The 57,671-nt window shown below is 40.6% G+C and carries 51 protein-coding genes (2 of these 51 cut by a window edge); all 51 read right to left on the bottom strand.

The annotated features are described in order from the left end of the window. Window positions 1-2,760, bottom strand: the 5' portion of a protein-coding gene (locus ACOT8F_RS02260) for an efflux RND transporter permease subunit (protein ID WP_421649918.1). 339 nt of this gene lie to the left of the window's left edge; the window shows 2,760 of its 3,099 coding nt (coding positions 1-2,760); its start codon is at window positions 2,758-2,760; the stop codon falls past the left edge of the window. Next, the gene (locus ACOT8F_RS02255; protein ID WP_421649917.1) at window positions 2,757-3,218 is read right to left on the bottom strand and encodes a MarR family winged helix-turn-helix transcriptional regulator; all 462 of its coding nucleotides are present in this window, start codon (window positions 3,216-3,218) and stop codon (window positions 2,757-2,759) included. The genes ACOT8F_RS02260 and ACOT8F_RS02255 overlap by 4 nt, the downstream gene beginning before the upstream one ends. Before the next feature lie 259 nt (window positions 3,219-3,477). Beyond that, window positions 3,478-4,695, bottom strand: coding sequence for a bacillibactin exporter BcbE (bcbE, locus tag ACOT8F_RS02250; protein ID WP_421649916.1), 1,218 nt, complete (start codon window positions 4,693-4,695; stop codon window positions 3,478-3,480). 146 nt (window positions 4,696-4,841) lie between these two features. Continuing rightward, on the bottom strand, window positions 4,842-5,753 hold the full coding sequence (locus tag ACOT8F_RS02245; RefSeq protein ID WP_421650035.1) for an ABC transporter permease: 912 nt from the start codon (window positions 5,751-5,753) through the stop codon (window positions 4,842-4,844). A 44-nt stretch (window positions 5,754-5,797) separates the two neighbouring features. Next, the gene (locus ACOT8F_RS02240; protein ID WP_421649915.1) at window positions 5,798-6,847 is read right to left on the bottom strand and encodes an ABC transporter permease; all 1,050 of its coding nucleotides are present in this window, start codon (window positions 6,845-6,847) and stop codon (window positions 5,798-5,800) included. Next, window positions 6,844-8,373, bottom strand: coding sequence for an ABC transporter ATP-binding protein (locus ACOT8F_RS02235; protein WP_421649914.1), 1,530 nt, complete (start codon window positions 8,371-8,373; stop codon window positions 6,844-6,846). The genes ACOT8F_RS02240 and ACOT8F_RS02235 overlap by 4 nt, the downstream gene beginning before the upstream one ends. A 165-nt stretch (window positions 8,374-8,538) precedes the next feature. Next, the gene (locus ACOT8F_RS02230; protein ID WP_421649913.1) at window positions 8,539-9,594 is read right to left on the bottom strand and encodes a BMP family lipoprotein; all 1,056 of its coding nucleotides are present in this window, start codon (window positions 9,592-9,594) and stop codon (window positions 8,539-8,541) included. A gap of 86 nt (window positions 9,595-9,680) precedes the next feature. Continuing rightward, window positions 9,681-10,406: a GntR family transcriptional regulator gene (locus ACOT8F_RS02225; protein WP_421649912.1), complete on the bottom strand. Its 726-nt coding sequence runs from the start codon at window positions 10,404-10,406 to the stop codon at window positions 9,681-9,683. A 290-nt stretch (window positions 10,407-10,696) separates the two neighbouring features. Beyond that, on the bottom strand, window positions 10,697-13,048 hold the full coding sequence (locus tag ACOT8F_RS02220; protein ID WP_421649911.1) for an FtsK/SpoIIIE family DNA translocase: 2,352 nt from the start codon (window positions 13,046-13,048) through the stop codon (window positions 10,697-10,699). A gap of 314 nt (window positions 13,049-13,362) precedes the next feature. Then, on the bottom strand, window positions 13,363-13,587 hold the full coding sequence (locus ACOT8F_RS02215; protein ID WP_421649910.1) for a YlzJ-like family protein: 225 nt from the start codon (window positions 13,585-13,587) through the stop codon (window positions 13,363-13,365). Further along, window positions 13,584-14,336: a ClpP family protease gene (locus tag ACOT8F_RS02210; protein WP_421649909.1), complete on the bottom strand. Its 753-nt coding sequence runs from the start codon at window positions 14,334-14,336 to the stop codon at window positions 13,584-13,586. The genes ACOT8F_RS02215 and ACOT8F_RS02210 overlap by 4 nt, the downstream gene beginning before the upstream one ends. A 110-nt stretch (window positions 14,337-14,446) precedes the next feature. Beyond that, on the bottom strand, window positions 14,447-16,114 hold the full coding sequence (locus tag ACOT8F_RS02205) for a ribonuclease J (protein WP_421649908.1): 1,668 nt from the start codon (window positions 16,112-16,114) through the stop codon (window positions 14,447-14,449). A 202-nt stretch (window positions 16,115-16,316) separates the two neighbouring features. Beyond that, a complete protein-coding gene (gene dapA, locus ACOT8F_RS02200) occupies window positions 16,317-17,183 on the bottom strand; it encodes a 4-hydroxy-tetrahydrodipicolinate synthase (RefSeq protein WP_421649907.1) in 867 nt (288 codons plus the stop codon). A gap of 148 nt (window positions 17,184-17,331) precedes the next feature. Then, the gene (dapG, locus tag ACOT8F_RS02195) at window positions 17,332-18,546 is read right to left on the bottom strand and encodes an aspartate kinase (protein ID WP_421649906.1); all 1,215 of its coding nucleotides are present in this window, start codon (window positions 18,544-18,546) and stop codon (window positions 17,332-17,334) included. A gap of 76 nt (window positions 18,547-18,622) precedes the next feature. Then, on the bottom strand, window positions 18,623-19,666 hold the full coding sequence (asd, locus tag ACOT8F_RS02190; protein ID WP_421649905.1) for an aspartate-semialdehyde dehydrogenase: 1,044 nt from the start codon (window positions 19,664-19,666) through the stop codon (window positions 18,623-18,625). 138 nt (window positions 19,667-19,804) lie between these two features. Continuing rightward, window positions 19,805-20,404 (bottom strand): dipicolinate synthase subunit B, encoded by a 600-nt coding sequence (locus ACOT8F_RS02185; RefSeq protein WP_421649904.1) that lies wholly within the window; start codon window positions 20,402-20,404, stop codon window positions 19,805-19,807. After that, on the bottom strand, window positions 20,388-21,299 hold the full coding sequence (dpaA, locus tag ACOT8F_RS02180) for a dipicolinic acid synthetase subunit A (protein ID WP_421649903.1): 912 nt from the start codon (window positions 21,297-21,299) through the stop codon (window positions 20,388-20,390). Before dpaA ends, ACOT8F_RS02185 begins: the two co-directional genes overlap by 17 nt. Window positions 21,300-21,719: 420 nt before the next feature. Next, entirely contained in the window at window positions 21,720-21,974 is a 255-nt protein-coding gene (locus tag ACOT8F_RS02175) for a YlmC/YmxH family sporulation protein (RefSeq protein ID WP_421649902.1), read from the bottom strand. A 139-nt stretch (window positions 21,975-22,113) separates the two neighbouring features. Next, entirely contained in the window at window positions 22,114-23,352 is a 1,239-nt protein-coding gene (locus ACOT8F_RS02170; protein WP_421649901.1) for a M16 family metallopeptidase, read from the bottom strand. Between the two features lie 17 nt (window positions 23,353-23,369). Next, entirely contained in the window at window positions 23,370-24,350 is a 981-nt protein-coding gene (locus tag ACOT8F_RS02165; RefSeq protein ID WP_421649900.1) for a polysaccharide deacetylase family protein, read from the bottom strand. 236 nt (window positions 24,351-24,586) lie between these two features. Continuing rightward, window positions 24,587-26,707, bottom strand: coding sequence for a polyribonucleotide nucleotidyltransferase (pnp, locus tag ACOT8F_RS02160; protein WP_421649899.1), 2,121 nt, complete (start codon window positions 26,705-26,707; stop codon window positions 24,587-24,589). A gap of 365 nt (window positions 26,708-27,072) precedes the next feature. Next, entirely contained in the window at window positions 27,073-27,342 is a 270-nt protein-coding gene (gene rpsO / locus ACOT8F_RS02155; protein ID WP_421649898.1) for a 30S ribosomal protein S15, read from the bottom strand. Between the two features lie 130 nt (window positions 27,343-27,472). Beyond that, entirely contained in the window at window positions 27,473-28,417 is a 945-nt protein-coding gene (ribF, locus tag ACOT8F_RS02150; RefSeq protein ID WP_421649897.1) for a bifunctional riboflavin kinase/FAD synthetase, read from the bottom strand. Window positions 28,418-28,446: 29 nt separating this feature from the next. After that, window positions 28,447-29,367: a tRNA pseudouridine(55) synthase TruB gene (gene truB / locus ACOT8F_RS02145; RefSeq protein ID WP_421649896.1), complete on the bottom strand. Its 921-nt coding sequence runs from the start codon at window positions 29,365-29,367 to the stop codon at window positions 28,447-28,449. 150 nt (window positions 29,368-29,517) lie between these two features. After that, on the bottom strand, window positions 29,518-29,877 hold the full coding sequence (gene rbfA, locus ACOT8F_RS02140) for a 30S ribosome-binding factor RbfA (RefSeq protein ID WP_421649895.1): 360 nt from the start codon (window positions 29,875-29,877) through the stop codon (window positions 29,518-29,520). Window positions 29,878-29,892: 15 nt separating this feature from the next. Then, the gene (locus ACOT8F_RS02135; RefSeq protein ID WP_421649894.1) at window positions 29,893-30,171 is read right to left on the bottom strand and encodes a DUF503 domain-containing protein; all 279 of its coding nucleotides are present in this window, start codon (window positions 30,169-30,171) and stop codon (window positions 29,893-29,895) included. Next, a complete protein-coding gene (gene infB, locus ACOT8F_RS02130; protein WP_421649893.1) occupies window positions 30,168-32,381 on the bottom strand; it encodes a translation initiation factor IF-2 in 2,214 nt (737 codons plus the stop codon). The genes ACOT8F_RS02135 and infB overlap by 4 nt, the downstream gene beginning before the upstream one ends. A gap of 19 nt (window positions 32,382-32,400) precedes the next feature. Further along, window positions 32,401-32,685 (bottom strand): YlxQ family RNA-binding protein, encoded by a 285-nt coding sequence (locus ACOT8F_RS02125; RefSeq protein WP_421650034.1) that lies wholly within the window; start codon window positions 32,683-32,685, stop codon window positions 32,401-32,403. 11 nt (window positions 32,686-32,696) lie between these two features. Further along, a complete protein-coding gene (gene rnpM / locus ACOT8F_RS02120; RefSeq protein WP_421649892.1) occupies window positions 32,697-32,975 on the bottom strand; it encodes an RNase P modulator RnpM in 279 nt (92 codons plus the stop codon). A gap of 13 nt (window positions 32,976-32,988) precedes the next feature. Then, window positions 32,989-34,104: a transcription termination factor NusA gene (gene nusA, locus ACOT8F_RS02115; RefSeq protein ID WP_421649891.1), complete on the bottom strand. Its 1,116-nt coding sequence runs from the start codon at window positions 34,102-34,104 to the stop codon at window positions 32,989-32,991. Between the two features lie 83 nt (window positions 34,105-34,187). After that, window positions 34,188-34,661, bottom strand: coding sequence for a ribosome maturation factor RimP (rimP, locus tag ACOT8F_RS02110; protein WP_421649890.1), 474 nt, complete (start codon window positions 34,659-34,661; stop codon window positions 34,188-34,190). Window positions 34,662-34,979: 318 nt separating this feature from the next. Then, window positions 34,980-39,284, bottom strand: coding sequence for a PolC-type DNA polymerase III (locus tag ACOT8F_RS02105; RefSeq protein ID WP_421650033.1), 4,305 nt, complete (start codon window positions 39,282-39,284; stop codon window positions 34,980-34,982). A gap of 398 nt (window positions 39,285-39,682) precedes the next feature. Then, window positions 39,683-41,386 (bottom strand): proline--tRNA ligase, encoded by a 1,704-nt coding sequence (locus ACOT8F_RS02100; protein WP_421649889.1) that lies wholly within the window; start codon window positions 41,384-41,386, stop codon window positions 39,683-39,685. A 205-nt stretch (window positions 41,387-41,591) separates the two neighbouring features. After that, window positions 41,592-42,857, bottom strand: a complete 1,266-nt coding sequence (gene rseP, locus ACOT8F_RS02095; RefSeq protein ID WP_421649888.1) for an RIP metalloprotease RseP — start codon at window positions 42,855-42,857, stop codon at window positions 41,592-41,594. Window positions 42,858-42,872: 15 nt separating this feature from the next. Beyond that, window positions 42,873-44,024, bottom strand: a complete 1,152-nt coding sequence (gene dxr, locus ACOT8F_RS02090; protein WP_421649887.1) for a 1-deoxy-D-xylulose-5-phosphate reductoisomerase — start codon at window positions 44,022-44,024, stop codon at window positions 42,873-42,875. A gap of 50 nt (window positions 44,025-44,074) precedes the next feature. Further along, window positions 44,075-44,866, bottom strand: coding sequence for a phosphatidate cytidylyltransferase (locus ACOT8F_RS02085; RefSeq protein ID WP_421649886.1), 792 nt, complete (start codon window positions 44,864-44,866; stop codon window positions 44,075-44,077). Window positions 44,867-44,882: 16 nt separating this feature from the next. Then, window positions 44,883-45,662: an undecaprenyl pyrophosphate synthase gene (gene uppS, locus ACOT8F_RS02080; protein ID WP_421650032.1), complete on the bottom strand. Its 780-nt coding sequence runs from the start codon at window positions 45,660-45,662 to the stop codon at window positions 44,883-44,885. A 132-nt stretch (window positions 45,663-45,794) separates the two neighbouring features. Further along, on the bottom strand, window positions 45,795-46,352 hold the full coding sequence (gene frr / locus ACOT8F_RS02075; protein WP_421649885.1) for a ribosome recycling factor: 558 nt from the start codon (window positions 46,350-46,352) through the stop codon (window positions 45,795-45,797). Between the two features lies 1 nt (window position 46,353). Beyond that, entirely contained in the window at window positions 46,354-47,076 is a 723-nt protein-coding gene (gene pyrH, locus ACOT8F_RS02070; protein WP_421649884.1) for a UMP kinase, read from the bottom strand. A gap of 127 nt (window positions 47,077-47,203) precedes the next feature. Continuing rightward, window positions 47,204-48,085, bottom strand: coding sequence for a translation elongation factor Ts (gene tsf / locus ACOT8F_RS02065; RefSeq protein ID WP_421649883.1), 882 nt, complete (start codon window positions 48,083-48,085; stop codon window positions 47,204-47,206). 258 nt (window positions 48,086-48,343) lie between these two features. After that, window positions 48,344-49,054: a 30S ribosomal protein S2 gene (gene rpsB, locus ACOT8F_RS02060; RefSeq protein ID WP_421649882.1), complete on the bottom strand. Its 711-nt coding sequence runs from the start codon at window positions 49,052-49,054 to the stop codon at window positions 48,344-48,346. Window positions 49,055-49,208: 154 nt separating this feature from the next. Next, window positions 49,209-49,691 carry a DUF6115 domain-containing protein gene (locus tag ACOT8F_RS02055; RefSeq protein WP_421649881.1) on the bottom strand — a complete coding sequence of 161 codons (483 nt, stop codon included), beginning with the start codon at window positions 49,689-49,691 and terminating at the stop codon, window positions 49,209-49,211. Window positions 49,692-49,733: 42 nt separating this feature from the next. Next, window positions 49,734-50,501, bottom strand: coding sequence for a FliA/WhiG family RNA polymerase sigma factor (locus ACOT8F_RS02050; protein WP_421649880.1), 768 nt, complete (start codon window positions 50,499-50,501; stop codon window positions 49,734-49,736). Window positions 50,502-50,544: 43 nt separating this feature from the next. Next, on the bottom strand, window positions 50,545-51,045 hold the full coding sequence (locus ACOT8F_RS02045) for a chemotaxis protein CheD (protein WP_421650031.1): 501 nt from the start codon (window positions 51,043-51,045) through the stop codon (window positions 50,545-50,547). After that, entirely contained in the window at window positions 51,026-51,676 is a 651-nt protein-coding gene (locus ACOT8F_RS02040; RefSeq protein ID WP_421649879.1) for a chemotaxis protein CheC, read from the bottom strand. The genes ACOT8F_RS02045 and ACOT8F_RS02040 overlap by 20 nt, the downstream gene beginning before the upstream one ends. 2 nt (window positions 51,677-51,678) lie before the next feature. Next, entirely contained in the window at window positions 51,679-52,146 is a 468-nt protein-coding gene (locus ACOT8F_RS02035; protein WP_421649878.1) for a chemotaxis protein CheW, read from the bottom strand. A 176-nt stretch (window positions 52,147-52,322) separates the two neighbouring features. Then, complete coding sequence (locus ACOT8F_RS02030; protein WP_421649877.1) at window positions 52,323-54,344, bottom strand: chemotaxis protein CheW; 2,022 nt, start codon at window positions 54,342-54,344, stop codon at window positions 52,323-52,325. A gap of 14 nt (window positions 54,345-54,358) precedes the next feature. Continuing rightward, window positions 54,359-55,450: a protein-glutamate methylesterase/protein-glutamine glutaminase gene (locus tag ACOT8F_RS02025; RefSeq protein WP_421649876.1), complete on the bottom strand. Its 1,092-nt coding sequence runs from the start codon at window positions 55,448-55,450 to the stop codon at window positions 54,359-54,361. Continuing rightward, entirely contained in the window at window positions 55,443-56,327 is an 885-nt protein-coding gene (locus tag ACOT8F_RS02020) for a MinD/ParA family protein (RefSeq protein WP_421649875.1), read from the bottom strand. Before ACOT8F_RS02020 ends, ACOT8F_RS02025 begins: the two co-directional genes overlap by 8 nt. Next, window positions 56,324-57,454, bottom strand: coding sequence for a flagellar biosynthesis GTPase FlhF (gene flhF, locus ACOT8F_RS02015; RefSeq protein ID WP_421649874.1), 1,131 nt, complete (start codon window positions 57,452-57,454; stop codon window positions 56,324-56,326). The genes ACOT8F_RS02020 and flhF overlap by 4 nt, the downstream gene beginning before the upstream one ends. Then, on the bottom strand, window positions 57,451-57,671 hold the end of the coding sequence (flhA, locus tag ACOT8F_RS02010) for a flagellar biosynthesis protein FlhA (protein ID WP_421649873.1). It continues 1,816 nt past the right edge of the window; only the last 221 of its 2,037 coding nucleotides appear in the window; its start codon lies off the right edge, out of view; its stop codon occupies window positions 57,451-57,453. The genes flhF and flhA overlap by 4 nt, the downstream gene beginning before the upstream one ends.

Genomic DNA, 57,671 nt, shown 5'->3' with positions numbered 1-57,671 from the left:
CCAGTTAACTCCAGCATAATGAAGCAGATCCACGAAAATAAATTCAAGTATGGCTGCTGCCGAGTAGTAAGTAATAAACAGTGATCCTACAATATAAATTGGCATTATAAAAGACCTGAGCAATATAGCCAATATAATAAAAATGGCTGCGAGCATAAATAAGACGGTGCGGTTATAATCTGAATCAGATATAGACTTTAGATCTGCGTAAGTGCTAGAAACGCCAGATACACCAAATGCTGCATTTTCCAAATCAGTGCCTTTAACAGCCCTATGAACGGATTCTTCCGCCGTTTTCATTTTATCTAAAGCAGCATTTGAATAAGGATTAACCTTTAAAACAATATCCATTGTTGTTACTTTATAATCCGGGGACATGTAATGGTTAAACACCTGTTTAAAATCAGTATTTTTCAATGCAGCATCTGGAAGGTGCCATCCGCTTGTATCAGCATTTTTGTCATTTGAAAGTTCTTTTAAATAAGATTGCGCGCTGTTTATACCGCCTGAAATTTTGGTCAGTCCGTTAACACTTGAATCAAGACCTTTTGTTAAAGCCGTCAGCTGGTCGGCAAATGGTGAAATACCTTCTTTAAGCTGCTCCTGTCCAAATGCAATTTTACCAGCACCCTTTTCAAGATCGGGCATTTTTTCAATCACTTGCTTTTGCCCGCTTGCTGCCAGATTTAGCCCATTTGAGAGCTGGTCAAGACCGTTTTCAAGCTGACCAAGTCCTGCCTGAAATTTCACCTGCCCGTTCACAACCATATCAAGCCCATTATTAGCTTTGTTCAGTTCAGGCAGAGCGCCATTAAGTGCGGTATTTAAACCTTTCATGTATAAAGTGGTGTCTTGATAACCTTTTAATAGTTCTTTCATGGAATCTGAAATTGACTTCCATTCAGGATTAGCTTTCGAATTGGCTTCAACGGCCGTTTGCAGTTTTGAGAAATTTTCATTTAATGTGCCGTAAGAGTCATTGATTTGGCCGTAGCCTTTTGAAAGCTTCGCCAATCCTGTTTGTGCGGCTTTATAGCCGTTCAGCAATTTTTCTCCATTATCAGCAAGCAGTTTAGCACTTTTTTGAGCTTCTGCTACTTGCTTTTGAATTTCTCCTGCTCCTTTAGAGCCGTCCTCAACGCCTCCATTGATTTTCTGCAGTGCATCCTGCAATTGATGGACTCCTGTTTTCAAGCTCGTTGTACCTGTAATCAGCTGATCAATTCCTGAATTAACTTCCTTCAGCTTCGGGGCTGAAGTGGATAATTGATCAGATGCCTTACCAAGCCCCTGACCGATATCCTTAATTCCTGTGTTTCCTTTTCCTAATCCATCATCAAGGCTTTGTGCCTGATTGGACACAAGAAGTTCTTTTGGCTGGTCGCCTAATGGCCGTGTCGCGCTTCGAACTTTATCAACGCCGTCCATTTTATCAAGTTCCCGGCTGATTTTTTCAATTACTGCCAGTCTCTCACTCGTGTTCAGCGGCTGATCATCCTGAATTACAACTTTAGCAGGAAGTGATTCCCCCGGTCCGAAGCTTTTTGAAATCAGATTGAACGCTTTGACAGATTCATATTTATCTCCTATTTCATCCAATGAATTAAATGAAAGAGAACCATCATATTTAATCAGTGCCGGTGCAAGCAAAACGGCAACAATTCCGAGTGCAGCAAGCGGTCTTTTAAAGGAGAACGTTCCCGCCCATTTGAATAACCTGCTTTCCGAATGACTAAGATTGCCCTTAATAGGCCAAAATAACAAATTCCCGAGTACAGCCATAAAAAAAGGGACAACGGTCAAGAGTGCTGCTAAAAGAAACGCGATGCCAACAGCAACAGCAACAGCCGACTGATATAGTTTAAATGTGGCAAACCCGATCGAAGCAAAACCTGCAAACACGGCGAGACCGCTGAAAATAACCGTTCTTCCTGCTGTTTTAAACGTTTGCACAATCGCTTCATACTTTTCTAAACCGTTGGCAAGCTCTTCTTTAAAACGGCTAAGCAGCAGGATACAATAATCTGTACCAATTCCAAATAATACCGCGACCATGAAAATTTGGGTAAATGTTGATAGCGGAAAGTTAAACTTGTCAACGAGAAATGCCACGACAGCCTGGCTTGACATGTAAGCTAACCCTACCGTTACAAGCGGAACCAAAGGGGCAATAATGGAACGGAATACGAGAACGAGAACGACAAGAATGAAAATAAGGGTAATAAACTCTGTCTTTTTCAGCCCATCCTGAGAACTTTGGACAACATCCGCGTCAATGAGCTTGCTGCCTGTCATATAATGCTCAACCTTATATTCATCGATGACTTTATTAATAGCACTTTTTCTTTTTTCAATGGATTCAGTGCTTTCTTTTAAGGTCAAAGCAGTAAGAATCGTTTTATTATCTTTTGAGACAAACTGATTCTTCAATTCCTTTTGAGTAAAGTGGGAGTTAACGGTCTTAATTCCAAGTTTTTCCTTTTTCTCATTCAGTCTGTTAACCGCTTTCTTAATATTTTTTATTTCCCCGCTGCTGAGTCCCTTTTCATCATGAAAAACGACAGCTATTGAAGGTCCATCCTCTTTAGACATTTTATTGAGCAAATCATTGGCAAGCGAAGAAGAATAGCCTGCAGGAACAGACACTTGGCCTTTTTCTTTCACCAAATTCCCCATATTCGGTGCTGTAAGCATTAAGAAGATAACAGCAATGATCCATCCTATTAAGATAGGATACCGCGCTTTAATAACCCATCTCACTGTATTGCATCCTCCTCATTCTTTTCTTGAATCCTGCTGTAGATCTTTTCGTAAACCGATAAAAAAGTCTCAATCTCCTCTTCACTTAATACATTGAGATAGGAAGAAACAAAATGTTCGATTTGCTGTTCTCCTTTTTCAAACACGGCATGCCCTTTTTCTGTACTTGCCAAAAATACTCCCCGCCGGTCAGATTCATCTCTAGTTCTATCAACAAATCCCTTTGCAACCAGTCTGTCAATCATTGCTGTTGTGGCGCTTTTATTCACTCCGCAAACCTCTGAAAGCTCAGAAGACCGGCATTTGCTGTGATTAATGATGTAACGAAGCACCTGGTATTGCTCGATTGTAAGCTCCTCCAGGACTTTTTCTGAAATCATGGTGGAAACCCGTTTCATGGCAAAAAGATAAACTTCCTCATACCTTCGGATAAACTGTTTTAACTTTTCCTTCTGCAAAATAGTTCACCCCTTTAACTGTTCAATACATAAACTATAATCTAAAAAATTGCTTTGGTTGTCAACAGAAAAATGGAACTATTGGGAAATTAAATTTTTTCTGCTTTCCCCACTCATTAAAATACCTGCAATCGAGAGTAAATATTAAGAAAAGATGGCCCCAATGCCACTCTTCATACGTTTTAAAAACCCATCCGAATAGCAATAATCTTCACGAAAACAGCCTCATAAAAAAAACACATGCTATTAATCGCATGTGTTAGGTTGGCTTTACACTATGTTCCTTTTCTTTGCCCGGTTTGATCAGAAACAGAACAATTAAAAGGGTAATCAGGCTAACGATGATGGAGATATAATAAATCATATGTTCAGATTGGGCCATTACGGCTGCATATACCGGAGGCCCAGCTGCAACTCCGATAAAGCGCATGGACATGTAAAAGGATGTAATGGTTCCCCGCTGATCTTTTTCTACTCCTTCTGTGATCAAAGCGTCTAAACAGGGAAGAGCTATTCCAATCCCTACACCGCTTAAAATCAGAAAAGAAAACAAAAAGAAAAAACTGTGCTGGATCCTTATAGCTGTGAAAGAAAGTGACAATATAGCCATACCATAAACGAGCAGAACTTTCATCAGATGCTTATCTTTTCCGATTTTCTTTCCTGCTGCAAACGAACTGATGGATAAAGCAAGCAGCGGAATGGCAAGCATAAATCCTTTTTTAATACCATCAATATTGTATTGTTTTTCAAGCGTTTCAGATAAGTAAAACAAGATGCCAAAAAGAATAAACATGACAAGGCATCCTGTGGCGAAGATCGCGTAAAGCCAGCGTCCATGCTTAGCCAAAACATCTTTTACACAATGAAAAAACTCTTTGACTGATTGTGTTTCTTCTTTCTTCTTAGGCGACTTGACTAAAAAGAGGACGAGCAGAACACTGATTAAACTGAAAAATGGAATAAACCAGAAAGGCAAAAACCAAATAAATGAAGCAAGAAACGCCCCTATTATGGGACTAAGCACTTTTCCAGCTGTATTGGCTGTTTCAATAAGGCCGAGACCTGCACTTACTTCTTCGTCCTTTTTAAACAGATCACCAATTAAAGGTATGACAACCGGGGCCGCTCCAGCAGATCCAATTCCCTGCAGAACCCTCCCCATCAATATCAAAAAAAACGGGTCACTGAATTTCCATGCCGCCCATCCTGAAATAGCTCCGCCTGCACCTGCTATTATCAGACATGGTAAAATAACGATTTTCCTTCCCCACCTGTCTGAAAGGTACCCTGCGATAGGAATTAAAAGAATGGCAACCACAGAGTATACAGTAATGATTAGTGACACTTGAAAAGAACTGATATGAAGTTCCTTCTCAATTAAAGTCAATACTGGAATAAGCATTGAGTTGCCAAGTGTCATTACCAGAGGCACTGACGACAATGCAATCAAATCAAGTTTTTTAGGCTGTTCCATTTTCCTCACCTTATCCCGTAAAGTTGTTATGATGTATTGTTTGTTACTGCAGCAGTTCTATTCTTTGAAAAATAAGGAATAGATATTTCTTATCCAGATTAGGCTAAACAAAAAGGAGCTGCATCATGCAGCTCCACAAAAATTCTTTATCTCTTTCCTTTTACATACGGGGTTCCCAGTGCCTTAGGAGCATCTGCTCTTCCAATGAATCCGGTTAAGGCAAGAATTGTCAAAACATACGGTGTAATTAAAAGATAAACATCCGGAACATCTTTTAAGAAAGGAATGGATCCTCCGATAATGCTAAGTCCTTGCGCCAGTCCAAAAAAGAGAGCTGCCCCCATTGCACCAAGCGGATTCCACTTTCCGAAAATTAAAGCTGCAAGGGCCATAAACCCTTGACCGCTTATTGTGGCATGACTGAAATCTCTGGAAATAATAATGGAATAAACGGCTCCTCCAACACCAGCGAATGCACCTGAAAGCATAACGCCAATATAGCGCATTTTCGTAACATTAATTCCCATTGTATCAGCAGCCATCGGATGCTCGCCGACTGATCTCAGTCTTAGGCCAAATGGTGTTTTATATACAACGTACCAAACAGCCAGCGCAAAAATGATAGCCAAATACGAAGTAATATAACCGTTTGAAAAGAACCACTTTCCAATTAAAGGGATTTTATCAAGAACAGGAATATCTATTTTATTAAAGCTGACAGTGATGCGGTCTGTCTGGCCTTTTCCGTAAAAATTCTTTACTAAAAACATAGTAAGTCCTATTGCAAGAAAATTGATCGCAACCCCGCTGACAGTTTGATCCGCTCTGAATGTAACAGTAGCAAGGGCATGAAGAAGAGAAAATAAAGCACCTGCAATCATTGCCGCAAGAAGCGCAAGCCAAGGAGTAGCTCCTCCAAAGGTATCGGCAAAAAAAAGATTGAAAACAATTCCAACAAAAGCTCCGATGACCATTAACCCTTCAAGACCAATGTTGACAACACCCGACCGCTCACTGAAAACGCCCCCTAAGCTTGCGAAAATAAGCGGCGCTGCCATAAATAAGGCAGCCGGGAAAATGATATTTAACGCCTCCAGTATGCTCAACTTTTTCCCTCCTTCTTAAAACGAAGCAGAATCCAGCGGATAAAATAACTGGAAGCTACAAAAAAGATAATAAGTGCAATCACAATTTCGACCAATTCATTCGGTACATTTGCTTCCATCGGCATATTAAGCGCCCCGATTTTAAGCGCCCCGAAAAGGAATGCTGAGAAAATAATGCCTACGGGAGTATTGCCTCCAAGCAGCGCAACGGCAATGCCGTCAAACCCAATGCCCGTAAAAGCACTTTTCACTGAAACATAATCAAACGTTCCAAGACCTTCCATAGCACCGGCAACTCCAGCAAAGGCTCCTGAAATAACCATTGAAAGCACAATATTGCGGTTAACATTCATTCCTGCATATTGAGCTGCATGCTGGTTAAACCCAACTGCTCGAAGTTCGAATCCTTTTGTCGTTTTTTCCAGTAAAAACCACATAACAACAGCAGCGATTAGGGCAATGATAATACCAAAATGCATCGTAGAATCATTCGTAATCGATTCTAGAAAGCTTGATTTTAAAGATGCTGACGGGTGAATAAGTTCAGTCTGATCCTTGCTGTCTGTTAAAACATTCTGGATAAGGTAGTTTGTCACATAAAGAGCAATGTAGTTCATCATGATGCTGACGATTACTTCATGAACTTTAAAACGGGCTTTTAAAAATCCTGGTATGAATCCCCATGCTGCACCTGCAGCCGCTGCTGCAAGGATCGCAAGCGGCAGATGGATAATCATCGGCAAATCCAGAGCAAGACCAACCCACACAGCCGCAAGCCAGCCTACAATAAGCTGTCCTTCAACTCCTATATTGAAAAGGCCTGTCCTAAACGCAAAGGCCACTGCCAATCCCGTAAGAATATATGGGGTAAGCTGCCTGACTGTTTCTCCAATGTAAAATGGATCTCCGAAAATTCCTGACCATAATGCACTATAACCTGCAATCGGATCATAGCCGCTTACCAGCATAATGACGGCTCCGCAAATTAAACCAAGCAAAACAGAAATCAGTGGTATTAAAAGATGAAAATAACGGGCTAATTTCATGTAATTTCACCTTCTTCCCTGCGCTTGCTTCCAGCCATCAATAATCCTAATTCCTGTTCATTCGTTTCTTTAGGATCTACGACAGCCACAATTTTTCCTTCGTAGATAACTGCAATGGTATCGCTTAAATTGATAATCTCATCCAGCTCAAAGGATAAGAGCAAGACCGCTTTTCCTTTGTCCCGCTGTTCGATAATTCTTTTATGAATAAATTCAATAGCCCCCACATCAAGTCCGCGTGTCGGCTGGGCTGCAATTAACAGGTCTGGATCACGGTCCACTTCACGCCCGATGATTGCCTTTTGCTGATTGCCCCCTGAAAGAGCTCTTGCCTGTGTTTCAGAACTTGGTGTCCTGACGTCAAATTCCTTAATTAATTTTTCAGCATGTTCATAAATTCCCTTGAAGTTCATAATCCCTTTTTTTGAAAAAGGCTTCTGGTAATAAGTTTGAAGAACCATATTTTCTCCAATTGGGAAATCAAGAACAAGGCCGTGTTTATGCCTGTCCTGCGGAATATGGCCTATCCCTGCTTCGCTGATCTTTCTAGGCTTTAATTGGCTTATTTCTTTGCCGTTTAATAGAATGGATCCTGAATCAGACTTACGGAGTCCAGTAATCGCTTCAATTAATTCTGTCTGTCCATTTCCGTCTACTCCAGCAAGCCCAACAATCTCTCCGGCTTTGATTGCAAGATTAAGAGAATCGACAACTGTTACTTGACGGCTGTCCTTAACTGTCAGATCTTTAACCGCCAGGACATCTTCTTTTGGTGCCGCAGGTGTTTTTTCAGTACGGAAAAGCACTTCTCTGCCAACCATCAATGATGCCAGTTCATTCGGATTCGTATCAGAAACATTAACTGTTCCAATTCCTTCTCCTTTTCTGATCACAGTAACCCTGTCGCATATTTCCATAATTTCTTTTAGCTTATGAGTGATTAATATAATCGATTTCCCTTCATTTACGAGCGATTTCATAATAGCACTCAGTTCTTTGATTTCCTGAGGGGTTAATACAGCTGTAGGCTCATCAAAGATTAAAATTTCAGCCCCTCTGTAGAGTGTTTTCAAAATTTCCGCCCTCTGCTGCATTCCTACTGAAATATCAGAGATTTTCGCTGAAGGGTCTACTGATAGTCCATATTTTTCAGAGATTTCACGGACGTTATTCTCGGCTTCTTTCATATTAATTTTTCCGAATCGGCTTGGTTCTCCGCCTAGAATAATATTTTCAGTGACAGTAAACGTATTGACAAGCATAAAATGTTGGTGTACCATACCTATTCCTAAGTCATTTGCGATATTAGGATTTGAAATTTGTACACTTTTGCCTTTTACTTTGATTTCACCTTTTTCGGGCTGATATAAACCGAATAATACATTCATTAAGGTCGATTTTCCCGCTCCGTTTTCCCCAAGCAGAGCGTGTATTTCACCCTTCTTCACTTGAAGGGTAACGTTATTATTCGCTACAATGCCTGGAAATTCTTTTCGGATGCCAAGCATTTCAATTACATAATCCATCTGGTTTCACTCCTTTTCGTGAGCTTGAAGGTGCTTTAACCTTTTAAAATCTCCAGCTGGAAACTTGCAAAAAGCTTTGCAGGCTTCAAGCTGAAGATTAAGCTTGATATTTTCCTAAGAAAAAGGCTAGAAGGAATCTAGCCTTTTCTAAGGGAATGCTATTCTTTATGGTTTAGTTGGAACTTTAATTTCACCTTTGGCGATTTTTTGCTGATATTCATCAATTTTCTTAATGACATCTTCTTTCAGGTTATCCTTGGAAGGAGCAATGCCAATGGCATTTTGGTCTAAACCGTACTCAATGATTTTACCGCCAGGGAATTTATTTTCTTTTGCTTTTTCAGAAAGATCCTTTACAGCTACATCTACACGCTTAACCATGGAAGTTAACGTAATGTTAAATGCTTTTCCGTCTTTTGTTTTGCCGTTTCCTTCATCATGCTGGTCTTTGTCAACACCGATTACCCAGATTTCACGATTCGGATCTTGAACTTTTTCGTCAATTGCTTCTGAGAATACACCGTTTCCTGTTGCACCAGATGCATGATAAATGATGTCAGCGCCAGAACCGTACATAGATGCTGCAATTGCTTTACCTTTATCCGCAGCAGCGAATGAACCTGCATACTGAACGTCAACTTTAGCTTCCGGATTTACCGCTTTTACCCCTGCAACGAATCCAGCTTCAAACTTGCCGATTAAGTCACCTTTCACACCGCCGACAAAACCGACTTTGTTTGTTTTTGTTGTAAGACCTGCTGCTACCCCAACAAGGAAAGAACCTTCATTTTCCTTAAACGTGATGCTCGCTACGTTTGGAGCATCAACAACGCTATCTACAATTGCAAACTTTGTATCTTTATGTTTAGAAGCAATTTCTGTAATAGCCTTTTGAAGATTAAATCCAATCCCATATACTAGATCGAATTTTTGGCGAACCATAGTATTCAAGTTAGTCGCATAATCTGCATCACTTGAAGATTGAAGATAGTTGTACCCTTTGTTGCCTTTTTCCATATTGTTTGCTTTTCCAAATTCCTGAATGCCTTCCCATGCGGATTGGTTAAATGATTTATCATCTACACCGCCAACATCAGTAACCATACCTACGGTAAATTCACTAGCAGATCCGCCTGTCTTGTCGGACTTACCGCAAGCTCCAAGGATTGTGCCGGCCGCAAGGACAACAGAAAGTGCCAAGCCCATTTTTTTCATCTTCATCTAATTTATCCCCCTATAATTTTATTGCTTAATATATTGCATGGCCTTCTAGTTTTTAACGATCACCCCCTTTAGTATCACAATTTTCACAATCTTTTGCGTACAACATGGAAGCTGAACTTATCAGCCCGAAAGTAGTTAAGCGAATAAAGAACCGGTTTGTCATTTTTATCAAAATGCATTTGTTTAAGAAGTAGAAGTGCGGTTTCAGGATCACATTCCAGGAGAGGAGAAATTTTTTCGTGATATCCGATTGGTTCAATGTGGGTGACTGCATAAGTAATATACTTTTCTGCTTCTTCCTGCAGTAAAACAAATAGGGATTCCTGCTCTTTGGCAAAAGCCTCCGGCAGTATGTTTCTAGGAATTTTATCGAGGCAGTAAACAACTGGTTCACCATTAGCTGTTCTTACTCTTTCCAGCTGAAAAATTTCCTCTTCTGATTTCATTTTAAAGCGGGTCATTTCTTCTTCAGTCGGTCCTGTTACGGATGATGATAAAAATACTGTTCCCGGATTCAGATTTCCCTGCTCAATCATAGCGGTTACACTATTGAGCTGTTCAATTCCCGAAGTAAGCAATGGAACGGAATTAATGAACGTTCCAACCCCATGTCTGCGAATAATGACGTTTTCTTCTTCAAGAATACGAAGTGCTTCTCTCAAAGTTGCTCTGCTTACTCCCAAATGACGGGACAGTTCAAATTCAGAAGGCAATTTTTCTTTTTCCTGGTAAACGCCTTTTTGTATATCTTCTTTAATTCTATCAATAACCTGTAAATATAAGTGACGATTGTCTGACTTTATAGTCATTCTTTTGCCCCCGTCAAGTAGTGATCAGACATCAGATGTGTTACCTTTTTCCAATCGAAAATAATATATCATGTTTTTATAGAGAAATAAATAGAAATTTTAATATTATTGTCGAAAAGTCGTAACACTTTTTACCTACGATTAATATTAAATAAATATATTATGTAAACTTTTAACAGGAAAACACTATTTTTATTACCTTTATCACCCATGATCCCTGTTAGCCATACAAAAAGAAAATGAACCAAAGAAGAGAAACCATTCGGTTCCTCTTTTAAGCAAAAAACATATTAAGAGCTTATTTCTTCATACTGCTCTTTTGTCATAAGCACTTCTCTTGGTTTACTTCCCTCATAAGGACCTACTACTCCTCTGTCCTCCATTGCATCAATCAGCCTCGCTGCACGCGTATATCCAATTCGAAAGCGCCTTTGAAGCATTGAGACAGAAGCCGTTTGCATATCAATGATTAACTGCACAGCTTCCTCATATAAGTCATCACTGACTTCCATTGATGAGCCGCCTTGAGTATCAGTAGGAATCATATCTTCCTGATATTGCGCTTTTTGCTGCGAAATAACAAAATCGACTACTTCTTCAACTTCCTCATCTGAAAGAAATGCTCCCTGTACACGAACGGGTTTTGAAGCCCCTACAGGAAGAAACAGCATATCTCCTCTGCCGAGAAGCTTTTCAGCTCCCCCCATATCAAGAATGGTTCTTGAATCGGTCATGGAAGAAACACTAAATGCAATTCTTGAAGGAATATTTGCTTTAATGACACCTGTAATAACATCTACAGATGGTCTTTGAGTAGCGATAATTAAATGAATTCCCGCAGCACGCGCCATTTGTGACAAACGGGTGATCGAGTCCTCTACATCTGAAGAAGCAACCATCATTAAGTCAGCAAGCTCATCCACAATGACCACAATATACGGCAATTCAGGATTTTTCATTCCTTCCTCTGCATTGCCTCTTCTGATTTGATCATTATAGCCTTCAATATTCCTTGTTCCAGTATGGGAGAACAGCTCGTACCTGCGCTCCATTTCGCTGACCACTTTTTTTAAAGCTTGTGAAGCTTTTTTAGGATTTGTTACAACCGGTGCAAGCAAATGGGGAATGCCATTGTAAACATTCAGCTCTACCATCTTTGGATCTATCATCATCATTTTTACTTCATGAGGTTTAGCCCTCATGAGTATGCTTGTAATGATGCCGTTGATACAAACACTTTTTCCGCTGCCGGTAGCTCCAGCTACAAGAAGATGGGGCATTTTGTTCATCTCTGCAAGAATAGCCTCGCCTGAAATATCTCTTCCAAGACCTATCAAAAGCTTTGCTCCCGGCCTGTCATTAGCTTTTGATTCAAGAACTTCCCGCAAAGATACCATTGCCACTTCAGAATTGGGAACCTCAATGCCTATAGCTGATTTACCAGGAATAGGTGCTTCTATCCGGATATCCTTTGCGGCTAATGCGAGAGCAAGATCATCACTTAAATTAACAATTCTTGAAACCTTGACTCCCACATCCGGATACACTTCATACTTTGTAACTGCAGGACCTAGATGCACCTGGGTCACTTTAGCTTTTACTCCAAAACTTTGGAAGGTTTTCTCTAACTTCCGGGCATTTTCGTAAATATTTTTCTTATCCGTATTTTGCCCGCTGTGCTTCGGCTGTGCGAGCAGATTGATTGGAGGAATTTTATAATCCTTATTTTCTACCTCTGTGAAAGCAATGGCTACAGCAGGTTCTTCATTCTCCTGCTTATCTTCAGCCGGTTTTTTCATTTTTTGCTGATATTTATCTTCCTTCTCAGGTGTTATCTCCTGAATAGGAACATCTCTGTCTGCAAAACTTGAAATAATCGGTTCAGCATCCATTTGGACAGAATAGCCTTCTTCTTCCTGAGTCTCCGGAAGATTATCCTGTTTCTCTTTCCGAGGCTGTTTTGCTCTTGATGTCTTTGGCTGCTTTTTCTTTTTGCGAATGGCACCAGGAATTCCTTTGATATCAGAAGCAAAAGCAAGAAGCTGCATTCGGAAAAACCGGAAAACAGGCGAGAAAAGCTTATGAAGTGTTTCCTGAAGCGACCTTCCTGTAACAAGAAGGATTCCAATAACAATAAAAACAAAAGAAATAATTTTTGAACCCGTAGAGGCAAATAAAAAGTAGGAGCTTGCATATAAGACTGCTCCAATCATTCCTCCCCCAAGCTCATGGGTTGCCGTCTCCCCTTTTACATCCATCATAAATAGATCCCATGTATTGCGGATCACACTCGTTGATATCAGATTTCCCCTATTAAAGGAATTTTCAAAGAGACGAATATGTGTCAAAAGAAGAATGGCCGAAACAATTAAATAGATACCAACCATCCTTCTAGTAAAATAAGAAGGTTTTTTCTTTTTCCAAAAAACATAAATACCTGCTGCTAAAAGACCTAATAAAAAGAGCATGTACCATTCACCGGCAAAAAAACGGAATAAGTAAACAAAGGTTTGTCCCACCACTCCAAGCTTCGCCATTGAAATCAGAGCAATAACAGCCAGTGCAATCCCAGTTAATTCAAACGTCAGCGCTGGCCTGTTTCGGTCTGGTTTCTTCTTTTGCCTTAATTTTTTTTTTGCCATATCATCACCCGGACCATAAATTCTCATTATCGTTATAAAATTTTGCTGCTTTCGTGTCAAAAAAAGAAGGATCTCTATAAAAAAAGGCTGTTTTCGCAAAGATTGTTGCTATTCGTATGGTCTTAGAACACGTAAAAAGATTAGCTTCGTGGCACCTTTTCTTCACATTCGCAGATGTATTCTTGCTCTATATTCACTTAAACGCATAAAAAACAACAAAGTTTAAGAAAAGAGCCATTAAAAATAAGAAGCAGCCCTTCAGGCTGCTGAAGCTATTATGCTGTTTTATTATACCACAATTACCAATGTCTTTGTTACGACAGTCTATAGCTAATATTGATTTTTTGGCCAGGAGCATATTGGCTGTCTAAGTAATGCTGAGGGTTGCTGCTCAAAAGCCGAACGATTTCACAAGATTGGTCACCGGTTTGCTGGACAAGCATTGGAACCCCATTCAGTTCTATGGCAGAATGGCTATTTGACACAGACTCATCGGCTTGAAACAGTAATTCTTGAGGAACAATGGTGTACATAATCATTGCAGCACCTGCTCTTTTTGTTCCGGTCTCTCTTTATCGATCATTTCGTTCAATTTTCGAATGGCCTGGCCGACGCCGCCCACTTCATCCATCAGCCCATATTCTACAGCATCTCCGCCAACCACGTTTGTCCCAATATCTCTCGTCAGGTTGCCTTTTGAAAACATTAGTTCTTTAAATTTTTCCTCTGATATTTTTGAATGCTTTGTGACAAAATTGACGACCCTCTCCTGCATTTTATCAAGATATTCAAAGGTCTGAGGAACACCGATGACCAGTCCCGTCAGCCTCACTGGATGAATCGTCATTGTTGCTGTTTCAGCAATAAACGCATAATCGCAAGCGACTGCTATCGGCACACCGATGGAGTGTCCTCCTCCAAGAACGATGGAAACAACGGGTTTGGAAATAGAAGCAAGCATCTCAGCTATCGCAAGACCAGCTTCCACATCCCCCCCGACCGTATTAAGGATTACGAGAAGACCTTCAATTTTAGGATTTTGTTCAATCGCTACTATTTGAGGGATGACATGCTCGTATTTCGTCGTTTTGTTTTGAGGAGGCAGCTGCATGTGCCCTTCAATTTGTCCAACAATTGTAAGGCAGTGAATGTTTGATTCTTGTCCCATTTGAGGTACGCTTGTTTGCCCAAGCTGCTGTATTTTTTCAACGAGAGATCGCTCTTTATCGTTTTCTTTACCAGGCTGCTGCGGATTTTCAGACTGTTCATTGTTCGAAGTATAGGTCATTAAACTCCATCCTTTCAGTATACTTATTTTAGTATGTTCTGAAGGAAGGATTTCATGCTAAATGGGCCTGGATTTGACATCCAGGCCCATTCTTATTTTGTAGCCTTTTATTAAACTTCCATGATAATCGGAAGGATCATCGGTCTTCTTTTAGTCTTTTCATATAAATACTGGTTCAGCGCTTCCCTAATACTCAGCTTTATGGAAGACCATTCAATGTTATATTCCTTCATGCATTTTTCTACAATTTCAGAAACGATGCCAGTCGCTTTATCGAGCAGTTCTTCTGATTCCCTTACGTATACAAAACCTCTTGAAAGAATTTCGGGTCCAGCTACAATCATCTTCTTGGATTTATCGAGTGTTACCACAACGATTAATATCCCGTCCTGAGATAAAAGCCGTCTGTCGCGGAGTACGATATTACCGACATCTCCAATTCCAAGCCCGTCAATCAGTACATTGCCTGAAGGAACTTTAGAGCCGGTTCTGACTTCTTCTTCCAAAAATTCGACCACATCGCCTTTTTCAATAAGGAATATATTTTCCTTTTTAATGCCAACTGATACTGCCAGTTTTTCGTGAGCCTTTTGCATTTTAAATTCGCCGTTTACAGGGATAAAAAATTTCGGCTTCATTAAATTCAGCATCAGCTTTAACTCTTCCTGATGGCCATGTCCGGAAACGTGTATTTGTTTCTGTCCAAACACGACATTTGCTCCCGCCCGGTATAGCAGATCCACAGTTTTCGAGAAGGCGAGCTCATGTCCTGGTATCGGAGTTGCTGAAATCAGAACAGTATCACCTTCCACAATATTGAGCTGTTTATGTGAATGCTTGGCCATTCTTGTTAATGCAGCAAGCGGTTCGCCATGGCTTCCAGTTGTTAAAATAGCAAGTTTATTCTTAGGATACTTTTCCATTTCGTTCATCGTAATAAATAAATCGTCTTCTGCAGTGATATAACCAAGCCTTATGGCAGTCTGCACGATGTTCATCATGTTTTTGCCTGCGATTACAAGTTTTCTGCCATTCTCATAAGCAGCATTTAGAACCTGCTGTATCCTGTAAAGATTTGAAGAGAATACAGCAACGATTACCCGTTCTTCGGCCATATACATAACTTTTGAAATCTCTTCGCCAACGACAGCCTCTGATCCGCTGTAACCGGGTTTTTCAGCGTTCGTGCTGTCAGATAAAAGGCATAGGACGCCATCTTTTCCGATATTGGCCATTTTGACGATCTCAGCTGTTTGAGAACCTACAGGAGTCTGGTCAAATTTGAAATCACCCGTATGTACAATAGCTCCAGCTGCTGTGTGGAAGCATACTCCCACAGAATCAGGGATACTGTGATTTGTGCCAAAAAATGAAATTTTCACTTTTCCGAATTTAATAACGGAATCAGCAGTAATCCTTCTTAAATCAGCGGATTGCTTTAAGCCGTATTCTTTGAGCTTTTCTGAAACCAAGGCAAGAGTTAGCTTTGTTCCATATACAGGAATGCTCAGCTTTTGAAGTACATAAAAAATCCCGCCGATGTTTTCATCATGCCCATGCGTCAAAAAGACTGCTTTTACTCTGCTGCGGTTCTCAACAAGGTAAGATATATCAGGGATAACGACATCAATCCCAAGCATCTCCCCTTCTGGATGCATTAATCCTGCATCCATAACGAAAATGTCCGCACCGATTTCCACCACGAACATGTTTTTGCCGATTTCTCCAACGCCCCCTAGGGCGATCAGCTTAATATTCTCTGTTTGTAATTGATTCAATTCCAAAATCCTCCCTATTGTTATATCCCCGTACATATCACTAGGTTCCATTATACTAATGGCTCTTTGATAATACAAGATTAAACCATCTATGTATGGAACATCCCGAATTTATTGCAGCAGATAGGGCCAATCACTGATTGGCCCTGGCTAATGCTTTATCATATCCCCTTTAAAACATTTCTGTTGTTACCTGATGCCGCTATCTAAGGATTAAGGCAGTAAGTTCAGTTCTTTCCTTTTCCGTCAAAGGAAGCAGAGGGAGCCTTACGGAACCGACATCCAATCCTTTAATTTGAAGAGCCGTTTTAACCGGTGAAGGACTTGGAGCAGTAAAAAGCTGATTCATAACCGGCAAAAGCTTTCTGTGAATGGCAGCTGCTTTTCTTACGTCACCTAATACAAAAGTCTGTATCATATCCTGCATTTCATTGCCGATTATGTGAGATGCAACAGATATGATACCAGTACCTCCTATTGAAAGGACAGGAAGTGTCAGGCTGTCGTCCCCTGAATAGACCAGAAAGCTATCAGGCGTCTTTTCAATGATTTCAGCAATGGCATCCAGATTCCCGCTTGCCTCTTTTACCGCTGTAATGTTCGGTATTTCTGAAAGTCTGATCACCGTTTCAGGTGACATGCTGGCTGCTGTTCTGCCTGGTACATTGTATACCATTACAGGCAGGCTCGTTTTTTCAGCGATTGCTTTAAAATGCTGGTAGATTCCTTCTTGGCTCGGTTTATTGTAATACGGTACAACAAGCATAATGGCATCTGCGCCAGCTTGTTCTGCTTTTATCGTTAACTCTATAGAAGCTTGCGTATTGTTGGACCCTGTTCCGGCAATCACTGGAATTCTGCCATTTACTACTGAAACAACTTGTTTAATCAGGGCAATTTTCTCTTCAGACGAAAGTGTCGGTGACTCTCCTGTTGTACCGGCAACGACCAATGAGTCGCTCCCATGCTGAATTAAGTATTCTACGAGCGTTGATGTTTTGTCAAAATCAATATTCCCATTTTTATCAAATGGGGTAACCATTGCAGTTGATACTTTGCCGAAACTCATTTTAGGGACACTCCTTATTTAATAGATGTTTTCGAAAAGACTATTACTATTCTTATTTGTTTACAACACCTTTAAAGATAAGCTTCGGGGCATCTCTTCAAGGTGTATTTTTATTTGAACACGTGCACTTCAATGAAAAACAAAGAGCCTATTTAAATAATTCAAAACACTCATGAAGGGCATTTACAGCTTGGATCATGTCTTCTTCCTTTACAAGAACCCAAATCGTTGTATGGCTGTCAGCCGATTGAAGGATTTGAATTTCTTTTGAGGAAAGTGCTGTAACGATACGCGACATAACACCAGGTACACCCATGATAGATGCCCCAACTGTTGAGACCTTTGCACAATGAGGGGTAACGGCAGGCTGATATCCAAGATCATGAAGAAGCTGAACAGCTTTTTCACTAACATCTCCATGCACCGTGTAAACCACTTCACTTGGAGTGATATTGAAAAAATCTACACTGATTCCGTTTTTGGCCATTTCCTTAAATACCTCGGTCTGAACATTATACGTTCCTTCCTTGGCTGGCACTTTAATTTGTGTCACATTGGCCATATGGGCTATCCCAGTGATAATTCGTTCGTGTATATCACTGCCTTGCTTTTTTGTATGATGAGAGGTAACCAATGTTCCAAGGGATGAGGAGTAAGTAGAGCGAATTCTCATCGGCACCTTTGCCTGCATAGCAATTTCCACTGCTCTTGGGTGGATAACTTTTGCACCCTGGTAAGCCAGGTTGCATATTTCCGTATACGTAACGGTGGAGAGCGGTCTCGCAGCTTCTACAATACGGGGATCTGCCGTCATAACACCTTCTACATCTGTGAAAATATCGATGAATTCTGCATCAAGTGCTGCTCCAAGGGCTGCTGCTGAAGTATCGCTTCCCCCTCTTCCGATCGTCGTTACATCGCCATTTGGGGCTGCTCCCTGAAAGCCTGCTACCACAACCGCATCATGATGATTCAAAAACCCTTTGAGCCTGTCACAATTCATTTCTAAAATTTTCGCATTCGTATGTTCATTGCTTGTCAAAAAACCAGCTTGAGCTCCTGATAAGGCACAAGCATCGACCCCGTTCATTTTCAGCATGCTTGAGAAAACGACTGAAGATATCGTCTCTCCGCAGGATAATAGCATATCCTGTTCGCGCTTTGAAACAATTCCCGAACTGCCGTACAAAAGATTCAGCAGCGAATCAGTTGCATAAGGGTCTCCGTTTCGTCCCATTGCAGATACAACTACTACAACTTTATAACCATTTTTAATCGCTTCCTGTATGTGGCTTAGGGCAAGTGTGCGGCCCTTGTCATCCTTTACAGAAGTTCCTCCGAATTTTTGAACAATTATCTTCATATCTACCGTTTCACCTCTGCCTAAAATACGCAAGAGAAGAGAGCAGGCGATTTCCTAACTCTCTTCGTTCCAGCCTTTATATTAAATCAAGTTTGATTATGCTTTCAGCAATCTGGACAGAATTCCAAGCTGCCCCTTTTAACAGATTATCTGAAACAACCCATAAATGAAAGCCATTTTCCTGATCTAAGTCTTTCCTGATTCGACCTACAAAAACATCATTTTTGCCAACGCAATCTGCTGGCATAGGATAAACCTGATTTGAAGGATCATCAGTAAGCGTAATACCTGGGGCATTTTCAAGCAGCTGATGGATCTCTTTAACAGAAGCCGTTTCTTTCTCAATCTCAATATAGACTGATTCTGAATGTCCTGTTACAACCGGAAGCCGAACACAGGTTGCAGCAACATGAAGCTCTGGCATATGCATAATTTTTTTCGTTTCATTAATCATTTTCATTTCTTCAAAGGTATAGCCATTTTCCTCAAATTTATCAATTTGAGGAACAACATTAAAAGCGATTTGATAATGTTTCTCTTCGCTTTTCACCGGAAGAATTTCAGGTTTAAATGGCTCATCGTTTAAAATGGCTCTTGCCTGATCCTTTAATTCATTTATAGCAGCGGCTCCCGCTCCAGAAACAGCCTGGTAAGTCGAAACAACAACTTTTTTCAAGCCGTATGCAGCACGGATCGGTTCAAGCGCAGCCACCATTTGAATCGTAGAGCAATTAGGGTTGGCAATTATGCCATTATGTTTTTTTATATCTTCTTCATTCACTTCAGGAACAACAAGCGGCACTTCAGGATCCATTCTAAAAGCGCTTGTATTGTCTATAACAACAGCTCCGCGTTTAACAGCTTCAGGAGCGAGTTCTTTTGAAACACTTCCCCCTGCACTGAACAGGGCGATCTGGATGCCTTCAAAGCTTTCAGGGACAGCCTCTTCTAGAGTGTATTCTTTCCCTTTGAAGGTGACTTTTTTTCCTGCAGATCGTTTAGAGGACAATACTTTGAGTTCTGATATGGGAAGATTTCGTTCTTCCAATGTTTTGAGCATGGCTTTACCTACAGCACCCGTTGCACCAACGACTGCAATTCGATATCCTTTTGTATCCATGAACTGTATCTCCTTCCACAAATCCAATCATCAAGCATCAATATTCTCTTGTCAATTTGATGTTAGGTAATATTTTATCATAGAAGGCAGCTCAGCGTTAACGTTTTTCTATAGAAACCATCTGAAATAATGAATAGGTTATTCTTCATCCCTGAAGCGCTCAATAATTAAAGGCTGATACTGCTTGTTTTCCAGGGCTGCTTCTACGGTTTCAAGCAAGAGCTCCATCCTCGCAACCATTGAATTCGGTTTTTTAAATGGATTGTCTTGACCAAAGGGAATAAAATAAATATTTTTAGCCGCCATCAGCTTCATTAAATTAGCGCCATTCAAACCTAGTGCGTCATTTGTAGATATCCCAAGAACAACAGGGTGATGATTACGGAGAGTAGCTTTTGCTGCCATCAGTACAGGTGAATCCGTCATGGCGTTTGCCATTTTACTCATAGTATTGCCTGTTAAAGGAGCAATCACCATACAGTCCAAGGGAATTTTAGGACCAAGCGGCTCTGCTTTAATGATCGAATCAATGACTTTATGGCTTGTTACAGCCTCAATTTTAGCAATCCATTCTTCCCCTTCCCCAAACCGGGTATTTGTGGTTTGAACGGTATTTGTTACAATTGGCAGCACTTCAGCGCCTTCTTCTACCAGTTTTATTATTTGCGGAAAAACCGCTTCATACGTGCAGTGAGAACCGGTAAGCCCAAATCCGATCCGCTTATTTTTCATTTTCATTTAATGAACCTCCCTTTTCGAGCTGGCTATGAAGCAGCTGTGACAATACGTTAGCGATAATTTGACCGGCTGTCTTCGGTGCCACAATACCTGGCAGCCCTGGAGCAAGCAGAGCTTTAATGCCCCGTTTCTCAGCATAAGCGAAATCTGTCCCTCCAGGTTTAGATGCAAGATCAATGATTAAAGAATGCGGCAGCATATTTGATATAACATCAGCTGTAAGTATTTGATAAGGGATCGTATTAATCATTACATCCGTATCTGCTGCTTCCTCTTTTAAATTTTCAAGGTGAAATGCCGTTAGCCCCATCTCCGAGATCCGGGCCAGATGAGCTGATTTTCTGGCTCCTGTTTTTACTTTTGCTCCAAGCCCTGCAAATGTTCTTGCGACACTCATTCCGACTCTGCCGAGACCAAGTACCGTAACATTCGAACCATGAATCGTAAAATCAGTATGCTGAATAACCATCATAATGGTTCCTTCTGCAGTAGGGATGGAATTGTAAATGGCTACATCATCTCTGTCGAACAATTGAATCAGCTTTCTGTTTGCTTCTTTTGTTACTTTATTTAAATAGGCATTGCTGATTCCCGAATAGATAACACAATCATCAGAAGTCCTCGCAAGTATTTCAGCTGTCAGTTTGATTTCTTCATTGGAAAAAATGGTATCTACCTGCCCATTCAGACTGGTTCCGGATACCGGGAGAATTATTGCATGAATGATGGATAAGTCGACTTCTTCCAATTTGGTTTTGTTCGTTCCTGTAAAACCATGATCAAGCTGTTCAAATCCAACAAGCCATAATTTTGCATCGAGTTCTGCCAGTTTTCGGATCACCTCAAGCTGTCTGGCATCTCCTCCAATAACAGCTATGTTCAATCCCGTTAACATGTTGAATGTTCACCTTCTTTATCCTTTTCTGGAATGATGACTTAGACTTCTACTCCAACATCATATGAAAAGGCATTCCGCTGGGTGATTGACATTCTGCCACTTTTAAAAGTGCTCTTTTCTAAACTTTGTTGTTTTTTCATCCATTTAAGTGATTATAGAGCATGGATACACTTGCGAATTTTAAGAAAAGATGCCACGAAGCTATTCTTTATGCGTGTTCTAAGACTATACGAATAGCAACAATCTTTGCGAAAACAGCCTTTCTAAAACTTTTTTATTTTTTCATCCATAAAAGTAAATTCAGAGCAAGAGTATATCTGACAATTTTAAGAAAAGATGCCGCGACGTATTAATAGCAGCAATCTTTGAGAAAACAGCCTTTTAAGAGGGCACAAAAAAAGGTGACTGACAAGATCGTCAGTCACCTTTTTTCAATTCTTCCGGAATATCGATAATAATCATATCTGTGCCAATTTTTCCGATATGCTGCCAGGGAACACGTACTTCATCTCCCTGCTTTCTAAACCCAAACCATTTTAATGCCGGAATCACAAGCGCTGTTATTTCGCCTGTCTGCTCATTGATTTCAAGATCGGTTTGACCAAGAACCCCAAGTCGTTCCGCTCTTTTTACATCCACAATTTCTTTTCCGCTTAAATCGCTAAGCCGCATGTTTCCACCCCTTTGTACTATTTATAGAGAAAACAGCTTAAAAAATGACTGATCGGTTATAAATATCATTATTTTCTCGCTTTAAAATTTGAAAAACCCCGAAATAAGTTTTCGGGGTTTTGCATATGTTAACAGCTAATTAAACAAGTCCTTTAGGCAAAACTCCATCAGGACTAATCAGGGAAGCAGAGTATGGGCCTCTGAATAGATCAAGTCCAAGCTGATTGACACTTTGTTCAGTCACTTCATTTACATTTTCAATAATTTCATCCAGTGAACGATGACGTCCAAGCAGAAGTTCGTTTTTCCCGTTCCTGCTCATTCGGCTGTTTGTGCTCTCAAGGCTAAGCATTAAGTTACCCTTGATTTGCTCTTTGCTGTTTCTTAGTTCTTTTTCTGTAATGCCGTCCTGCTTCAGTTTGGTCAGAGACTCCTGAATCGTCTCATAGAGGAGCTCCAGCTGGCTGCTCCCTGTTCCCCCGTATATCGTAAGCATTCCATTATCAAGGTAAGAAGAGTGGTAGGAGAAGACAGAATAAGCAAGGCCTTTCTGCTCCCGAACATCCTGAAACAGCCTGCTGCTCATGCTGCCGCCAAGTACATTATTCAGAACAATCAAGCTGTAAATTCGTTCATGCCCTACTTTTAAACCATTAAATCCTAAGCATAAATGTGCCTGCTCTGTTTCTTTTTTTCTTGAAAGCTTATGATCATTAAAATCCGGCACTTGATACTCCTGTTTTTTATGCTTAGACTCATATGAGCCAAATTGTTTTTCAATTTCTTTAATGAAATCCTCTTGTATATTTCCTGCAACAGAAATCACCACATTTTCAGGAATATAAAATTGATCCATATATTCCCTTAGTGAATTTCCATTGAACGAATTAAGGGTTTCTTCTGTACCGAGAATCGGGTAACCAAGCGGATGGCTGCCGTAAGTAGCCTTGCTTAAAAGGTCGTGAACAATATCATCCGGAGTGTCTTCATACATTTTAATTTCTTCATAAACCACATTTTTTTCTTTTTTCAATTCTTCTTCATCAAAAGTGGAATGGAAGAACATATCAGACAGGATGTCGAGCGCATAGCCTGCATGCTCATCAAGAACTTTGGCATAATAGCAGGTATATTCTTTAGATGTGAAGGCGTTTACCTGACCGCCGATGCTGTCAAAGGATTCTGCAATATCTCTGGCACTTCTCGATTTAGTGCCTTTAAAAAACATATGCTCAAGAAAATGCGAAACACCGTTTGTTGAAGGATCCTCACTTCTTGATCCTGTGCCAATCCAAATACCGATTGCAACGGAACGGACTGTCGGAATATTTTCAAGTACGATTCTTACTCCGTTTTGACACGTATATTTTCTAATCAATGGGGATTCCTCCTATTCTATTGCTGGTCCTGAACTGTTTCTTGACCAGGATGGGTGATAATCCGCTCTTCACTCATTAAAGAGGTAACCGTTCCGAGCATCAATCCCTTTTTCCTAATGGAAAGTATCAGCTTTTCCAGGCTTTTTTCTGTTGAATCTGTTGGATGCATAAGAATCATAGCCCCATTATGCACTTTTTTCATAACCCTTGCAAAAAGCACCTCTGGAGAAGGCTTTTGCCAATCTATCGTATCAACGCTCCATAGTACCATCCCCATATTCATTTGCCGCGATACCTTTGTAACCTCATCCCTGAAACTTCCGCTCGGAGGTCCAAACCAAACTGTTTTTTTGCCCGTTGCCGCTTGAATAACCTCATTTGTCTTTTGAATCTGGCTTCTGATTGCGTCAGATGAGAGACGGCTCATATCCGGATGAGTATATGAATGATTTCCAATTTCCTGTCCCGCATCAGCTATCATTTTGGCAAGCTCTGGATTCTCCTTCACCCATCTTCCTTCAAGGAAAAAAGTAGCTTTCACATGGTATTTAGTTAATGTGTCAAGCATTTTGGGAATATATTCATTGCCCCAGGCAACATTTATCAAAAATGACACCATCGGTTTTTCCGGATTTCCGCGGTATATAGGGGAAGGAGGAAGATCTTTAAGATGAATGACAGGGGGGACCTGCTTAAACACAAGCAAACTATCGTCAAACTTGCCGCCTTTTTTCATCTTTTCGTAGGAAGCGTTCACATCCACTGTTAGCCCATTATAACCAGGAGTAGCTTTCCATATTTTATGTATTTCTGCATTTTGAGGTGCTGCCTCGTAGGATTTTGACTTTGCAGCAATTTCATCATAAAGGCTGTTTGTCATGTTTCCTGCAGGAACAGCCATTTTAAAGCTTTCAAAATAACTTGCTGTAAAAGGATTTATAATAATTGCCGCAGCAAGCATGGCTAGAAAAGAAAAACGTGCCGTGTTTTTTTTCATATTAGGATCCCCCTTTTTAATAAAGGGCTTTTTTCTTAAAACTGGTTGTGATTCATTCATGATGGAAGCACTTTTCAGCTAGCTCAGTACCTCTATTATAGATTCTAAAATCACTAACCTGCGCTTCTTAGAAAACAGCCTTATTAAAAAATATGTAAAAGGGGGACAAGGTAGAACTTGTACCGTTTTTATTTGAAATCTAAAACAAAGAAGCCGGGTTGCCCTGGCTTCATGGTTTACGATTCATTGGAAGCTTCCTTCTCTTTTTGTTCACGAAGTACAGCCTTCCTAGAAAGGTTTACACGGCCCTGCTTATCAATTTCCGTTACTTTCACAAGAATTTCATCGCCAAGAGCTACAACATCTTCCACTTTTCCGACACGCTCTTCAGCGAGTTCTGAAATATGGACTAAGCCATCCTTGCCAGTGAACAATTCAACGAAAGCACCGAATTTTTCAATTCTCTTCACTTTTCCTAGATACATTTGCCCTACTTCAACTTCACGTACAATATCTTCAATGATTTTCTTCGCTTTTTGGTTCATCTCTTCATTTATTGATGAAATGAAGACTGTTCCATCCTGCTCGATATCAATTTTGACGCCTGTTTCTTCAATAATCTTGTTAATTTGTTTTCCGCTTGGCCCAATAACATCACGAATTTTGTCAGGATTGATATTCATGATCAGAATTTTAGGAGCATACTGGGATAGTTCTGCTCTTGGTTCTGAAATGGTAGCCATCATGGAATCCAGAATATCCATTCTTCCTTTTTTCGCCTGCTGAAGTGCTTCTTCAAGGATTTCTCTTGATAATCCTTCGATTTTAATATCCATTTGAAGAGCAGTTACACCCTTGGATGTTCCAGCAACTTTGAAATCCATGTCTCCAAGATGATCCTCCATACCCTGAATATCTGTCAATACAGAGTAATGATCTCCAGATTTAACAAGCCCCATGGCAATCCCTGCTACAGGCGCTTTTATCGGAACTCCTGCATCCATCATTGCAAGCGTGCTTGCACAAATACTTGCCTGAGATGTAGATCCGTTGGATTCAAGAACTTCTGAAACTAGACGAATCGTATAGGGGAATGTCTTTTCAGAAGGAATAATCGGTTCCAAAGCTCGTTCGCCAAGAGCTCCATGTCCAATTTCACGTCGGCCAGGACCGCGCATAGGACCTGTTTCCCCTACACTGAACTGAGGAAAGTTGTAATGGTGCATGAAACGTTTGGATTCTTCAATTCCAAGTCCGTCAAGAATCTGCACATCACCAAGAGCACCGAGTGTACAGATGCTTAAAGCCTGGGTCTGTCCTCTTGTGAAAAGTCCTGATCCGTGCGTTCTTGAAAGAATGCCTGTGCTTGAGGAAAGAGGACGGATTTCATCAATCTTTCTTCCGTCAGGACGGATTTTTTCTTCAGTAATTAAACGGCGGACTTCTTCTTTCACAAGTTTCGATAATATTTCCTTTACTTGCTTCAGAACGTCCTGTTCAGCTTCATTTTCCTCATACTTGGAAAGGACCGCTTTTTTCACTTCATTGATCGCATCTTCACGGGCATGCTTTTCCTGTACTTGAATGGCATTAAGCAAATCTGCTTCTGCAGCTTCTCTTACTTCTCTTTCAAGTTCAGCATCAATTTCATATAGTGAAATTTCAAGTTTTTGCTTGCCGACTTTTGCTGCAATTTCTTCCTGGAATGCAATCAAGCGCTTAATTTCTTCGTGGCCGAACATAATGGCTTCAAGCATGATATCCTCAGGCACTTCGTCTGCGCCTGCTTCAACCATGTTAATGGCATCCTTCGTACCAGCTACAATAAGGTTGATATCGCTTTTATCCATTTGCTCAACATTCGGGTTAATGACAAATTCGCCATCAATTCTGCCTACAACCACCCCTGCGATCGGCCCTTCAAAAGGAATATCCGAAATGGTGAGGGCAAGTGATGAACCAAACATCGCTCCCATTTCAGAGGAACAGTTTTGATCCACACTCATCACAATACTGACAACTTGAACTTCATTACGGAAACCATCAGCAAACAGCGGACGGATTGGACGGTCAATTAGCCTGCTTGCAAGAATAGCTTTTTCACTCGGTCTTCCCTCGCGTTTGATAAATCCGCCTGGGATCTTACCTACTGCATACAGTCTTTCCTCATAGTTAACTGTCAGCGGAAAGAAATCAACGGTCTTTGGTTCTTTTGAAGCTGTAGCAGTACTGAGTACTGCTGTATCTCCATAACGGACAAGGACGGCACCGTTCGCCTGTTTGGCAAGCTGGCCAATTTCTACGGTAAGTGTTCTTCCGGCCCAGTCAATGGAAAAGACTTGTTTATCTTGTCCCATAAATGTTAGTGCTCCTCTCTTCATATGCATTAAAATACATTATGTATTAGTATGGACTAATTAAATTCAACATATCAATGTTAGTTGTATATGTAAATAGCTGAATAGAAAGAAAAGCGCAAGCGCCTTGTTCAGCCCCGACAGCTACTTACAGAAAAAATCGAATAGTCTGGTTTTGACTTTTTGATTTTTTCTGAAGTGACCTCGAGGGGCTAGGCGCTGGAGCTGGACAATTCAACTTATACAACCGTAGTTCATTAAGTAGAAATATATCTTTCTTATCTATAAAAACCCTCGAAAACAGGCTTTCAAGCATCTTTTTTCTTACACTAAAAAAGCGGGAATTCTCCCGCTTTTAAGTAAGATTATCGGCGTAAGCCAAGTTTGTTGATTAACTCACGGTAACGTGGTACATCGTTGTTACGAAGGTAAGTTAACAAGTTACGGCGCTTACCTACCATTTTCAAAAGACCGCGACGTGAATGGTGGTCTTTCTTGTGAGTACGCAAATGATCATTCAAAGTGTTGATTTGTTCAGTTAGGATAGCGATCTGAACCTCTGGTGAACCAGTGTCAGTATCATGAGTTCTGTACTCGCTGATAATTTCGTTTTTACGCTCTTGCGTCATTGCCATCCTATTCACCTCCTATTATTTTAATATCCCCAATTACCGAGCAAGCGTCGGAGACTCGACTTGCCAAGCAATGGTTTAAAAGTTACAAGTATAAGAATACTATTTTCATGATTAAAAAGCAAGGTATTCGTTATTTATTATGAAAATAATCTTCAGCCGCTTTTTTATCCAATGCGATTTGTGCGATAAGCTCTTCTACGCCGCTGAATTTCTGTTCACTCCGGATTCTTTTATGCCAAAATACGTTAACACTTTGATCATAAATTTCCTGATTAAAATCAAATATATGAACCTCTATACTCGGTTTCAGGCTTTTTTCATCATAAAAAGTCGGTTTATAGCCAATGTTGCAAACACCATTGTATTCCTTGCCATTAAGGAGCAGGGAAACGGCATAAACTCCTGTCGGAGGTATGAGACAGTCTTCTTTCAATTCAACATTTGCCGTCGGGAAACCGATGGTTCTTCCTCTTTTATCTCCATGGATGACCACACCTTTAGCAAAATGCGGACGTCCCAATAATAGAGCGGCATATGAGACATCTCCGTTTCGGACTACTTCCCGAATTAATGTTGAGCTGATCTTTCTGTCATGATCTGTCTGTTTTGAAACGGTGGTAATGGTAAATTGCCCCCTGGAATGAAAAGGCATCGCTTCCATCGTACCCTTTCCAAGCTTACCGTATGTAAAATCGAATCCTGCAGTCACATGTTTGACATTTAGAGAAATCATATATTGATCAATGAATTCCTGCGGTTCAAGTGCTGCAAATTCTTCTGTAAAATCAACTACAAACAAGTAATCTGCGCCAAGCTCTTCTATTAATTCTATTTTGTCTGAAAGAGGCGTTATCGGTTCGACTGGTTTGACGTTTTTCCTAAGAACCTTGGAGGGATGAGGATAAAAAGTCATTACAGCGCATTTTGCCCCATTATTTTCAGCCCATTTTTTTGCTGTTAAAATGACCTCTTTATGCCCTCGGTGTACGCCGTCAAAATAGCCTAAAGCCATTGATAGGCCGCCCGGAATTGTATGTGTAAAAGTATTAGGATGAGAAAGCCTTATCGTCTGCACGTATTTCACCTTTTCTGACGAGAGTTAAATTAGCTCCTTTGATAAAGAACTTTGGCGGGCTTCATTAGGCCTGCCTTATCTGTATGTTTTTGATAAATAGCCAAACATTCTTCCTGTTCATTAAAAACGGCGACAGATGCCTCCATAGGCAAATCTTTCAGCCTGTCTGGCACTTCAAGCACTGCGCCATTTTTCACTTTCCCTGCTAATGTATCATTTATCACCCATTTGGGCAAATGGTTTAAAGCTTCTCCAATAGGGATCAGCTGCATACTGTTATTTTCAAGTTTTTCTTCAATTTCTTCAAATGTTTCGCACTCTTCCAGATCAAAATGACCAGAACGGGTTCTGATCAAATAAGACATATGCGCAGGATAACCGAGGCGTTCCCCGATCATTACAGCAAGTGTCCGGATATAGGTACCTTTTGAGCATGATGTCCTGAGCTTGAAAGAAACCGTATAATCCATTACATTTTCCTCAACAGGGCTGATCAGATCCAGTTCATGAATGGTAATCGTTCTGCTTGGACGGTCAATTATTATTCCTTCCCGGGCGTATTCATAAAGCTTTTTGCCGTTTATCTTTACTGCCGAATACATGGGAGGGGTTTGCTCAATTTCCCCAATCATTGCCTGGAAAACTTCCTGGACTTCTTTCTCTGTAATTTTGCGCTCCACTTTCATTCTTTCCACTATTTCTCCTGATGCATCTTCTGTGGCAGTGGAAAATCCGAGAGTCACTTCAGCTTCATACGTTTTAACGGAAGCTGTTAAATATTCAACAATTTTAGTTGCTCTTCCAATGCAAATCGGCAGCACTCCTGTTACATCAGGATCAAGAGTTCCAGTATGCCCCACTTTTTTTGTTTTGAAAAGCCTTCTGATTCTTGAAACACAATCGTGAGAGGTCATACCTGCAGGTTTATTCAGCAATAAAACACCTTCCATGCTTCCCTTCCTTTCAACTTATAATAGTTTATTTTCACAATTTCTTTTTGCATATTTTCAGGAATTGTTTCTCAATCCCAACAAATAGGATAGAGCCAAAATAAAAAGGATAGACATCGTGTCTATCCTTTTTACTCAAAGCACTCCGTCCTATTGTTCGTCTTTGTGATCAGACTCGTTAATTTCGTGGATGAGTGTTTCAATCCGGTTTCCGTAATCAATTGATTCGTCGAATTCGAACTGAATTTCCGGTGTTTTTCTTAGACGGATGCGCTGGCCTATTTCAGAACGGATAAAACCTTTTGCCTTCGCAAGTCCTTTAAGGGTGTTTTCCCGCTGTTCCTCTCCGCCAAGTACAGAAATATAAACCTTGGCGATTTGCAGGTCGCCGGTTACTCTAACATCCGTAACGGTTACGAACCCTATTCTCGGATCCTTCATTTTTCGGCCGATGATATCACTTAATTCCTTTTTCATCTGTTCGCCGACACGAGTAGCTCTCATGCTCATTACATCACCTCATTCTTAAAACCACTCAAAAGATGTAACTGTGCGCTCGATTTCAGGAAAAGAATCTATAAACTGCAATACATTGTGCAGCTCACGTTCTGTGCTTATCTTACTCGAGGTGATAGCAACAATCCCAAATCGGGTTCGCTGCCACAAATCCTGATGATCGATTTCTGCAATAGAAACATTAAATTTCTGGCGTACCCTTATAATGATTCTTTGCAAAACAGAACGTTTCTCTTTCAAAGACCCTGCATCATAAATCAAGCAATCACATTCGACACAGCCAATCATTTTCGTTCAATTTCTTCCATTACATACGCTTCAATAACATCAGCCTCTTTAATGTCATTAAAGTTCTTAATGGTAATACCACATTCATAGCCTTGTGAAACTTCCTTCACATCGTCCTTAAAGCGTTTCAGAACGTCGACTTCGCCTTCAAAAATGACAATGCCGTCACGAATCAGGCGGATTCCGCTGTCACGGGTGATTTTTCCGTCTGTGACATAGCCTCCTGCAATCGTACCGATTTTGGAAACTTTGAACGTTTGACGAACTTCAACCTGGCCGATAATTTTTTCCTGGAATTCGGGATCAAGCATCCCTTTCATTGCCGCTTCTATTTCTTCAATCACTTTATAGATGATGCGGTGAAGACGAATATCAACGTTTTCTGCCTCTGCAGCACGTTTCGCATTTGTATCAGGTCTAACGTTAAATCCGATTACGATACCATTCGATGCGGAAGCAAGCATAATATCGTATTCAGTAATGGCACCTACGCCAGTATGGATAATTTTAACCTTAACACCTTCAACTTCAATTTTCTGAAGGGAAGATGCCAATGCTTCTACTGAACCTTGAACGTCAGCTTTTACAATCAGGTTAATATCCTTCACTTCGCCTTGCTTGATTTGTTCAAATAAATCATCAAGGCTGAGTTTTGATTTTTCGCCGCGCTGTTCAACAAGCTGTTTTGAAGCTCTTGCTTCCCCAACCTGGCGGGCTTTTTTCTCATCTTCAAATACCATAAACTGATCTCCTGCAAGAGGAACATCATTTAAACCTGTGATTTCGACAGGTGTTGAAGGGCCAGCCTCTTTTACGCGGCGGCCAAGGTCGTTGACCAAAGCACGCACACGGCCGAACGTATTTCCTACTACAATCGGGTCGCCTACGCGAAGCGTACCGTTTTGGACAAGAAGTGTTGCAACAGATCCGCGGCCTTTATCAAGCTGCGCTTCAATAACAGTACCTGTTGCGCGTCTTGCGGCATTTGCTTTCAGTTCCTCTACTTCACTGACCAATAGGATCATTTCAAGAAGGTCATCTATTCCATCACCTTTTAAAGCAGATACCGATACAAAAATAGTATCTCCGCCCCAATCTTCAGGAACCAGATTGTGCTCTGTTAATTCCTGCATAACACGGTCAGGATTGGCAGATGGTTTATCCATTTTATTAACAGCAACAATAATCGGCACTTCTGCCGCTTTTGCATGGTTAATGGCTTCAATTGTCTGAGGCATAACTCCGTCATCAGCTGCAACTACAAGGATTGTAATATCTGTTACTTGAGCTCCGCGTGCGCGCATCGTTGTAAAGGCAGCATGCCCTGGAGTATCAAGGAACGTGATTTTCTTACCATTCGTTTCGATTTGGTAAGCACCAATGTGCTGAGTGATCCCGCCTGCTTCTCCCTCAGTTACTTTTGTATTTCGAATAGAGTCAAGAAGCGTTGTTTTACCATGGTCAACATGACCCATAATCGTTACAACCGGAGGACGTACAGCAAGGTTTTCTTCTTTGTCTTCCTGCTCATATCCTTCAAATTCTGTTACATCAAACAGAATTTCTTCTTCCACTTCCACACCGAATTCGCCTGCGATCAGCTCAATGGAATCTTTGTCGAGTTCCTGGTTAATCGTAGCCATAACACCCAATTGCAGAAGCTTCTTAATAATTTCAGATGGCTCTTTGTACAATTTTTGAGCTAATTCGCCTACAGTCAAAGATCCAGTAAATGTAATTTTGCTTGGAAGTTCTTTTTTAGGCTTTTCTGGCTGAGGCTGGAAAGTGCGGCTGTTTTGATTAGCCGGCTTGCCTTTTTTATTGTTATTCTTTTTATTTTTATTGAATGGCTGATTGCCGCCGCCTGGTTTTTGGGTGCCTTTTTTATTTCCTCCGCCATTACCAGGAGTTTTCTTTAGGGAAGTGTTAGAATTTCCGCTGTTTTCTTTAATGGAAACAGCACGTTCCGGCTTTGCTGTTTTTCCTTGAGCGGAATTATTTTTAGCAGGTGCTGCCCCTGTATTTTGAGCAGGCTTTTGGCTGGGAGCAGATTTTTTTGCAAATTTATTATCTAATGGCTGCAAAAATTTGTCTTCAATCATACCCATATGATTGCTCACTTCAAAGTTTAAATCTTTTAATGCATTAATTACATCTTTGCTAGACACATTGTGCTGTTTTGCGTATTCATATACTCTCATTTTTGCCATGTGTTCACCCCCGAGTTATTTAATCGAGCAAGTCTTTTAATTTTGAGGCAAATCCAGCTTCCGTAATGGCTACGACCACTCTTGCTTCTTTTCCGATGGCATGGCCGAGGAGAAGACGGTCTGCTACGTATGCAACCGGAACCTGATAGGTTTTGCATTTGTCTGTTACTTTTTTTTGGGTATTAAAAGAAGCATCATTTGAGAGCAGGACAAGCTTTGCCCCTCCTTTTCTCACTTCTTTAACGACAAGTTCCTCACCTGAAATGACTTTTCGCGCTCGATTGGCCAGTCCTAATAAAGACATCCACTGCTGATTCAAGACTGTTTTTCCGCTTCTGCAAGTTCCAGCAGTTCTTCGTACAATGATGGGTCAATATGGGCCTTTAACTGGCTGGATAGAATGTTCTTTTTTTTGGCCAGTAAAACACATTCCTTATCCAAAGTTAAGTAGGCTCCGCGACCATTTTTCTTCCCTGTTAAGTCAATGGAGACATCGCCTTCAGAAGACTTTACGATGCGGACCATTTCTTTTTTAGGTCTCATTTCTCCGGTAGCCACGCATTTTCGTAAAGGAATTTTCTTACGATTGTTCACGCGGTATCACCTCTTATTCGCCCTGTTCTTCATATGCATCATAATCTTCTTTTGCTTCATCACTTGCTGGTGCTTTTTGGGAAAGCATACCGAGCTTTTCAGCATCAGATTCGCTTTTAATATCAATTTTCCAGCCTGTCAGTTTCGCAGCAAGGCGGGCATTTTGCCCTCTTTTACCGATGGCTAAAGACAGCTGATAATCCGGAACAATGACAGTTGTAGCTTTTTCTTCTTCATTTACAAGGACTTCTACTACTTTAGAAGGGCTTAGAGCATTTGCTACAAAATCCACCGGATCGCTTGACCAGCGAACGATGTCAATTTTTTCGCCTTTCAGCTCATTAACTATAGCCTGTACCCTTTGTCCTTTAGGACCTACACAGGATCCAACAGGGTCAATCTCAACCTGTTCTGCATAAACAGAAATTTTCGAACGGTCCCCTGCTTCCCTTGCAACCGATTTAATCTCAACAGTACCATCAAAAATTTCCGGCACTTCAATTTCAAATAGGCGTTTAAGCAGCCCAGGATGTGTTCTGGAAACAAAAATTTGCGGCCCTTTTGTCGTTTTTTCAACTTTTGTAATAAAGACCTTAATGCGGTCATGCGGTTTATATTGTTCGTTTGGCATTTGCTCATTTACTGGAAGCAAAGCCTCAATTTTACCAAGGCTGACATAAATGAATTTAGAATCTATTCTTTGAACGATTCCTGTCATGATATCTTCTTCGCGGTCAATAAACTCAGAATAAATAACTCCTCGTTCTGCTTCACGAACTCTTTGGGTAACAACCTGCTTTGCTGTTTGTGCAGCAATACGGCCGAAATTTTTAGGTGTTACTTCAATTTCCACAATATCTCCGACCACATAGTTCGGATTTATGGAATGAGCTTCATCCTCTGACAATTCAAGGCGCGGATCAAACACCTGGTCTACAACGTCTTTGCGGGCAAACACGCGCATTGTGCCTGTGTCGCGGTTCAAATCAACGCGAACATTCTGTGCCTGATTGAAATTTCGTTTGTAGGCAGATATCAGCGCTGCTTCAATCGCTTCAATGATCACTTCTTTGCTGATGCCTTTTTCTCTTTCAAGGATCGTTAAGGCATCCAAAAGTTCACTACTCATTTTTACTGTTTCCCCCTTATACATTCATGCACTCATTCTTCTCAAGCTTGTTAGGATAGCTTAAAAAGATCTTTCTTTCCCGTTTATCCGAAAATTACAGCCAGTCTTGCACCGGCAACTTTTTCGTAAGGAATTTCTACTTGTTTTTTTCTTGTTTTGATTGTAACGGTTACAGTAACGGTTTTTCCATCAAATGACTCAAGGATACCTTCGAATACTTTTTCTCCGTCTATTGGTTCGTACGTTTTAATATTCACATGCTTGCCGATTGCTTTTTGAAAATCAGCCTCTTTTTTTAGCGGACGCTCTGCTCCAGGAGAAGAAACTTCTAAAAAGTAGTTGTGAGGTATAGGATCCAACGGGTCAAGTTTTTCACTCAGCCGTTCACTGACAATTCCGCACTCTTCAATATCTACGCCGTCATCTGAATCTATAAATACGCGAAGAAACCAGTTTTTTCCTTCTTTCACATATTCGATATCTACCAGTTCAAGCCCTAGTTCATTTACTATTGGCGCAGCAAGGTCAGCGACAACATCGGTTACTTTTTTACTCATTCTTTTCCTCCTTGTATTCCAAGCAAAATAGCTCCTATAGCTGATGAAAAACCCTGCTAATTTAGCAGGGAATTTTTGTAATTCACTATCGAAAGAGGTCCTACTCAATACAAAAGAGCGGGTTGCCCCACTCTCTTCGCCTCAGGTATCGCTAGCATTTCCAATAAAACTATACCATAACCTGTATTTTTTTGCAAATAGCTGTTCACTTAAATCATTGATATCTGAAGCCCTTCTTTAATAAGCATTTCAACTCTTTTTTTTCTGTTCATAAACCGTTTGTAAAAGAGATTTTGTTCCTAAAAAGCTCTGGCCTGTTTAGAACAGAGATAACTGGTTCTGATCCGGCAGTGCGTCAAGGCAGCCTTGCTTGTCCAAATACTCTAAAATCGTTTTTGAAACTTTACCGCGCTGCTGAAGATCTTCCTTGGAAAGAAACTCTCCGTCCTTCCTTGCATTAACAATGTTGATGGCTGCATTTGTTCCAAGACCAGGAATGGAATTAAACGGGGGTATCAAAGAATCACCGTCAATAATGAATTCAGAAGCACTGGAACGGTACAGATCTACCTTTTGGAAGGAATACCCTCTTTCGCACATTTCCAAAGCAAGTTCCATTACAGTCAGCAAACTTTTTTCCTTAGGTGAAGCATCAAGCCCTTTGCTGTTAATCTCTTCAATTTTTGCTTTAATAGCTGTAGAACCTTTTACTTGTGTTTCAATATCAAAATCATCTGCCCGAACGGTAAAATAGGCTGCATAATATAACAGGGCATGATGCACTTTAAAATAGGCAATACGAACAGCCATCAGTACATATGCTGCCGCATGGGCTTTCGGGAACATGTATTTTATTTTCAGACAGGAATCAATATACCACTCAGGCACATTATTGTTTCTCATTTCCTCTTCCATTTCAGGGGTGAGGCCTTTCCCTTTACGAACTGATTCCATAATTTTGAAAGCAAATGAAGGTTCAAGGCCTTGATAGATCAAGTATACCATGATGTCATCACGGCAGCCGATTACCTCACTAAGATTGCACGTATTATTGTGTATCAGCTCCTGGGCATTTCCAAGCCATACATCTGTTCCGTGGGAAAGTCCTGAGATCTGTACGAGTTCAGAAAAAGTAGTCGGCTTTGTATCCTCAAGCATCTGCCGCACAAATCGGGTTCCAAACTCAGGTATTCCGAGTGTTCCGGTTTTGCACATAATCTGATCCTGTGTTACCCCGAGGGATGCCGTTCCGCTGAATATTTTCATAACCTCAGGATCATCTGTCGGTATTGTCTTCGGATCGATTCCGCTCAAATCCTGCAGCATACGAATGACCGTCGGATCATCGTGGCCAAGTATATCGAGCTTCAGCAAGTTATCATGAATGGAATGAAAATCAAAATGCGTTGTTTTCCACTCAGATCCTGTCGCATCGGCAGGATACTGAATCGGTGAAAAATCAAAAATATCCATATAATCCGGGACAACAATAATTCCGCCGGGATGCTGACCAGTTGTTCTCTTAACCCCTGTACACCCTTGTACAAGTCTGTCTACTTCTGCTCCCCGAAGGTTCAGGTTATGGTCGCCTGCATAACCTTTTACATACCCGTATGCTGTTTTTTCTGCGACTGTTCCGATCGTTCCCGCACGATAAACGTTATCTTCGCCAAACAGAACCTTTGTATAGTTATGGGCTTTTGGCTGATATTCTCCTGAGAAGTTTAAATCGATATCGGGTACTTTATCTCCTTTAAATCCAAGGAAGGTTTCAAATGGAATATCGTGGCCGTCTTTTCTGTATACAGCTCCGCACTTCGGACAGTCCTTATCAGGCAAGTCAAACCCTGAACCGACTGACCCGTCATTAAAAAATTCTGAAAGCTTGCAATTAGGGCATACATAATGCGGAGGAAGCGGGTTAACTTCTGTGATCTCAGTCATCGTAGCGACTAAGGATGATCCGACTGATCCCCTTGAACCAACTAGATAGCCATCATCCAGAGATTTTTTAACAAGCTTATGGGAAATCAGATAGATAACTGCAAATCCATGGCCGATAATGCTTTTCAGTTCTTTCTCAAGCCTCGCCTCAACGATTTCAGGAAGTGTGTCCCCATATATGCTTTTAGCCATGGTGTAGCTCATTTCCCTGATCTCATCCTCTGCACCTTCAATTTTCGGGGTGTAGAGATCATCTTTAATCGGTTTTATCTCATCAATCAAACCAGCAATAGCTTGAGTGTTTTGAATAACAATTTCCCGCGCCTTTTCTTCTCCTAAAAACTGAAAGCACTCAAGCATTTCAGTTGTTGAACGGAAATGAACATCAGGCAGCTCATGCCTGTTAAGAGGATTGGCTCCTCCTTGAGAACTGACGAGAATTTTTCTGTAGATTTTATCATCAGGATTCAGATAGTGCACGTTGCCGGTTGCGGCAACAGGAATGCCGAGCTTATCTCCAACCTTTACTAAGTTTGAGATGATTTCCTTTAAGGCTGTTTCATCCTTTATATACTCCTGATCAATCAAATGCTTATAAACGACTGGAGGATGAACTTCAATATAGTCATAAAACCCTGCAATTTCTTCGGTCTCTTCAGGAGACTTCTGCATCATGCCTTCAAATACCTCGCCTTTTTCGCAGCCTGAGCCAATCAAAAGCCCCGACCGGTACTTTTTCAATACAGATCTCGGGATTCGAGGCACTCTATAGAAATAGTCTATATGAGAAAGGGATATGAGTTTAAACAGGTTTTTTAAACCTTCGTCCGTTTTTGCAAGCAGTGTAGCATGAAAAGGCCTGGATCTTTGATACGCATTGCTTTGACCCATATTATCGTTAAGATGATCATGATACAAAATTCCTTTTTCAGCGGCATCCTTCAGCATTTTTACAAGCAGATACCCTGTAGCCTCCGCATCGTAAATAGCGCGGTGATGCTGTGTCAATTCAATATCAAATTTTTTACAGAGCGTATTCAGGCGGTGATTTTTCATTTCAGGATACAAAAATCTGCCAAGTTCAAGCGTATCAATGACCGGATTAGATGCTTTTGAGGTCTGCAGCTGATTTTTATACCCATCATTTAAAAATCCCATATCAAAACTTGCATTATGGGCAACAAGAATGTCGTTTCCAATCCAGTCTTTAAACCGCTGAAAGACCTCTTTTACTTCCGGAGCATCCTGCACCATATCATCGGTAATACCGGTAAGGTTAATCGTAGTTGCAGAAAGAGGATGATGGGGATTTGCAAAAGATTCGAATCTATCAATTATTTCACCATCATGAATCTTTACTGCCGCAAGCTCAATCACCGTGTCATATACAGCAGATAAGCCAGTTGTTTCTACGTCAAATACAACGAAGGTTCCTTCTGAAAGCAGCAAGTGGGCATCATTGTAGGCAATTGGAACTCCGTCATCAACGAGATTGGCTTCTATTCCATACAGTATTTTGACGCCATTTTTTTTTCCTGCTGAATAGGCTTCAGGAAAAGACTGTGCGATTGCATGATCTGTTATTGCGATAGCCTTATGGCCCCACTTCTTTGCTTGTCCGACAAGACTTGATACAGAAGATACAGCATCCATCTGGCTCATTGGGGAGTGAAGGTGAAGTTCAACCCGTTTTTGATCCTCCGGTTCTGAGTCGAGTCTTTCGATCGCTTTAACTTCATTGATATCGTTGGCAATCATAACAAGATCTCTGACAAATGTATCGTTTTGGATGCTTCCTCTGACTTTTAGCCACATCCCTTTCTTAATCGCCTGCATGATGCCCGCATCCTCTTTGTCTCTTGCAAACATCTTAACAAGGATAGAGCTCGTATAATCTGTTATTTTCAATGTAAGAAGGGTTCTTCCGCTTCTTAATTCCTTCGTTTCAGCAAAAAAGACATAGCCTTGAACCACCGTGCGGCGCTCTTCGTCTTCAATCGTATGAAGGAGTCGAATCTCTTCGTCGGCTTTGATCGGATATCCAATTGTGACAGGCCCTGTGATTTCAGGCTGATCGGAAGACTCCCGTTCTTTTTTTTCCATTTCTGACACAGCTTCCAGAGCTCTTGCTTTGTCCTCCTGCAGCTTCAATTCATTGAACTTCATCATATCTTCTTCTGAATGATTCACTTCTGTTTCAAGCTGAAGGAGCGGAAAACCGAATTCTTGTAGGCTGTCAATTATGAGAGAGCCGTATTTTTTCTTCAAGGACACAGCTTCCGTATCATTTCTGGTTTTAATCAGCATTTTGATTCCCTGAACAGATGGAAGCTGTTCGCTTAGAAGCGAAAGCATTGGCGGGGATATGCCTTCTATCTCCTGAATACAAAAAGGCCAGTAATCCTGCAGCATTTTTTCGCTCGGATGCTTCTCTTGCTTCACTTTAATTGAAAATGTAACAGAGGCTATATGAGAAAAGGCCTTCGTAAGCCTTCCATGTAAAAGCTGATAAATTTCGATCGGGAGCAATTTTTCGAATAGAAACTCAAAATGCCATTTTCTTTCATTTTTGTGCACCGTCAATTTCGAGATGGCTCCATTATGAAAATGTGAAACAACTTGGTCATCTGTTAATTGCAGCTGCTGAAGCAGGAGCTGAAATCGTTCGATTTGATCCATAATTCTCTCTTCCATGATCGAACTTTCCCCTCTTTCCAAAATGGAAGGGGCTGACCCATAAGTACTCTGCTCACCATCTGTACAACAAGAGACATGAAATTTTTCTTCTTGTCTCTTCATTTGTACGAATGTGCAATGCACTTTGTTTTGGGGTCAGCCCCTAATTTACCGTTTATTTAGTAATATCATAACATGAATAAGCCAGTTTTTTTAAAAAAATGATTGGAATTCTAAAGGATTTTACCTAAGGCTGTCTTCGCAAAGATTGTTGCTCGTACAAGCTCTTATACCGCATTCAGCCTAACTTCGGGGCATCTTTTCTTATAGAATCTTACCTTTTGAACGCAATATAGGGTCATGAGCAACAAAGTTTAAGAAAAGAGCCTTAAGAATAGAGCCTACCTCAAAAATAAATCATTGAGCAAACCTGGAAGTTCATCAGCGTGGATCTCCTGGCTCTCTCCATTACGGCGGAATTTCACTTCGACAATTCCTTCTCCCGCACGCTTGCCGACAGTAATTCTTACAGGAAGCCCGATTAAATCGGCATCTGCAAATTTCACTCCTGCACGTTCTGCTCTGTCATCATACAGAACATCGTACCCTTTTGCTTTCAGATCTTTATAGAGCTTATCAGAAAGTGCAACCTGATCATCACTTTTCACATTAACCGGAATCACATGAACATCAAACGGTGTAACAGAAAGCGGCCAGATAATGCCTTTCTCGTCATTATACTGCTCTACAATGGAAGCCATTGTTCTGGACACTCCAATCCCATAGCAGCCCATAATCATTGGCTGTGATCTTCCGTTCTCATCAAGATACATAGCATTCATATCTACTGAATACCTTGTTCCAAGTTTGAAAACATGTCCAACTTCAATTCCTCTTGCAAACTTTATGCTGCCTTCTCCATCAGGAGATGCATCGCCTTCTTCGATGAAACGAAGATCAGCATATTGAATGGAAGGAATGTCCCGATCAGGGTTAATATTTACATAATGAAAGTTTTCTTCATTTGCTCCGCAAACTCCATTCACAACAGACTGGACAGAATAATCGGCAATCACTTTAACGTCAGTTGGTATGTTTAATGGTCCAACATACCCTGTAACACAATTCAGCACTTCTTTCGTTTCTTCCTGTGCGGCAAGTTCTGCGGTTCTTGCTTCGACCAGGTTTTTCACCTTGATATCGTTTATTTCATAATCTCCGCGTACGAGAACCAGAACAAAAGAATCATCTGCTTTAAACAGCAGTGTTTTAATGCATTTTTCTTTCTCAACGTTTAAGAAAGCAGCAACCTCTTCTATGGTTTTCTGATTAGGTGTCTCCACTTTTTCAATGTCTTTTGGCTCTTCATTGGATTTCTCATATTCCATTGGTGCAGGCGCCATTTCAATATTGGCAGCGTATTTGGACGTATCAGAATATGCAATGGTATCCTCACCCACTTCAGATAACACCATAAATTCATGAGTATCTTTACCGCCCATTGCACCAGAGTCAGCGATAACCGCTCTGAAGTCAAGACCGCAGCGGGAAAAGATATTGCTGTAGGCCTGAAAAATCTTGTCATATACCTCATCAAGACTTTCTTGTGAAGAATGAAAAGAATAAGCATCCTTCATAATGAATTCTCTTCCTCTTAAAAGACCAAAGCGAGGACGTTTTTCATCACGGAATTTTGACTGAATTTGATAAAGGGTAAGCGGAAGCCTTTTGTACGATTTCACCTCATCACGCAAAAGGCTCGTAATGACTTCTTCATGGGTAGCACCAAGAGCGAATTCCCTGTTATGCCTGTCTCGAAAACGCATTAGTTCAGGACCGTATGAGTACCATCTGCCTGATTCCTGCCATAGCTCTGATTGCTGAAGAGCCGGCATAAGCAGCTCAGCAGCTCCTGCATTTTCCATTTCTTCGCGGATGATATTTTGAATTTTTTGCAGCACTTTTGCAGCCAGCGGCATATAGCTGTATATTCCGCTTGTATTTTGACGGATGTAACCCGCACGGAGCAAAAGCTGGTGGCTTTTAATATCCGCATCAGCGGGAACTTCACGAAGGGTAGGAATAAAAGTCATACTTTGTTTCATCTTAAAGCACCTCGTTCTAATCTATTTCTCGTAAATTTAGGAATTCATTATTTTAGGCTCTTTTCTTAAACTTTGTTGCTTTTCACAATAAATATCTTTTACAAGATCCTTGCTTGGCAGGAACTTTAAAAAATGATGCCACGAAGCAAGACAAAATGCGTGATAAGGGAATTTGCGAATAGCAACAATCTATGCGAAAACAGCCTTATTTTAAAAGGAAAAGCCGCTGTATATCATTCCATGTAACAACCAGCATTAAAAGCATCAGCAAGGCGAATCCGATAAAGTGAACCATTCCCTCTTTTTGACGGTCAATCGGTCGTCCTCTTACTGCTTCGACTGCAAAGAACAATAAACGTCCTCCATCAAGAGCCGGTAAAGGAAGAAGGTTAACAATACCAAGGTTAATGCTGAGCATAGCAGCCCAGCGAAACAGGTTTTCAATACCTGACTGTGCTACTTTGTCTGTTACATCGTAAATTCCAACAGGCCCTGAAAGCATCTTAATGGAAAATTGACCGGTGATCAGCTTGCCAAGTCCCAGTATAATTTCTTTTGTTACATTGAATGTTTCTGTTGCCCCATATTTCACGGCAGTAAAAAAGCCTTTTTCTACTGGGTTATAAGCCCCGATTCTTCCTATCGTCTGATCCCCTGCTTTAAAGCTTTCAGGAACAACTTTTACAGAAAGATCCTTCCCGCTTCTGTTAATTTTAAAGGACAATTCCTTGTCAGGACTTGATCTGATAATATCCACTACATCTTTCCAAGAAGAAACGGTTTTCCCATTTATAGACTCAACAACGTCTCCTTCTTTAAGTCCGGAATGAATGGCTGTCCCGTTTTTCGTCAATTCGCCAAGCTTCGGCTCATCGACCGGGGAGCCTTGAAACAGTCCCAGGAAAAAGAGTACGACAAATGCGAGAATAAAATTCATGAACGGACCTGCGAAAATAGCAGCTGCCCTCTGTCCAAGTGTTTTCGAAGCAAATTGCCTGTTATAAGGGGCAATTTGAACTTCCTGGCCATCCATTATAAAAAAGGAATGTTCAGATATCTCAAAACGCTGAAGAGCCTCTTCTTCCCCTTCTTCAAAGCCAGTGATGAACATGCCATGCTCAAGATCTGCCTTTTCTACTTCCACTATTCTCGCTTCGGGATACTTCTCTTTATTATTGATAATGATTTTTTCAATTTTTCCGTCTTTGCCAGGCAGCAAACCGACATGATATCCCGGTTTAACTTCAATCATTTCGGGATCTTCCCCAGCCATTCTTACAAAGCCGCCTATAGGAAGAAGCCTGATGGTATAGATTGTTTCATTCTTTTTAAAAGAAAGTATTTTTGGTCCAAAGCCGATCGCAAATTCCCGGCAAAGAATGCCCGCTCTTTTTGCCAAAAGGAGATGGCCCAGCTCATGAAAGAAAACGAGAGCACCAAAAATTAAAACAAATGCGATCACAGTGTTCACTAGACACTACCACCTTTATATAAGTAATGACTTCACAAAGCTTCTCGTTTGCTTGTCAATTTCCTGAATCGTTCCAAGATCCGGCTTATGTAGAACCTGATGCTTTTCCAGAGCTTGTTCAATCAGATCTTCAATCTGCAGAAAACCTATTTTCCCATCAAGAAAAGCGGCTACAGCTTCTTCATTGGCTGCGTTTAAGACCGTCGGCATTGTACCGCCTATTTTACCTGATTCATAGGCAAATTGTAAGCAGCGATAGCGCTTGAAGTCTGCCCTGGAAAAGTGAAGTTTTTCTGAATCCCACAAATTCAGCCGCTGTGTTGAAGGAAGAGGAAGCCGGTCCGGATAAGTGAGCGCATATTGAATGGGCACCTTCATATCCGGAGTCCCCAGCTGTGCTTTTACACTTCCATCATGAAATTCAACTAATGAATGGATGATGCTTTCCTTATGCAGCAGAACATCAATCCGCTCGTAAGGGATATTGAAAAGCCAGAACGCTTCAATAACTTCGAGCCCTTTATTCATCATTGTTGCTGAGTCTATCGTGATTTTTGCCCCCATAGACCAGTTTGGGTGCTTTAAAGCATCTTCCACTGAAACATTTTTCAGTTCGTCCCGTTTTTTGTCCCTAAAGCTGCCGCCTGAAGCCGTAACAATCAGCCTTGAGATATTTTCCCTGCTTTCTCCCTGCAGGCATTGAAAAATAGCAGAATGTTCACTGTCTACAGGAAGCAGCTGAACACCGTATTTTTCAGCATGCTCTGTCACAAGATGCCCTGCCGTTACAAGTGTTTCTTTATTGGCGATCGCTACGGTTTTTCTGCTTTCAATAGCCTTTAGTGTCGGAAGCAGGCCGACGCTTCCAAGCAAAGCATTTACGACAAAATCAGCTTCGGGATAAACTGCCGCTTCAATGTTTCCTTCATCGCCGCAGGAAAACTGAATGCCTCTCCCGGCAAATTGAATGACAAGCTTTTCATACGTATTTTTATCTTTTACTGAAACGAACTTTGGAGAAAAGTCTTGAATCGCCTTAGCTCCGGCCTCAATATTTTTCCCGAATGTCATAGCAACAAGTTCAAATTCCCCGGGGTGTTCCTGAATAACCTGAAGTGTCTGTATGCCAATTGAACCGGTAGCTCCTAATAAACTAATCTTTTTCATATGTTCACTCCCTATTTCGAAAACGGCTGCTGCTTATAAACTCGGATTCATTACAGGAGCTTAAACAAAAAATGAAGAATCGGCAAGACGAATAAAAGACTGTCAAACCGGTCCAAAATACCGCCGTGGCCAGGAAGAATGTGGCCGGAATCCTTCACATTGTATTGCCTTTTTAATGCAGATTCTACAAGATCCCCCAGTTGTCCGAATATGGATAAAATAATGGTAATGATCCCTAGTTTTACGTAAGAATCAGCTATACCCGTAAAAGCCTGAAAAATCATAGCTGCTAAAAGAGCGGATAGTATTCCTCCTATGAAACCTTCAACTGTTTTGTTCGGGCTGATTTCGGGCCAAAGTTTCCTTTTACCAAAAGATTTTCCGATAAAATAAGCCCCGCTGTCTGTAGTCCATACTAAGATAAGGCCATAAATCAAATATTCAAGCCCTAAGCTTCTTGTTTCGATAAAGTAAAAAAAGCCGATTCCCACATACATAATAGCCAAGATGGCAAAACCTGCATCATTAAAAGAAAACCTGTTTTTTGTTACAACCGTGTAACTGAGAAGCAATAAAACGGCCAAAAGAGAACATTCGATTTTGGAAATGGCGAGATTGCTTAAAACAATAATATGATTCGAAGGGATAAGCAATACCCATAATAGAAATAAACTGATGACTCCAGGGAAACTGGTTAAATGAATTTTTTTCATATTAAATAATTCATATAAGGCAATTGTGCTTAACAGATAAATAAAAACTGCAAACGGGATATTGCCGAATATTACGAAGGGTAAAAATAAAGCTGCTGCTATGACTGCTGTAACGATCCGTTTAACCATCTTGCGTCATCACCTTCTATATTCCGCCGAATCTTCGCCCTCGCTGCTGATAATCTGCAATAGCCTGTAAAAAGTCAACTTCTTTGAAATCTGGCCAAAGCACATCTGTGAACCATAGCTCCGTGTAAGCAAGCTGCCAGAGCATAAAATTACTAAGACGTATCTCTCCACTGGTTCTGATCAGCAAATCCGGGTCTTGAAGCGCGTTAGTCATCAAATAGTCTGAAAGCACGCTTTCATCAATTTGATCAATGTTCAGCTTATGCTCTTTTGCGTCGTCTGCTATTTTTTTAATAGCCTGAATTATTTCTGTCCTGCTGCCGTAGTTCAAAGCAAAATTTAAAATTAATCCAGTATTCTTTTCTGTTTCCTTAATTGCTTTATTGACTGCCGAAAGTGTATGGCGCGGAAGCCTGTCTTTATCGCCCATTACTCTCACTTGAACGTTTTTTTCTACCAGCTCAGGCAAATAGGTTGCGAGAAATTCTTCAGGAAGCTTCATAAGAAAATCGACTTCAATTTTGGGGCGCTTCCAATTTTCTGTTGAAAAAGCATACAGCGTTAAAGCTTGTACACCCAGTTCATTAGCCAATTTCGTTATTTTCCGGACGACTTTCATGCCTTCATGATGCCCGGCCATACGCGGAAGAGACCGCTTATTGGCCCAGCGCCCATTGCCGTCCATAATAATCGCAATATGGCTTGGGATCGTGCCTTTCATGATATCATCTTTAGCTGAAATAGCCGTATCAGAAGACTTTTTTGAGTCCCTTGTTCTTTTTAAAAAGTTGAGCATGAGATTCCTCCATAACCCGGAAGCTACCGAAGCCATTTTCTCAATCGATAACTGTGTTAACATTATTAACAAAAAAACCCCCTGTAAACATTAGAGGGTCTTTTGCTCAATTCTATTGTACATAGAATTTAATTAAACTTCCATGATTTCTTTTTCTTTATCTTTTGAAACTTTATCAATGTTCATAATGTACTCATCAGTAAGCTTTTGAACATTTTCAGTTAAACCGCGCAATTCATCTTCTGTAAGCTCGCCGTTTTTCTCTGCTTTTTTCAAATCATCATTGCCGTCTCGGCGAATATTTCTCACAGCGACCTTCGCTTCTTCAGCATACTTTTTCACTAATTTAACGAGTTCGCGTCTTCTTTCCTCTGTTAGAGGAGGAATGCTGATTCGGATGATTGTACCGTCATTGGATGGTGTAAGACCAAGATCCGATTTTTGAATGGCTTTTTCAATATCTCCGAGGACAGACTTATCATAAGGCTGAATAATCAGCATACGTGCTTCAGGAACGTTTATAGAGGCTAATTGATTAACAGGTGTTGGAGCACCGTAATAATCAAGAACAACTTTATCCAGCAAAGATGCACTTGCCCTGCCAGCTCTGACAGTTGCAAGTTCGCGCTGGTAAGATGAAACAGCTTTTTCCATACGCTCTTTTGACTGAGTTAAAATTTGATTAGACAAATTATTTCCCCCTCACAATTGTTCCGATATTGTCGCCTAATACAGCGCGCTTAATGTTTCCTTCTTCCATGATTGAGAAGACAATCAGTGGAATGTCATTATCCATGCATAGTGATGATGCCGTGGAATCCATAACAGCGAGTCCCTCTTTTAATACATCGAGATAAGAAAGCTCTTCATATTTAACAGCATTCGCATCAATAGCTGGATCTGCATTATATACGCCATCAACATTGTTTTTCGCCATCAGGATGACATCCGCTTCAATTTCTGCTGCACGCAAAGCTGCAGTAGTATCTGTCGAGAAATAAGGATTGCCGGTTCCTGCTGCAAAAATGACAACACGCTTTTTCTCAAGATGGCGTATCGCTTTTCTTCTTATGTACGGTTCTGCGACTTGACGCATTTCTATAGATGTTTGAACACGCGTCTGAATCCCCTGATTCTCAAGACTGTCCTGAAGTGCAAGAGAATTCATAACGGTAGCAAGCATGCCCATATAATCAGCAGTTGCTCTGTCCATTCCCATTTCGCTTCCGGTCTTGCCGCGCCAGATATTTCCGCCGCCAACTACCACTGCTACTTCTACTTCTAATTCTGCAATCTCTTTGACTTGCTCAGCAACTGATTTGATAACAGAAGGGTTAATACCAAAGCCATGGTCACCTGCCAGGGCTTCTCCGCTTAATTTTAAAACAATGCGATTGTATTTCGGCTTGCTCATAATGACCTCCAAGTGTTTTCCTTTTTATGAAACAGTTTTACACCGGGTATATACCTTTATTTCGAAAAAAGGGGAACACGGTTCTGTGTCCCCAGAATATAAATCTTCAATTTACTAAGTGAGAAAATTATTTTCTTACTTGGTTCATTACTTCTTCAGCAAAGTTGTCTTGGCGTTTTTCAATGCCTTCTCCAACTTCATATCGAACAAAAGCTTCGACAGTAGCACCTTTAGATGCAACATATTGCTTCACTTTTTCATCAGGGTTTTTAACGAAAGACTGATCTAGAAGACAAATATCTTCAAAGAATTTGCTTAAACGTCCTTCAACCATTTTAGCTACGATATTTTCAGGCTTGCCTTCATTTAGTGCTTGTTGAGTCAATACTTCGCGCTCATGAGCAGTTTCTTCTTCAGAAACCTGGTCACGAGAGATATATTTCGGATTAACGGCTGCAATATGCATTGCAACATCTTTTGCAACAGTTTCGTCAGTTGTGCCTTCAACTACAGTCAATACAGCAATGCGGCCTCCCATATGAAGGTAAGCGCCAAAAGCACCGTTGTCTGATTTAGTGACAACTTCGAAACGGCGAAGAGTGATTTTTTCTCCGATTTTAGCGATAGCAGTGTTGATGCTGTCTTGAACAGATACGCCGCTGTCCATTGTTGAAGCTAATGCTTCTTCAATGTTAGCCGGTTTTTTTGCTAGAAGGTGTGCTGCAAGGCTGTTCAGCAATTCCTGAAATCCTTCATTTTTTGCTACGAAGTCAGTCTCGGAATTCACTTCAAGAATAACAGCTTCATTTCCTTCTGTTTTAATAACAGCTGAACCTTCTGCTGCAATGCGGTCTGCTTTTTTAGCTGCTTTAGCAATACCTTTTTCGCGAAGATAATCAATTGCTTTCTCCATGTCACCAGAAGTTTCTGTAAGAGCTTTTTTGCAATCCATCATACCTGCACCGGTTTTTTCACGCAATTCTTTTACCATTTGAGCAGTAACTGCCATTTTAATTTCCTCCTTTTATATGCTGCTTTTAGTCACTATGTATTAGTCATTTTTTATGGCTATTTTCTTAATCTTTGTTGCTTAATAAAAGAATTCTGAACAAGTATACATCTGCGAATTTTAAGAAAAGATGCCACGAAGCCTATCTTCATACTTTTTCGGAATTCATACGGTTAGCAACAACCTATGCGAAAACAGTCTTTTTTAAAAAAAGGTGATAAAAGGCAGTCCCCTCTTATCACCTTTTTGCATTAAGCATTAAGCAGTAGTCGTTTCTGTTGTTTCTTCACCTTGTTTTGCTTCAAGAATCGCATCAGCCATTTTTGAAGTCAAAAGTTTAACTGCACGAATAGCATCATCATTCGCTGGGATAACATGATCTATTTCATCCGGGTCACAGTTTGTATCAACGATACCGATGATCGGAATATTCAATTTGCGTGCTTCGGCAACAGCGATACGCTCTTTGCGAGGGTCGATAATGAAAAGTGCATCTGGAAGACCTTTCATGTCTTTAATTCCGCCTAGGAATTTTTCAAGACGCTCAAGTTCTTTATTAAGCTGTACTACTTCTTTCTTCGGAAGAACTTCGAAAGTTCCGTCTTCACGCATTCTTTCGATATCCTTCAAACGCTTAATACGTTTTTGAATTGTTTCGAAGTTTGTTAATGTACCGCCAAGCCAGCGTTGGTTAACAAAGTACATGCCAGAACGTTCTGCTTCTTCTTTAACAGAATCCTGAGCTTGTTTTTTAGTGCCAACGAAAAGAATTTTACCGCCGTTTGAAGCGATTTCTTTCGTTACGTTGTAAGCTTCCTCAACCTTTTTAACTGTTTTTTGAAGGTCAATGATGTAGATGCCGTTACGCTCTGTGAAGATGTAACGTTTCATTTTTGGGTTCCAGCGGCGTGTTTGGTGACCGAAGTGAACACCAGCTTCAAGCAATTGTTTCATTGAAATTACTGACATACTATTTTCCTCCTAATGGTTTGTTTTCCTCCGCTTATTTCATTTTCAAGGCATAACTGTTATGAACAGCACCAATGCCGGAATCTATAAGCGTGTGTATTAACACCAACAAGAAATATACCACAATCAAAGACCGTTATCAAGCGCAAATTGGCTACTTTTGCCGAAATTTCAAGATTAGTTCTATTTCAGTTTTCCCCCGGCCAAGCTCCTTGGCAATTTCTTCTGCTGTTAAACCTTCATTGAACAGCTCAAGCACATGATCTTTAAGAAGTTTTTCTTTTTTAGGGATTGAGGAAGAGATCTCAATTGTATCATTTATATCAGCGAGCGCTTCAAGATGTGAAGGAAGCTCATCTGACTCTATTTCCGGAATCTCTTTCTCAACAGCATACCGCTTTTCTTCACCAGAAGTACTATGAGGATTATTCCCTTCGGTTAATTCTTTTAACAACCTTTCGTTTTCTTCCTTCATCTCCAGTATATATCCAGTCAAAACCTGCTCGGTTTCTTCGAGTAATTTACGCTGTTCCTGTTCCAGGTTTTTGACGTTTGAATACCTCGTAAATAAAAGAAGAATAAAATAAAAAGCAGCAGCATGAAGCATAAGGCTGATTAGCACTAGCACAGTTTGCATCTATTCCCCCGCTTCCTGCCCCGAAAGCATCTTTTGCAACATTTAATGGACAAACTTCTCCAAAATATGTTTAAGCTTCAGCAAGGCTTTAGAATGAATTTGTGAAATTCTTGATGTAGACAAGCCGATCACTTGTCCGATTTCAGTCAGTGTCAGCTCTTCTTTATAAAATAAGCTCACCACAAGCTGCTCTTTTTCAGAAAGCTGGCCCACAACCTTTGCAAGCTGCTGAACCAGTTCATCCTTCAGCATTTTTTCTTCTGGTGTTTCGTTTTTTTCATCCTTAATAACAATACCTGAATTATCACCATCTTCATGATCCTGCAGCTGGTCATCAATGGAAAGAATGTTCGCAAAGAACCCTTCGCTCATGATGTTAAGAACCTCTTCAGAGGGAAGGCCAAGTTCTCTCGCTATTTCTTCAGGCGATACATTCCTTAAATACCTTTGTTCAAGTCTTTCGACGGCAGCTTCAACCTTCTTTGCCTTTTCTCTTGAACTTCTTGGAAGCCAATCTTCTTTTCTCAATCCGTCAATGATGGCGCCTCTGATCCGAAAAGAAGCGTACGTATCAAATTTAAGATCTCTTGAAGGATCAAATTTTTCCAGGGCATCGTAAAGTCCGATCATTCCGAGGCTTACTAAATCGTCTTTATTCACTGTTCTTGGCAGACCGGATGAAATTCTTTGAACATGATAGGAAACAAGCGGCATATATCGTTTAATAAGCGCATCACCAGCGCGTGTATCCCTTGAATCAATCCACCGCTGCCAAATGATCTGGTCCTCTTGTGTTGTTGAACGAGTCATTGTGCCTCCCCCTCTGCATGGCCTTCTTGATTTCTGTATGCTGCTATATCCACTTTGTTCCCTTATTGACTGTTTTAACAGCAAGAAAACCTGTCACAGGATCAAATTCGATCGTTCTTCCGTTTGAACCCCCCACATCCTCAGCTACAAGAGGAATTCTGTAACGGAGAAGCATTTCTTTTACAGCTTCTACATTCCTTGGACCAATTCTCATCATTTCATTTTCTTTATGAACCAGAAACATTTGAGCGCCTCCGGCTATTTTGGCTTTTAGCCCGTTTATTTGAACACCTGCCGATTTCAGCTGTTTTAACAGGTCCTCTACAGCTGTATCAGCATATTTTGCAGGATTTAGTATACCGTTTTTTGCGAGGGCCGACAGCGGGAGCATAATGTGAGCGAGACCTGCTGTTTTCTTAAAAGAGTCATATAGGACAAGCCCTACACAGGACCCGAGTCCCGAGGTACGGAGCCGGTCAGAACCCTTGGCAACTTTCAGGTCAGCAATACCCACTTTTATAATGCTAAAATCCTCTGTTCTCATCATCTGCACCTAAGCTTTGAAAGAAACGCCCAATTGTTTCTGGATCAGGAAGCAGAAAAAAATGGCCTTCTACTACATTTTCTCCGTGCTCTGTTTCTTCCTTTATTTTTGTATCAATTAAGATGGCATGGTCGCCTGCATAGGAAAGGGCTACAAGACCCTGAACCATGACCGCGCCAAACATGTCAATCGTAACATCGGGAACAGAAGGATAGATAATAAGTCCAGTTATATCAGCCATAGCTGATAAATATGAGCCCGTCAGGATGTTCCCTAATTCCTGAATAACGGAATACCCAATACCTGTAAGTTCATTAGAATCCAATGAAAATTCTTCATTTAAAGTAAGAATTTTAATAAATTTTTCTGCCTGAGCCACTGACATAATAAAGAACATGGATCCTTGAAACTCTCCATCAATCTTTAAATACACGCAGGCAACAACTTCTTCCGGCCCTCCGTATAGATCTACCAGCTCATTAAACGAGACAGGTTTGACACTCGGAACATTCATCGAAATTTTTTTATCAAGAAGCCTTGAAAGGGCTGTTGCAGAATGGCCGGCTCCTATATTTCCAATTTCTTTTAAAATATCAAATTGATATTTCGTTAACCTGTCTATGCTCTCCATCTCTATCCTTGAACAGCTTCTTTAGAAGGCAGCAGTTCTTCTGTAAGAATGGTCTTTAAATCAAGCAAAGTAATCAGGCGTTTGTTCAGCTTTACTACTCCAATAATATAATCGGCCGGTACAGAACCTGCTGCTTCAGGAGGCTGTTCAATATCATCTGCAGAGATGTCAACTACATCGTTAGCAGCGTCTACGATAAATCCAACTTCTATATTATCCAGGGAAACAATAATCATCCTCGTCTGTTCGCTGACAGGCAATTCCTCCAAACCAAAACGAATCCTTAAGTCAGCAATCGGGGTAATGACCCCCCTCATATTCAGCACGCCTTTAATAAACTTTTTCGTGTGGGGCACTCTTGTGATCTGCTGCATTTTTTCGATAGATTGGACCTGTTCGACCGGAATCCCGTATTCTTCTTTATCCAGTTGAAACACAATGATTTTTCTTTCTTCTTTTAATGATTCCATCAGCTGCAAATCCTCCTATCCAACTATTTTTAGTGGCTGTTTTCGCAAAGATTGGTGCTTATCGAATAGTCTTAGAAAACGCATAAAGATTAGCTTCGTGGCATCTTTCCTTAAAATTCGAACTGTATTCTTGCTCTATGATAAAAAAACAGCAAAATTTAAGAAAAGAGCATTTTTTAATTGATTAAAGCATTACAGTCTATTATTAATGCTACTTGTCCATCTCCCAGAATAGTAGCTCCGGAAATTGCATAAATTTCATTCAGATAATTTCCCAGTGATTTGAGAACAACCTCTTGCTGTCCAATAAACGAATCTACAGCGAGTGCAGCCATTTTTTCACCTTTCCGAACAACAATGATAGAGTACAACGCTTCTTCCGTTTCCTCTTCTGGCACTTCAAAAATTTGTTTCAAAAACACAAGCGGCACGATTTTTCCTCTGAAATCAATAACCTTTTGATTATGGGCATATAATATATCCTCTTTTTTAATGACTGCTGTTTCAATAATGGAAGAAATCGGAATTCCGTATTTCTCTTTTTCCAATTCAACAAGCATGACAGAAATAATAGATAGAGTTAATGGAAGCTGTACTGAGAAAATCGTCCCTTTTCCTTCCTCAGAATTAATGGTAACTGTTCCTCCAAGTGATTCAATCGTACTTTTTACAACATCCAGGCCTACGCCTCTTCCGGATATATCAGATATTTTTTCTGCAGTTGAGAAACCTGGTGCAAACATTAATTCATATATTTGTTTATCTGTTAATGCTGCTCCGGCCTGTTCAGTTAGAATCCCTTTTTCAACAGCTCTTTTTAATATTTTATGAGGATTGATTCCGGCACCGTCTTCTTCCACTTCGATGAACACATGGTTTCCGCTATGGTAAGCTCTTAAAAACAGATTTCCTTCTTCTGATTTTCCTTTTTTCACTCTTGCATCAGGGGTTTCAATTCCATGATCAAGAGCGTTTCTGAGCAAATGGACAAGCGGGTCGCCGATTTCGTCAATTACGGTTCGATCAAGCTCCGTTTCAGCACCGATGATATGAAGATCCACTTTTTTATTAAGATCTTTCGCAAGCTGGCGCACCATTCTTGGAAAACGATTAAAAACTGTTTCAACAGGAACCATTCTCATATTCAGAATAATAGTCTGTAAGTCTCCAGAAATACGGGACATTCTTTCAACCGTTTCATTCAATTCTGTATTTTCGAGTTCTCTAGAAATAGACTCGAGTCTTCCTCTGTCAATAACAAGCTCTTCAAACAAATTCATCAGGCTGTCAAGCCGCTCAATATTAACCCTGATCGTTTTCGAGGCAGCAGGCTGTTTTGCTGCTTGTGCTCCCTCTGCAGCCTCTTTTTGAACAGCAGCAGCCGTTTCTGTCATTGCTTCAAAAGAATTTTGTTCAAATGTCCTACTTTCTGAATAGCTCAGAGCTTCAGGATGAATCATCTGAACTTCAACTTTTTCAATTTCAGATACTTTAAAAATACTCCCTTTAATATTTTCTGCTGTTTCTTTTGATACAAAGGCAATAGTAAACTCATGATCAAACTTTTCTTCTTCCAGCAAATCAACGGAAGGAGTAGACTTAATCACTTCACCCATTCCATCCAATAATTCAAAAACCATATATACTCTTGCTGCTTTCAGTAAACAATCATGTCTCAATGCAACGGAAATTTCATAAGCAAAAAAACCTTGCTCTTTCGACTGATTAAATATGGTCAGCTCAAAGTCATCATATTGCTGTGAAGGCTTAATAGGCTCTTTTGGATTGTATGGCTTTTCTTTGGCAAGGAGTTCTGCTTGGCCCTGTTCAATCCGCTTTAATTTTTCAACAGCATCCGATACGTCCTTCTTACCATCTCCTCCGCTTTCAACGGAAACAATCATTTCTTCTAAATAATCAACGGATAAAAACACAACATCCAGAATTTCAGGGGTAACCTGAAGCTTTTCATTTCTGATTTCATCCAGCACATTTTCCATTTGATGCGTTAAATTTGCCAGATCCTCATAGCCCATTGTTGCGCTCATTCCTTTAAGGGTATGAGCTGATCTGAAAATATCATTGACGATCGACAGATCCTTTGGGTCTTTTTCCAACTGGAGCAGTTTGTCATTGCATGCCTGCAAATGTTCTTTGCTCTCTTCTAAAAATATTTCAAGATACTGGTTCATCTCCATTAAGGTCACGCCCCTTAGCTACGAATAAAATACATAATACTTTCTGCAATCTTGTCTATGTCCTCTACAGAATCAACGAGGCTGGTAGAGATGGCTGATTTCGGCATTCCGAAAACCGCTGATGTGGCTTGAGATTCTGCAATGGCATGGGTATTTCCTGACTTCTTTAATTCCACCAGCCCCTCCGTTCCATCAGATCCCATTCCTGTCATGATGACTGCGATCTTATGATAGCTCTCTAACCCAGATAAAGAATGAAACATAACATCTACAGATGGACGATGGCTGCTAATAGGCGGAGATTGATCAAGTTCTATTTTTAATGCACGCCCATTTTTTCCAATCTTCATATGACTCCCGCCTGGAGCAATGTATGCTGTTCCTATTTGGGCCTCTTCACCATTCTCCGCTTCTTTAACTGTTATTTTAGATAAATGGTTAAGCCTTAAAGCAAGTGACTGCGTAAATCCTTTAGGCATGTGCTGAACAATAAATAGGGGCGCTTCAATTTCTTTCGGGAGCGATGTGAGAACTTTTTGCAAAGCTCTGGGGCCGCCAGTTGAAGTCCCGATGCACACGATTTTCGGAAATTTAAGATGGTCTCCCGTCAAAATAGGATTATTTTTCTTATTTAGGGCTATTTTACTATATATCCCTATGTTTGGCAGTTTATTTTTGTCGATTTCTGGCGCGAAAATTCTTACCTTCACTGATTTCGCCTGAAGCACCTTCTGTTTCATTTCTTCCTTAATCATGTGAAGATCAAGTGATATAGATCCTGAAGGCTTCGGAATAAAATCAATGGCACCCATTTCTAGTGAGAGCATTGTATTTTCTGCTCCTTTTTGTGTGGTGCTCGAAAGCATGATGACTGGTCTCGGATAAAGATCCATAATTCTTTTCAGGGTTTCTAATCCGTCCATTACAGGCATTTCAACGTCAAGGGTAATAACATCCGGATCGAGCTTTTCTATTTTTTTTAAAGCATCTTCCCCATTTCTTGCTGTTCCAGCTACCTCAATAAGGGGATGCTCAGAAAGGAAATCAGAAATCAGCTTTCTCATAAAAGCGGAGTCATCTACGATAAGAACACTGGTTTTATCCATTCATTCTTCCGCCCTTTCCAAAAAACGACTTTAGCTTCGCTAGAAAAGGAATAGAACTGTTATTTTTTAAAACTCCTTCTCTTGATTCCAGAAATTCAAATGCCGTTTGAAGCACTGCCTTGCTGATTTTCGATTTAGGATACTCTATGACAAATGGGATTTGCCTCACGACTGATTTGCGGACTATATCGTCATCAGGCAAAATCGCGAGCAGTTTAATCTCTATGCTAAGAAACCTATTTAATGCGCTGGAAAATCTCTGATAGACACCGTAACCATCCTGCTCGCTATATACTCTGTTTACAATCATTGAAATAGGAATTCCGCTGTTTCTTTGGGTGATATATTTAACGACAGCATAAGCGTCAGTTAGTGACGTTGGTTCTTCTGTTGTAATAAGAAAAATTTCATCTGCCGATAAAAGAAATTTTAAACTGTCTTCAGAAATTCCAGCTCCCATATCGAAAATGATATAGTCATAACGATCAAAAACAGTTTCCAGTTCTGATAAGAAATAATGAAATTTCTCTTCCCCAAGTTCAAACAAGACGGATAATCCGCTTCCTCCAGAAATGTAAGACAATCCTTCAGGGCCTGTTTGTATCACTTCCTCTAAAGGAACATCTTTTTCAAAAAAATCTACAATATTTTTTCCTGCAGATTCTCCTAAAAGAATTTCAATATTCCCCATCCCGATGTCCAGGTCAAAGAGCAATACCTTCTTGTTTTGCATTGCAAGCGACAAGGAGAAATTGAGGATAAAATTTGATTTCCCAACTCCTCCCTTGCCGCTCGCCACAGCAAAAGTTTTGGCATGATTTTTGCCATTTTGCAATGCCAAAAGCCTTTTTCTTAGTTGTTCTGCTTGATCCGTCATTTCTCTTCCCTCAAAATCCTTTCAATGAGGTTTTCTTTTGAAGCTGCCTCCATATCATCCGGAACATTTTGGCCAGTTGTAAAATAGGCAGCGCCAAGCTTGGTGAATTGAATAAATTCAAATATGGTTCCCGTAACAGATGTTTCGTCAAGTTTTGTGAAGATGGCCTGTTTTATTGGAATCAGCTGAAATTGCTCATATATTTCTTTCATATCCTGGAGCTTGGCAGTAGCGGAGAGGACTAAATAAGTTTCAGCATCCTCTTTAAAATCCATTACTTCTTTAAGGTCATGAACATACTGGGCATTTCTGAAGTTACGTCCTGCCGTATCCACAAACACTGTATCAAGCGACTCAAATTGCTCCTTAGCTTTTTGAAAATCTTCCATCGTGTAGCAAACTTCAATCGGCACATCCAATATGCCTGCATAGGTTTTTAATTGCTCAATTGCTGCAATACGGTATGTATCTGTTGTAATAAAAGCTACTTTTTTATTGTTTTTAAGCATATAATCTGCTGCAAGCTTTGCAAGCGTTGTTGTTTTTCCTACCCCTGTAGGTCCTGTCACGTAAATGAATTTCTTGTTTATTGGAGCAGGACCAAATGGAATGCCTTCCAATTCATTCTTAAGAAAATCATGTGTTAATGAGAAAATTTCGGAGGAGGAGAGTTTGCTGCCGGTATACCAATTTTCCATGAGCTTTGTTATTAATTTCCCTCTTAAAGCAGCATGAATCTCCTGATTATGCAGGATTTCGTTCACCTTTTTAACCGGTTCCGGAAGGATCAGGTTTTGATCCTGTCCTTTCAGATCTTTAATCATAGTTTTCAGTTCTGCTATCTCTTTTGAAAAGCTTTCATTTGTCTCTGGTTTTGTTTCCCATTCTGCCTTCATCGTGTTTATGGTTGGAGTATGGATCGGAATTTTGCTTTTTGCGCTAATATTGGACGTTTCATCTTGATCTGCTGCGGCAATAACTTCAATTCTTTTTTTGGAAAACATACCCATAAAACCGCCGATATGAACAACTTTAGAATTTAAAATAACAGCGTCCTGGCCAAGCTCCATCCTGATTTTTTTCATTGCATCCTGCATAGTTGGAGCCATAAATTTCTTTACCTTCATGCTACATTCACCACCCCGACACTTTGTACTTCTACATTTGCTTCCAATTCATTATAAGAAAGTACCGGAAGCTGAGGAAAATAACGTTCGATCAATTGTCTGACATACATTCTGACTGCGGGAGAACACAATAAAACCGGTGATTGCTCCTGAAGCGACAATTGCTCAACTTCTCTTGCGATTGCTTCAATAATAGACTGTGATAAATCAGGATCCA

Origin of the sequence: Chryseobacillus diguaensis (assembly GCF_049220665.1) — a bacterium.
In the GTDB taxonomy this organism is placed as follows: Bacteria; Bacillota; Bacilli; order Bacillales; family Bacillaceae; genus Metabacillus_B.
Note: the sequence above shows the minus strand (reverse complement) of the source record. Positions and strands in the feature narration are given on the sequence as shown.

Excerpts from the sequence above, each read along its gene's own strand:
- ACOT8F_RS02240 (WP_421649915.1), bottom strand. The coding sequence starts at position 6,847 with ATGAAATTAGCCCGTTATTTTCATCTTTTAATACCACTGATTTCTGTT.
- truB (WP_421649896.1), bottom strand. The coding sequence starts at position 29,367 with ATGGAAGGTGTTTTATTGCTGAATAAACCTGCAGGTATGACCTCTCAC.
- ACOT8F_RS02210 (WP_421649909.1), bottom strand. The coding sequence starts at position 14,336 with ATGACCTATACTTCGAACAATGAACAGTCTGAAAATCCGCAGCAGCCT.
- ACOT8F_RS02135 (WP_421649894.1), bottom strand. The coding sequence starts at position 30,171 with ATGATTGGCTGTGTCGAATGTGATTGCTTGATTTATGATGCAGGGTCT.
- ACOT8F_RS02085 (WP_421649886.1), bottom strand. The coding sequence starts at position 44,866 with ATGGTTAAACGGATCGTTACAGCAGTCATAGCAGCAGCTTTATTTTTA.
- ACOT8F_RS02025 (WP_421649876.1), bottom strand. The coding sequence starts at position 55,450 with ATGGATAAAACCAGTGTTCTTATCGTAGATGACTCCGCTTTTATGAGA.
- rpsB (WP_421649882.1), bottom strand. The coding sequence starts at position 49,054 with ATGTCAGTAATTTCAATGAAACAATTGCTTGAAGCTGGTGTTCACTTC.
- tsf (WP_421649883.1), bottom strand. The coding sequence starts at position 48,085 with ATGGCAGTTACTGCTCAAATGGTAAAAGAATTGCGTGAAAAAACCGGT.
- infB (WP_421649893.1), bottom strand. The coding sequence starts at position 32,381 with ATGGCAAAAATGAGAGTATATGAATACGCAAAACAGCACAATGTGTCT.
- ACOT8F_RS02030 (WP_421649877.1), bottom strand. The coding sequence starts at position 54,344 with ATGGAGATGAACCAGTATCTTGAAATATTTTTAGAAGAGAGCAAAGAA.
- ACOT8F_RS02230 (WP_421649913.1), bottom strand. The coding sequence starts at position 9,594 with ATGAAGATGAAAAAAATGGGCTTGGCACTTTCTGTTGTCCTTGCGGCC.
- ACOT8F_RS02175 (WP_421649902.1), bottom strand. The coding sequence starts at position 21,974 with ATGCGGCTTAGCGATTTAAGCGGAAAAGAAATTGTGGATGTAAAAAGA.
- dapA (WP_421649907.1), bottom strand. The coding sequence starts at position 17,183 with ATGAGTTTCGGCAAAGTATCAACTGCAATGGTTACCCCATTTGATAAA.
- rimP (WP_421649890.1), bottom strand. The coding sequence starts at position 34,661 with ATGAGTAAAAAAGTAACCGATGTTGTCGCTGACCTTGCTGCGCCAATA.
- rpsO (WP_421649898.1), bottom strand. The coding sequence starts at position 27,342 with ATGGCAATGACGCAAGAGCGTAAAAACGAAATTATCAGCGAGTACAGA.
- asd (WP_421649905.1), bottom strand. The coding sequence starts at position 19,666 with ATGGATACAAAAGGATATCGAATTGCAGTCGTTGGTGCAACGGGTGCT.
- flhF (WP_421649874.1), bottom strand. The coding sequence starts at position 57,454 with ATGAAGGTAAAGAAATTTATGGCTCCAACTATGCAGGATGCAATGAAA.
- ACOT8F_RS02050 (WP_421649880.1), bottom strand. The coding sequence starts at position 50,501 with ATGACTCGTTCAACAACACAAGAGGACCAGATCATTTGGCAGCGGTGG.
- ACOT8F_RS02225 (WP_421649912.1), bottom strand. The coding sequence starts at position 10,406 with ATGACTATAAAGTCAGACAATCGTCACTTATATTTACAGGTTATTGAT.
- dpaA (WP_421649903.1), bottom strand. The coding sequence starts at position 21,299 with ATGTTAACGGGATTGAACATAGCTGTTATTGGAGGAGATGCCAGACAG.
- dxr (WP_421649887.1), bottom strand. The coding sequence starts at position 44,024 with ATGAAAAAGATTAGTTTATTAGGAGCTACCGGTTCAATTGGCATACAG.
- ACOT8F_RS02040 (WP_421649879.1), bottom strand. The coding sequence starts at position 51,676 with ATGGAGAGCATAGACAGGTTAACGAAATATCAATTTGATATTTTAAAA.
- ACOT8F_RS02125 (WP_421650034.1), bottom strand. The coding sequence starts at position 32,685 with ATGTCTTTATTAGGACTGGCCAATCGAGCGCGAAAAGTCATTTCAGGT.
- ACOT8F_RS02165 (WP_421649900.1), bottom strand. The coding sequence starts at position 24,350 with ATGAAAAAAAACACGGCACGTTTTTCTTTTCTAGCCATGCTTGCTGCG.
- dapG (WP_421649906.1), bottom strand. The coding sequence starts at position 18,546 with ATGAAGATAATTGTTCAAAAATTCGGAGGAACTTCTGTAAAGGATGAC.
- uppS (WP_421650032.1), bottom strand. The coding sequence starts at position 45,662 with ATGCTCAACTTTTTAAAAAGAACAAGGGACTCAAAAAAGTCTTCTGAT.
- ACOT8F_RS02185 (WP_421649904.1), bottom strand. The coding sequence starts at position 20,404 with ATGAAAATGAAAAATAAGCGGATCGGATTTGGGCTTACCGGTTCTCAC.
- ACOT8F_RS02220 (WP_421649911.1), bottom strand. The coding sequence starts at position 13,048 with ATGGCAAAAAAAAAATTAAGGCAAAAGAAGAAACCAGACCGAAACAGG.
- ACOT8F_RS02215 (WP_421649910.1), bottom strand. The coding sequence starts at position 13,587 with ATGATTATGTACACCATTGTTCCTCAAGAATTACTGTTTCAAGCCGAT.
- ACOT8F_RS02100 (WP_421649889.1), bottom strand. The coding sequence starts at position 41,386 with ATGAAACAAAGTATGACTTTTATTCCTACCCTTCGTGAAGTTCCCGCT.
- ACOT8F_RS02105 (WP_421650033.1), bottom strand. The coding sequence starts at position 39,284 with ATGGATCAAATCGAACGATTTCAGCTCCTGCTTCAGCAGCTGCAATTA.
- ACOT8F_RS02245 (WP_421650035.1), bottom strand. The coding sequence starts at position 5,753 with ATGGCAGCGCCGCTTATTTTCGCAAGCTTAGGGGGCGTTTTCAGTGAG.
- ACOT8F_RS02235 (WP_421649914.1), bottom strand. The coding sequence starts at position 8,373 with ATGGATTATGTAATTGAAATGCTTGGCATCCGAAAAGAATTTCCAGGC.
- ACOT8F_RS02020 (WP_421649875.1), bottom strand. The coding sequence starts at position 56,327 with ATGACGGATCAAGCAGAACAACTAAGAAAAAGGCTTTTGGCATTGCAA.
- pyrH (WP_421649884.1), bottom strand. The coding sequence starts at position 47,076 with ATGAGCAAGCCGAAATACAATCGCATTGTTTTAAAATTAAGCGGAGAA.
- bcbE (WP_421649916.1), bottom strand. The coding sequence starts at position 4,695 with ATGGAACAGCCTAAAAAACTTGATTTGATTGCATTGTCGTCAGTGCCT.
- rbfA (WP_421649895.1), bottom strand. The coding sequence starts at position 29,877 with ATGAGCATGAGAGCTACTCGTGTCGGCGAACAGATGAAAAAGGAATTA.
- ACOT8F_RS02035 (WP_421649878.1), bottom strand. The coding sequence starts at position 52,146 with ATGGAATCATTAAAAGAAGAAAGAAAAATCATTGTGTTTCAACTGGAT.
- ACOT8F_RS02045 (WP_421650031.1), bottom strand. The coding sequence starts at position 51,045 with ATGAGAACAGAGGATTTTAGCATTATAAAAGTGGGTATTGCTGACCTG.
- pnp (WP_421649899.1), bottom strand. The coding sequence starts at position 26,707 with ATGGGACAAGATAAACAAGTCTTTTCCATTGACTGGGCCGGAAGAACA.
- ACOT8F_RS02055 (WP_421649881.1), bottom strand. The coding sequence starts at position 49,691 with ATGCAAACTGTGCTAGTGCTAATCAGCCTTATGCTTCATGCTGCTGCT.
- nusA (WP_421649891.1), bottom strand. The coding sequence starts at position 34,104 with ATGAGTAGTGAACTTTTGGATGCCTTAACGATCCTTGAAAGAGAAAAA.